Below are 57,671 nucleotides of genomic sequence, written 5' to 3'. Positions count from 1 at the left end.
CTGGGCAACATCATTGACGAAGTGGTCCTGGTAGCAGGCCATGCCAGCTTCTATATCAAGGCCCAGGACGAGGTGATTAACGCCACCTTGACAATCAAGAGTGCAGGCGCCAAGAACGCTTCTGTAGACTGGACAAACATCAACATTGCAGTCCCGCCTGTTCCGCAGATTGATTCCGCATTCATCTACGACAGAAATGGCGATGGACGCGCTGACAGCATCTGGCTTCACTTCAACAAGGCCCTCGGCGGCCAGAGTGTTCTGGATTCCCTGAAGTTCGTATTCGGTAGCAATTTCGATACCCCCTACAAGGCAGTCTACAACGACGGTGAAGATTTCGCCTATGTCGTTGCAAGTGGTTCGGGATTCAGCACCTCGATCTATACCGGCGGTGCAATGGCTCCCTACAACGGAAAGATTACCGTTTACTACACCTACACTGACGAATCCGGCAAGCAGTCCTACTTCCCTGTGGAAGGTATCCTGTACGACAGAGTCGGTCCTGTTATCGTCGCCGCTGAAATTGAATACATGAGCGACGGTAATACGTTCCTGAGACTGTCCTTCAGTGAAGGCGTCAACGAGGAAAACGCAAACATTGATTTGTTCAGTTTCCACTGCTGGAAGGACAAGGTTCTTCATACTGTAGTAAAGACCCCCGGAAGAATCGGCGCAGGACAGCCCAACCAGTGGAGTCTTGTCTTCTCCAAGGGTAGCACACAGGATATCGTCCCTGCCGTAGGCGACTCCATCAGGTTCACGGTTCCCTCTATGGGCGGACAGGCTCACGACCTAATCGGAATTCTCCCCCACGAAGGAAACCCCTGGGTACGAATCACCGGCGAGCAGAAGGTTACCGTTACCAGCCCGAAGGTTGTGGCCCTGGATCCTGCCGCAGAGAATTTCGAGAGCGCAAAGGAAATCATTACCAACCCCAACGCCACGGTTCCGAAGCTGGTCGTTAGCGAACAGGCCATGAGCGCAGAGCAGGTCGCCGCAGTTTACGGCACACAGGGTCATTACCTGGGAGACCTGGACATGGCACAGTTGGTAGAAAATGAGATTGCCGAAATTGTGAAGGCCGTTCAGAGCACTCCCAGCTACGTAGACAAGAAGGCAGCAAACGATCCCGCTAACGCCGACAAGACCTACACCATCGATGAAATCATCGCCGCCGTCGCAAACGGTACCATGAGCATCGGTGAAGCCAAGGACAGATTTGACCTCAGCGAAGTCATCGTAGACGCTTACGAAAACGGTCTTCTGAATGTCGAAAATCTGCACTACTACTCCAGCGGTACCGAAGCCGACATCAAGAACATCGTCTCTACCGTTGCAGAAAGCACCGTGCTGACTTACAAGACCTTCTACTACACCAGCCTTGGCCACTATGTTAGCGGTCAGACCGGCAGACTGACCTGTAACGACGACATCTTCAAGGATGGCGGACGCAAGAACTGCCTGGATTCCGACGGCAAGCTGTTCCTGGCCTGGAACATGCGCGCAGACAACGGAAGACTCGCCGCAACTGGTGTCTACATCGCCCGTCTGGAAATCAAGATCAAGGTAAACACCAAGACCATTACCGACAAGACCCAGGACTTCCTCTGGGGCGTCCGTCGCGGTCAGGTTAACGCCATTGACCTTGGTCTCTAATTAGACTGTTCTAAAAAATTCTTACACGGAATCCCCCTGCCAAAGGGGGATTTTTTTTGGAACGAACTCCCCCAAAAAGGCCTCAAAAAAAGTTTTCTCCGGTATTTTTACAAAAACGCACTCTTTACTTGTTGCATTCCAATCAGGAATAATTTATTTCTACGGAGACCTAGAGACTCGTTTGGTGTAGCGAGCCTCACTAAGGAGAGATTGGATGGTGTGTAGAGTACTTCTTGAGAAGGCAAGGAAGTTGCCTTCCCTTGTTTCGTTTAACAAATTTAAACCCCTTCGTGCGATCGCACAGGCAGGGTTAGTCTTGGGCCTTTCGGCCGCAGCGTTCGCCGCAGATTACACCGCTGACGTGGAATACGCCGACGGAAATCTCTATTACACCGTTACTTCAGGCAGAAACAATCTCACGAGATGTACAAGCCTCGCCAATGGCATTTCTTTCTCTACAGTGGATGTCAAGAACGTCACCATCAATTTATACACCAACAGGAACTGCAATACTCCCCTGACAGTCCAGCGCAGAAACGTCACCATCAAGGGCGCGGACCTCTTCAAGGACGGAGCCACTTCAGCAACAGCCACACTCGGCAAAGACGGCAAGCTGACTCTCGAAGAACCCGGCAGCCGAAAGACGATCGCCTTCTTTACCCCCTGGAGCAACACCAACGCCATCCTCTTCATGAACGGCGACTCCGTGGGCATCATGCAGCCCATCAAGAATTATTGTGGCTGGTTCGCCGCATCGGTCAAAACTCCCGAAAATGGACTCAAGGTTTACTTTAAACAGACTGTCGGTCGTAACTATGTAGGCGCAGAAGGCGTCACCATCACCGAACCGACCATCGCCAGCGAAATCTCCCTGGATTCCATCGCCAGCATTTCCGACACCATCTGGGTGCAGGGTTACAAGGCAGACGTTCCCGCCTTATTCTCCAAGTACCCCGGCGTCCTAGGAGACTGCCCCCTCAAGAAATTCCCCGTTACCGTATTTGACTGGCTTCATGGCGACAAGGGCGACGGTGACGATCCCGGCAAGAACGGCGACCCCGCCAACGGTGTCAGCGCCGACTTCGGTTCTGGCGGTTGTGGCGGATCCAACAACAACAAGGGATATATGGGAGGCATGGTCCAGAAGAATCTGGGTCCCAACGGCGTTCCCGTTCCCGCAGATCCGTTCCCTGGAGACTGCAAGATTACCACCCACCTGGCAAACTGGTTCCTGCCCGAAGTGGTGGCTACCGATGCCGCCGGCACCCAGTACACCAACATGACCTGCCGCGACATTTACATCTCTATGGACAAGGAAGGTTTCTGGCTGGCCGAAGTTTCCTCTGACAATGTTTCCGAAGGAAATGACGCCACCAAGGGCGGCATGTTCCTTGTAGACGACTTTGAATTCCTGGATGACGCCAAGACCGTCAAGAATCCCTACTTTGACCAGCTAGGCAACGGCCAGAAGCATAACTTCGGTTTCGCCGTCAAGATCCAAGCCACCTTTGAATACGTTCCCGGTCAGTACTTCGACTTCTACGGCGATGACGACGTGTGGGTCTTTATCGACAACCGCCTGGCAGTAGATATCGGTGGCCAGCACCGACAGGTTGCAGGTGCCGTAGACCTGGACACCATGGGACTTGTCGAAGGAACTACCTATGACTTCCATATTTTCTATGTGGAACGCCATACCAGTTCTTCTAATTTCCGTATGCGTACATCCATCGACCTGCAGGTGGACGCCTCCATTTTCGTAACGTCCATCCCCCTGGGTGATGAAACCAATTACAAGGTCTGGCAGGTCAATAAGAAGAACAAGCTTTCCTGCGGTTATGACGCCAACTCTACAGAAACGGATACTACAGGCGGCGCTTCCACATTCAAGCTTACCGGCGGCAATCTTTCTGAACCCCAGATTCTTGATGTGGGCTTGCATTACGAAGGCCTCAACATTACCAGCGACTCTACATTCAGCGTCAACGTAGAAGCCATCAAGGCCAACGGCGCCCTGGCTCCGGGCCACTACTTCCTGGAAATCACCCTGAAGTCCGATCCCAGCCAGACTACAAAGGTCGAAATTACCGTCCCTGCCTACGACCTCCCCAGCGTAGCATTCGCAAAGGAAGACTGGACAGTCCTCGGCACGGCCGTTTCTGGCGACACCACTCAGATCGGCGAATGGGCTTACGCCACCTACCAGGTCAACATCACCTTCTTTGAAGAATGGGCTACAGTCAATAATTATAACAGAAAGATCAACCTGTCCTTCTCTGACGTAAACATCGACATTCTTGATACCATCGGCGGAAAGAAGATTACTTCCGTCAACCTGGATTCCAACGGCAGAGCCACCTTCTACGTACACGCCAACGCCCCTGTTACCGGAGCAACACTTACCATCAAGGGCGCAGCAGCAGGTTCTTCTGCCTGGACAAAATTGAATTTTGCCGATCCGCCAATTCCGCAGATCGTTACAGCAACCATTTTTGACAGAAACGGTGACGGTCGAGCCGACAGCCTATATGCACAGTTCGACAGAAGCCTTTCTGACAAGAGCCGTCTGGATTCCATTCAGTTTGAATTTGGCGAAGCCTTTATGGCAACCGACAAGTTCAGACTCATCAACAACAATACCATCGTCCTGACCGCCGAAGATATCGATGTTGAAAAATGCACCGACGCCAAGTGTGGTTTCGGTAGCCGCCAGTTCACCGGAGGTGCAACCAATATCTACACAGGTTCCCTGAACAACTGGTTCACCTACAAGGACAATGGAAAGACAAGTCAGTTCTACAAGGAAAACGAACCCATCAGCGACGGCATGGGCCCCATTATCGTAAGTGCCGTGAAGTCCAAGAGCAACGATGGTAACCGCCACCTGGCACTGACTTTCAGCGAAGCCATCTCAGACGATTCCCGTATTCAGTTCGCCACCATGTTTGAATTTATCTGCATGCGCGGTGGCATCAACGAGAATCCCGAAACCCCGGTACTGCAATCCGGTAGCGGCAATACCATGACCCTGGTTTATAGTTCGACCACACAGGACGCCGTATTGCCCAACAATGGAGACCTGATCCGCTTTGTCCCCGGAAACGGTTCCGCAAACGAGACCATCGACCTTGTTGGCAACGCTCCCCACAAGGACAACGCCTGGGTAACCATCACTGGCGACCAGGAACTGACCAACGAAAGTCCGGGAGTCATTTCTATCGGCGATGACCCCTACGGCATCATCAAGAAGGATACCGTCACACAGAGCCTGCTGATCACCAACACTACCCAGGACGCTCAGCAGATCGGCGACTCCCTCGGTGTTCAGGGCAGCCTCATTGACTACGACATTTCCAAGATCATGTTGGAAGAAACCCAGAAGGACATCAACTCGCTGGACGCATTCATCGAATCTCAGCTGGGAAGCACCACGACCTACGATACGACATATATATGCATCAGCGAAGAAGAAGCCCTGACGCAGGTCTTTGCCGATATCAGAACCGGAGTGGTTGGCGAAAACTTCGGCTTTAGCGAAGCCACCGTCATCGCCATCATGGAAGGTACTATCAACGAAAGCAATTACCAGTCCGCCCTAACAGCAGAAGAAAAGGGCATCATAGCCAAACTGACCGAAGACAATATTGAAGCCAGCAGGGACACCCTGACCGAAATCAGTTCCATTTCGACCACCACCCAGACGGATTTGTTCAACTCGATCAGGGCAGGTCTACTTGATGAAAAATTGAAGCAGGCCGGAGTCAGCCAGACCGTCATTGACGCCATCAAGGACGGCACCCTGAACGAATACAACATCGAAGAATTCCGCAACGGTTCCAAGTCCCTGATTGCAGACGACGCCATAGAACTCTTCTACCGTACACGTTACTACAGCCAGTATGGCGAATATGTGGGCGGAACTTCCAAGTCCATCAAGTGCTCCGACAAGGAAATCTATGGCGAAGAAGGCTGCATGAAGAACAAGGGCAAGATCTTCCTGGCCTGGAACATGCGCTCCAACAACGGCCGCCTCGTGGGAACCGGTGTGTATATCGCCCGACTGGAACTGAAGATTATCGTAAACGGCAAGACCACCATGCATCAGACCCGCGACAAGCTGTGGGGCGTGCGCCGTGGAAAAGTCAACAAGCTTGGCCTAGAATTCGGGCCCTAGAAAAGAAATTAAACCTCTCTCATTAAAGGTGTCCGGCCAAATGCCGGCGCCTTTTCTTTTTTTTGCCCGCTGACCTTCATTTTTACACACTTACTAAACAAAATCAACAAATTCTTACACAGTTATTTTTAAAAAACATTGATTTTTACAAGATTTTAAATATTTTTGAAAAACTTCTTCAAATATTTGAAATTATTTCTAAACACTTCGTCTAAAAATGGGATTAGAGCAAATGGGTGTTTAGAAGGAGAAATCTATATGTGGTGTAAGAATCTCTCCAAAACAATCCTCATGGGACTCGCCTTGAGCGCATGTCTCGTTGCCGCTAGACCCGGTACCAACAACACAGACCGCCCGGGCAACGAAACTCCCGCAACAAAAACCCCGGCCAAAGTCCTCCGTTTTCTTGCCCCCTGGACCAACACCAACGCCATCGCCTACGTCAACGGAGATTCCATCGGTGTCATGACTGCCGTAGACAAATACTGCGGCTGGTACGAAACGAAAATCAGCAAACCCGATGGTGAGTTCAGCGTCTATTTCAAGCAGACCGTAGGAAACAAATTCTACAGCGCAGAAGGCGTCGTTTCTAAAGCCCCCGGCACCGAAAACGAAATCAGCCTGGACAGTCTGGCGGCCGAAGGCGACACCCTCTGGATTCGCGCCTATAAGGCAGACGCACCCGCCCTCTTTACCCAATACCCAGGCATCCTGGGAGATTGCCCCACCAGAAAACTCCCCGTCATGATGTTCGACTGGTATGACGGCAGCCGCGACAACCACAAGAAATTCAGGCCCACCACCCGCGACGAAAGCCTCTGCAACCTGGGCGACGGCGCGGACCACTGCACCGACACATTCGGCGGCGTGGGAACCAGCGCAGACTTCGGCGGCGACAACGTAAACCTCTGCTGGCCCAATTCCCCCATGTCCAAGAGGGACTACACCGAAGAAGACCGCAATCTCATTGACTACACCGCCAGTCTCGACCAGGTGCTGGAAGGCATGGTGGAACGCAAACTGGGAAAGAACGGTGTCCCCGTCCGAAATGAGAATTTTGACTGGAAAGGAAAGTGCCGTAACGCAGAACATCTGAATCAATGGTTCCTGCCCGAAACGTTGGTGGTCAAGAATGGCAAGGCCTACACAAACGCCACCTGCCGCAACATGACCCTGCAACTGGACGAAGACGGCATTTGGCGCGCCCAGATGGACAGCGATACAAAATCTTCCGTAGGCGAGGCCCGTGGCGGCATGTTCCTGATCGACGATTTCCAATGGCTGGATTCAGCAAAGACAATTCCCAACCCTTATTACGATTCCATCCCCAGCGGATTCGCCGGCATTGACGGCAGCGGGAAAAGTTCCAGCAACGCCTACCATAATTACGGCATGTCCATGAAGGTGCAGGCCAACTTCGAATATGTCCGCGGCCAGTACTTTGAATTTTTGGGCGACGATGATGTATGGGTTTACATCGACGGAAAGCTAGTGGTGGATATCGGCGGCGTTCACGACAGAAGAAGCCGCGCCGTAGACCTGGACACCCTTGGCCTGATCGAAGGAAATACCTACGTATTCAACATCTTCTACACGGAACGCTACAAGGTCGAAGGAAACTTCAAGATGCGAACATCCATGGACCTGAAAGCCGACGCCAGCCTACTCATCTCCAGCTACGCAGAAAAGAATCTAAAGAGTTACGAAATCTGGCAGGTCAACAAGCGCGACGCCCTGAGCTGCGACTTTTCCAACAGCCAAACTACAACGGATACAACCGGCGGCGCCTCCACCTTCAAGCTGTCCGGAGGAAACCTGGACGACCCTCAGGAGCTGGGAATCGGCGACTGGTACGAAGGCATTCATATCACCAGCGACTCTACGTTCAGCATCGACTCGGCCGCCATCGTCGACAATTACACTCTGGCTCCGGGACATTACTTCCTTGAAATTTCCCTGAAGTCCGATCCCAGTCAGACAACCTCTATTGAGATAACCATCCCCTCTTACAGCATTCCCAGCGTTGCGTTCACCGACAGCACCTGGAAAATCCTGGGACAGGAAATTTCCGGAGACACCCTGCAAATCGGACACTGGGCCAACACCGAATACGACGTGTACATTTCCTTCTTCGAGGATTGGGCACAGGTCAACAATTACAACAAGAAAATTAATTTGTCCATTTCACATCCGGCTGTAGACATCCTTGATACAAATGGGGACGTCATCACTTACGTCAACCTGGACAAGGAGGGCAGAGCCCACTTCAGGATTCGCGCAAACAGTGCCGTCGAGGGAGTCACCTTGGTCGCCAAGGGATCCGCAGCCTCGGCATCCTACTGGAAGAACCTGAACTTCGATAACTCTCCGGAACCCCACATCACCAAGGCCATCATCTTTGATAGGAACGGCGACGGCAGAGCAGACAGCCTTTATATTGAACTGGACAAGAAGCTGGATTCCAAGAACATACTGAATGACATCCAGTTCACGTTTGGAGAATCCTTCCCCACCACAAAGGATTTCGACATTTCTTCTAGCGGAGACGAAATCATCGTCACGGTGGACTGCGACGACAACATCTGCGGTTTCGGCAAGAAGCAATTTACCGGCGGAGAATCCGAAAAATATTTCGGTTCCATCAAGGCCAACTTTACCTACAAGGAAAATGGAATCGAGGAACACTTCAGCCCTTATTACGAAAACATCATCGAAGACGGCATCGGCCCCATCATCGTAAAGGCTGTCGCCGCCAAAAAATCCGATGGAAACCGCGAACTCGCTCTCACTTTCAGCGAAGCCATTACAGACAAATCAAGGGAATATTTCAAGAATCTTTTTGAATACACCTGCATGCGTTCCGGAGTCAACGAAAAGCCGGAATCCGCCATCCAGCAAAGCGGCAGCGACAACACCATGACTCTCATCTTTAGACAGTCTACGGATAACGCCATCCTGCCCACCAACGGCGACCTGATTCGTTTCGCCACCTCCGCAAGCAACACCGCAGAAGACCTGCTGGGCAACGCGCCCCATCGCGACAATCCCTGGGCTACCATCACCGGCAACCAGGAAGTTTCCAACGAAAGTCCGTCCCTCATTACAGTCAGTACCGAAAACGAAATTATTGCCAACCCTGCAGCCTCCCAGCCCATGCTCAACGCCGACAGCAACTTGACCGCGCAGGAGATCGGCGAAAAGTACGGCGTGCAGGGCAACCTCCTCAGTTTCAACATCGCAAAAATCATGCTGGACGAAACGGGAGAACAGTTCAACATCCTGGACGCATTCATCGAAAGCCGCACAGGCACCGAAGCCACGGATCGCTACGACACCACCTACACCCTCACCAAGGACGAAGCCCTGGAACAGCTCTTCGTGGACATTAGCGCAGGTATCATTGGCGAATCCTACGGCATCAGCGATGAAGCCGCGCAGCTGATTTCCGAAGGAAAGGTGACCGCCAAAAATTACAAAAGCGCCGGCCTGGCCGACAGCGTCATTGAAGCCATCGAGAGCCTTTCCCTGAAGAACTACGAAGACGGCATGAAGGTTACAAAGGTCACCTCCACCACAACAGTTTCGATCCAGGACATTCTGGATTCCATCGCAAGCGGCTGCTTCGACAAGGAACTGAAAGAGGCGGGCATTAGCGATGCCACCTTGCAGGCCATCAAGGACGGAAGCATCGACGAGGCACTCATCAACGAATACCATCTGGCAGGAAATACAGACAAAGAAACCTTCCTGCGAGAGCATTCAAACCTGATCGTTTCCGCAGATGCAGTCACCCTGAAATACCGCACCCGCTACTACAGCCAGTATGGCGAATACGTAGGCGGAGCCGCAGGCGAAATCAACTGCAACAGCGACCTCTATAAAGATGCGTCCGGTGAAGGTTCCTGCCTAGACCACGAAGGGGAACGCCTCTTCCTGGCATGGAACATGCGCGACAGAACCGGCAGACTGGTCGGAACCGGCGTCTACATCGGACGACTGGAATTAAGAATAGAAGTCAACGGCAAGACCATACTGAACCAGACCCGCGACAAGCTCTGGGGAGTCCGCCGAACAAGGCCGTAACTCCAGACAAAAAGAAATCCCTCCAAACCAACCAAACCAAAAGGACCGCGCGATTTATTTCGCGCGGTCTTTTTGCGCTGACGGAACAGCAAGAAGCCAACCATAAAAAAAGAGCCCGCGATTACAACCGCGAACTCTCTTACAGTTCCAAGAAAGTCTTACTTGTTTTCTACACAGCGAACGTTGTAGGCACGAGTATCGCCACCCACATGCTGGACTTCGTGAGGTCTATCGCCAGAATAGTTCTTGATACGATAGGAATTGTTGGTTCCGTTATCTTCGTACCAGATATATCCCTGGTCACCTTCATTTCCAAAGCTATTGCCTTCTTCAACGTTCACACGGCCGCCAATGGACCACCATTCATGTTCTACAGCATTATCCAGCGCGAGAACTTCTGCCTCGGTAGGAAGTCTCCATCCAGTGGGGCAGGCGGACAATGCAGCGGCATAGGTATAATACCGGCCATACTTGGCACACATATCAGCACCGTCCTTAGTGGGGCAGAAACTATTGGCCTTGGTTTCGTAATTCAGGTTCTGGGTCATCCAATGAACACCGGCGATAGTCTTCAAGGCGTAGGTCTTGTTGTCTCGCAGGTCAACCATCTGAGTTTCTGTTACGTTGGGCCACACTTCCGCCTCGGAAGAGACTCCAATAACGATGGTTTCCATGCTAGCGCTGGAGGTAACCGCAGCCGCTTCGCACTTTTCGCTCCAGCAGAAAACACCGCTACTAACGTAGGGGGTCTCATAATTGCTGGCAGAAGACAAATACACAGTCTTGTTGACAGTATCTGTTACGGCAGAACCACTAGACTTGACTTCAGCCTGTACCCCAGAATCCTTCTTAGAAGACGATGATGCAGGAGCGTCACCCTGAGGGGCGTTAGAATCGCTGGAAATAGAGCTATCCTGCTCAGCAATTATCACATCAACGTCTGAGATGGTATCGGAACAAGCCGAAATCATGCTCACTACACCCACAAATCCCAATAATGCAGTGATCTTTTTCATAGGCTCAAATATAGTTTACAAAACCATACCTAAACAGCAAAAAGTTTTTTACTATCTTTGTGCTCACTATGACGAACGTTGAAATTTTCGACACCACTTTTGCCATGACCATCCTGGTCATTTTGGCCCTCTGCATCCCCACTGTCCTCTTGGTCGCCAACTGGCTTCTGCATCCGGGCAAAATCAAGGATACCGCCATCAAGGGTACCTCCTATGAATGTGGTATCGCCCATGTATCCGGCACCTCCAGCGAACGCTACCCGGTCAAGTACTACATGGTGGCAATGCTGTTCCTGGTGTTCGACCTCGAAGTTGCATTCCTCTACCCCTGGACCATCCAGTTCCTGGCTGGTGGTTGGGAATTGCTCTTTGTTCTTCTCGCCTTCCTGGTGATTCTCGAAGCCGGTTACTGCTACCTCATGAAGAAGGGCGTGCTGAACTGGACTCGCATTCAGGACTAATTCCTGAATCCACAGATATTCTATCTCAAAAATGGTGGTTGCGACCTTCGGGGCGCAACCACTTTTTCATACCCGACCTTCGGGGCGCAACCACTTTTTCATATCCGACCTTCGGGGCGCAGCCGCATTTTTACTTCCGCCCTGCGGGGCCTATTTTTTGTTTAAACCTCGGGAACTAGAACGCAGACCGGATATAAACAGTCATGCCGAACTTCTCGTAGTCCACCCAGGAAATCTCACCACGGGCGTAAAGCCGTTCCTTCAAGTTAAGGGCCAGCATCCCTCCAAACCCAACAGCCTGATGCCACCGATTCCGTAGAAGTTCGCTAAAGTGGTCACCCACCTTGGCCCCTTCAAAAAAGATATCACCGGCCAGGCGCCAACCTAAATATTTACGCAGTTCCGCCTGTAAAATCAGACTCTGGTTATCGCGAAAAAACAAGCTCTCTACACCGCGAAAGCGTTTCGTTCCATCAGGGCCAGATAGCATGTCAAAGGGAACATCCCCGCTAGCCCTTTGCCAGAGGGCTGCCGTCGCCACGGAGATATTCCAGAACAAGGGCGTGTACCCACGGAGGTCCAGATCCTGAACACCGAAGTCATAATCCCCTAGCCAGTCGCTGTAGAACATCTGCTGCCAGCGAACAAGGAAACCGCTCCGGGTCCAGTTCAAATTGTCGCGGGTGTCGTAACTAAGAATATAGCCGCCCCCATTCCGCCAACCATTATGCAAATCCGGTAAGTCCATATCGGCACAGCGATCCTTGGTGCAGTCATTAAAATCGGTAGACGACCTTTCTGCAATAACCTTCACACCATAATTGAACGACCGGGGCAACCCTATGGAAGACTTCAATTCCGTAGAAAAATGCAGACGTTCTCGATCGAAGCCGATGTACTTGTCGAAGTCCACATCGTTCCCCATGCCGAAGTAACTGCCTACCCAGTTCTGATACCTGAAGTCTACGATACCGCTAATCCTGTCGTGGTACAGATAGAAATAGGGAACCATCAGAAACTGGAACTGCTTTCGGGTAGAACCGTATGCCGTAATATCGATTTCCTGGACCTTACCACCAGGTTCGTTGGGCTTAAAGAACAGAAGCGCCATGGCACCATACTGCAGTTTGGTTTCTTCCGAATAACCTAATATGGGAAGGGCAGAAAATCGCTGAAAATGATCCTCATCATTCTCTAAAGCGAAGGCGGCTGGACCAATACCGCACACCGCAAGGGCCACCACGCTCATAATCTTGCGCAGTAGCTTGCAGTTCTTTTGCGGCACCTTCGGACTCATGGTTCACAATATATATATTAGTGCCGTTATGAACCATATTGCAATTTTTATTGATGCAGAGAACCTGACCAACTGGGTAAGAAACAATGGCGTGCAGTCCTTAATGGACGAACTGCTGCCCCTGGGGCAAATCGTTGTGCGTAAGGCTTACGGCAAGTGGTCTAGCCCCCAGCTGATGCCTCTGCAATCCGCATTGAACGAAAACGGTTTCGAACTTGTCCACACCTTCCATCCTGTCAGCGGAAAGAATTCCACCGACATCAAGATGACCGTAGACACCATGGAAGTGGCCCTGGATTCCCAGGTGCAGTGGATCGTGCTGGCCACCGGCGATTCCGACTTTTCGCCCCTATTCCGCAAACTCCGCGAACAAGGCAAGGAAGTCATCGGCGTCGGTCCCAAGTCCCCTCTAAGCGAGTGCGTCAAGAATTCCTGTTCCCGCTACGTTTACACCGACGACGCCACGGCCGCCCCCGTGGACGAAGATGAAGAAGAAAACGCCAAGGACAGAAGCAGCCTTATCGTGTCCGAAAAGATCGACTCCATGGAAATGCTCCGCGACATCCTGCAGAAGGAAGACGGCCCGCTGCCCCTTGCCGCCGTCAAGCCGAAAATGCTGGGCATCGACAACGCCTTCAACGAAAAGCGTCTGGGATTCAAGAACTTCATGGACTTCGTCAAGTCGGCAGACTTCGTACAAATCAACGACATCGGCGGCGGATCCTTCACCGTTTCTCTCGCCGAGCAGAAAGTCTCTGTGGAAGAAGACGCCCAGATGGTTCTGGCCAAGGCACTCAAGCGCAAGGGCTGGGACATCTTCCCCAAGAACATGCTTAAGAAAATCTACGTGGCCGCCTGCGACCTGAGTTCCTTCGTTCCCATGAGCAAGCAAATGCTGGTAGAAGAAATCGTCGCCATGAACATCCCCGGCACCACAAGCAGTTACATCAACCGCGCCCTGGGAACATTCTTCAAGGCAAAGCTGGTAACCGTCTCCACCAGCGACGATGGCGACAAGCTTTGGACGCTGACCGAAAACAATCAGTACTGGAAGGAAATCGACAAGGCCATGCTGGACCGCCTCCACGTAAGCCTCAAGGAGACCAAGCAGAAGGTTCCCAAGAAGGACGTCATTGCCATGCTTTACGGAAAGTACGCCGAAGGCGAGGCAGAAAAACTCGTTTAGTTTATACTTATTGATATAGATAAATTAAACGTAAATAATTTCCGCATACCTATAAAAAAGAAGGACTCGCTTTCGCGAGCCCTTTCTTATTGCAGTTCCTAATGTCTAAGCCTTAGTCAACCAGACGAGACGGCATCAGGAGGAAGCTATAGTTCAGGTCTTCACCGACCGGTTCGATAATGCAGGCGCCAAGAGGGCTGTTCATCTTGAGGATGACTTCTTCGCTCTTGCACATGCCGAGGATTTCGGAGAAGTAACGACCGTCAAAGCCCATGCTGAAGTTGCCTTCGCCATTGTGAGTAATGGCCAGTGCTTCGCGGCATTCGCCACCAACATCCGGGTCAGTTGCAGAAAGTTCCATGACGTTGCCGTTCATGTGCAGACGGATCTGGTGAGTGCGGGGATTAGCCATGGGGAGAATGCTCTTGACCTTGCCCTGAAGTTCGGCGCAGTTGGCCTGCACGGTACGTTCAAAGTTCTGGGGGATCACATTGCGGTAGTTAGGATACGGTCCTTCGTACAGCTTGGAAATGATCTGGGTAGAACCGGTGCTGAACAGCACATGGGTTTCGGTAGTGCGAATTTCGATGATATCTTCGCTCTTGGCAATGCGCAGGATCTGCTGCAGAACCTTGGGCTGGATAATAATGCCGCTAGCGAGAGTAGCGCCTTCCTGGTCGATGCTTGCACGGCCCATGCGGTGACCGTCGGTAGCGACCATGGAAACCTTGCCATTGTCAGCTTCGAAGAACACGCCATTCAGGTTCATGCGGACAGAATCGTTGGAAGTTGCAAAAGCGGTCTTTTCGACGAGGAATGCAAGTTCGCTTGCAGCGAAGTTCAGGCTGTCGCCTTCCACTTCCGGGAACGGAGGGAAGTCACCAGCGTCAAAACCCATGATAGAAGCCTGACCGCGTTCGCTCCACTTGATGCGAGCCAGATAATCCTGGACATCGATGCTGATGGTTTCGATAGCGGGATCGCTAAGAGCCTTGATCAAGTCAGAGAACTTGCGGGCGTTGATCACGACTTCGCCATCACGTTCGCCGTTCACTTCCAGCTTGGTCCTGACACCAAGGTTCAAGTCGGTTGCGCAAATTTCCAGGATGTTTCCTTCGAGACGAAGAGAATAGTTGTTCAGAATCTGAAGAGTAGACTTGTTGGGAATTGCGGTAATGGCAGTCTGCAGAGCTTCCTGCAGGTCGGACTTCTTAATATCGAACTTCATCTTAGCCTCTCTGGATTAGCATGGTGCCAACAAAGAAGATTACGGCGAGAGCTCCAAGTACAGCAATAATCTTGGGGTCCAGTGCGTTCTTCTTGTTCGGGGTGAACTTCTTGACTTCTTGTTTAGCGTGTCTACGATCGCGACGACTCATGGTATTTCTCCAAATTTTATACGGATAAAAAACTAATTTTTTTACAGACATTGGAAATCATCTTATGAGTAAAATTCCTTTAAATAAGCTTAAAAATTCGGCTATGAACTTCGCCTCTACCGCACTTTTGCGGGTAGAACTGGCAGCCGAGGAATCTAGGCTCAAAAACCGCTTCCAGGCACTGGGTCAGAAACTTCACGGAGCCGTCCGTGACGACCTTCTTTCCGCCATCAAGGACGACCCGTCCGTGGTAGAAATACTCGGCGCCATCGAAGAACATAAGCGCAAAATCAATTCCTTGCGGGAGCGTATCGACGGTGAAAAAACTTGAAATCCATGTATTCCCCAGCAAGACCACCTCGGGTAAGAGCTACAGCGTATCCCTCCTAGGGGCCATACTCTCTGTATTGAGCGTTTGTGCCGCCGTGGCAGGCTTTATCATGTTCTCTCCCGTCCGCATTATGGATAACATAACAAGCGGAAACGTAACGAACGTCTATCGCCAGAATGCAGCTATCGAAAAGGAACTGGTAGCCGTCCGCGCCTCCGTAGACTCTTCCATCCTCAAGGCCGAAGAAACAAGGCTTCTCCGCGACAGCACCCTGAAAATGGGAGGTCTGGGATTCACCCTGGAAACCGCCAGCGACGAAGAACGCGCCGCCCGCAAGCGCAAGAGCCTGATGGAACTGGAAACCACTTTCCGCAAATTGCTGAACGCCCTGGAAAACGATTCCGCCCTGGCCGCCAAGCTGCCCGTACTTCACCCCATGAAGGGTGAACACGCCGTCAAGAAACGCTTTGAAATGGCCTACGATCCCTTTACCGACAGACAACTGCCCCATCGCGGCATCGACTACGTGGCCGTCGAAGGGGACACCGTCTATGCGACAGGTGCAGGTGCCGTCATGGAAGTCCGCAACCATCGCGGTTTTGGCCTGTCCATGAAAATCGAGCATGTGAAGGGCGTCCGTTCCTTCTACGCCCACCTAGGGAAATCCCTTGTCCCCCAGGGAAGCTTTGTAAAACGCGGTCAACCCATCGCCCTCATCGGCGAAAGCGGTCGCGAAACGAGCCTCGGCCTGCACTACGAAATCCGACTGTCGGGCAACTCCATCAACCCCGAAAGTTTCTTCATCACCAAATAGGTGGACAGGAACGAGGTCAATATGGCAAATTCCGCTTTTGAACAGAACATCATCGCCATGGTATGGGACTGCGACAAGACGCTCATCAGCTCTTACATGCAGGAACCCCTATTCCGTCATTTCAACGTTGACGGCGCCAAGTTCTGGCAAGAAGTGAACGCCCTAAAAAGCCACTACGCCGCCCAGGGAATTTCCGTCAATTCCGACACCAGCTACCTGAACCACATCTTGACCTATGTGAAGGCGGGGCTGTTCAAGGGACTTTCCAACAAGATGCTCCGTAGCTTCGGCAAGGAACTTGCCTTTTACCCGGGCCTTCCCAATTTTTTCGGCGAAATCAAGAAGCTGATTGAAGAAGATCCGAAATACAAGGCCTTCGACATCCGTCTGGAACATTACGTGGTCAGTACCGGTTTTGCCGAAACGATCCGTGGCAGCGCCATCGCCCCCTTTGTAGATGGAATTTTTGGATGTGAATTCATCGAAGAAGTACTGCAACCCGGTTTTCTGGATGCAAAGGACGCAGCAGGGAACGTCCCTAACGCAAACGAAGTATCCGCAAACGAAATTTCCCAGATCGCCTGCGCCCTGGACAACACTTCCAAGACCCGCTACATCTTCGAAATCAACAAGGGCAGCAACAAGTACCCCGAAACCATCGACGTCAACTCCTCTATCGCACGAGAAGTGCGCCGCGTTCCCTTCCAGAACATGGTATACATCGCCGACGGTCCCAGTGACGTTCCCGCCTTCAGCATCCTGAACAACAATGGCGGAAGCACCTTTGCCGTTTACCCCAAGGGCGACGTAAAGGGCATGCGCCAGGTGGACGCACTCCGCCGCGATGGCCGTGTGCAGATGTACGGCGAAGCGGACTACAGTGAAGCAACGACTTCATGGCTGTGGCTTACGGAAAAGGCCCGCGCCATCGCCGACAAGATCGTCGAAATAAAGCAGGCTGCCATCAAGAACAGCGCCGGCTCGCCACCCACCCATCTTCAATAAAAAAAGCGGGCTCAGTCCCGCCTTTCTTACATCATCCAGATTTGCTGTTCCGCCAACAGGGCAATGGCCATAGGCAACATGCCGTTTGTCGCAAACTTGTCCTTGACCTTCCTGCGGAACATGTTGACCGTAAAAAGCAAGGCCGCCGCAAGAACGATGACAGATACGTAGGACGCCTTCTCATCGTAAAACTGGCAGACGACACCAAGATAGACGTCAAGACAGATTCCCAGAACAGCCTTCCCCATCAGGAAAAAGGCGACTCCAAGATGGAACTTCTTCTTCTTGGCCATGGTAAAACGCCGGGCGATCTTGTACCCGATACCAAAGCAGAAAAACGGAAGAATATCCATGGTAAAGGTGATTCCGCATTCGGTAACATCAAACGAACCATCAAGAATTTTATGGGCGACGTCCTGCACTCTCGAAACAACGAATACGGCCATGAGAGAAATCCAGAAAAGCTTGCGGATGAAAAGCTTTACCGGCGATTCCCTATTTGCAGAATCTTCCCTTGCCGCCTTGACGGGCTTTACCTTTACTTTCTTTTTTTTGTTAGACTTGTTCGTCTGAATTTCCGCCTCTAACTCATGGATCCGTTCCATTACGATCTTGACTCGTTCGTCAGAGGAATCCTTCTTGACGACACCCAAAACTTCGTACAGTTCACCCAACGGCAAATTGTGAATCTTGCCGGCATAATCTTTTAGGTAAAGTTCGTCTTTTAAGTTGATCTGGTCAGACATAGATTTTTCTTCTTCCTGGAGACGAAAGATATTAAAATCTAGAAGACGAGAATCCCGATCTCACTCAGAAAACGGTTCAAGCAGAAGAGACCGAAGCCTAGAAGGAAAATCTGGATGATGATGAACGGTATGGGGTGCTCCCTGAAATGGTATTCACTGCCCTGGTGGGAAATGTTGCCGCGGACAATATTGCTGATAAACCAGGCGAAGAAAATGATGGTGAGGAGCAGGGCCATGCAGGGCAATCTACTAAATTATTGGCTTAGTTGGAGCCGAATAGTTCATCGTACTCTTTGTTGGTGTAGATGATGCCGTCCTTTTCCTTGTAACGGTATGCGGGGAGGGAATCGCCGTTGTCGCACTTGAAAATGGGATCGTAACGGCTCGGTGTATTGCAGACGATGGGAACGATGCCGTACAGAGGGGCGTTTTCATCAGTGGATGCGTAGCTTTTGGAGGCGTTTTCGCATGGAGACGGAACGTATACGGTGCTGTCCTTGCAGTGTACCGAGGGATCGGAATAGAGCACGTAGGGATATTCGCTATTGACGCTGGAAGAGGATTCTCCCATGCCGGAGGAAGACTCTGCGCAGTTACCTTCGGTGCAATCACCGGTTATGCTGCTGGAGCTGATGTCATAAGTGGGGGCGACGCCGTAGAGTGCGATGACAGCACCGGCGACACATTCTTCATTTTGCTCGTTTGTGCAGACGTTTTCGCCACCTTGGATGTATTCCGCCTCGGTGCCGCTATCGTTACAGCCGGCCCAAAAACTTGCCGCAATGCCTAAGGTGATTTTTCCCCAATGTTTCCTGATGGACATAGAGCCTCCTGGTTTCCCAAATTCCTTACGGTTAGAATATAGACTTTGGCGAAACTTTTTTGATGCGCTGGCTGAAAAATATGTTGTACAATTTGTCAACGGTTGGGGGCGTTGCGGGGGCGTGCCCCCGCAGAGGGGGTAGCAAAAGACCTTAAAAAGGGCTTGTGCGAGGGGGAGGCTTCCCCCGCATAAAAATCATATTATATATTTATGGTCCCCAGGTCTCGCGTTGGCAGGCAGTCGGTACTTTCCGTCAAGAAGCGCGCGGGGCTCGGACAGGGCCCATACTTTTGGACCGGTCTTGGGGCCAAAATCTATTATCGTGTCTATCAAGTTTTGTCGAACTTTTAGGAGTTTTAATGGCAAATAAGTGTAAGCGCGGGATTTTGATTAGCAAGACGCCTTATGAAAAGCGTATCGCTATCATGGAAGACGGTGAACTCGTCGAATTGGTAGTGGAAGGCGTTTCTTCTAATCGAGTTCTGGGCAATATTTATAAGGGCGTGGTCCAGAAGGTGCTTCCGGCACTGAAGGCTGCGTTCATTGACATCGGCCTGGAGAAGGCCGGCTTCCTCCATCAGGAAGACGCCGTCGATCGCAACGAACTGCTTCGTCGCGAATACGGTGACGATGATGACGAAGGCGGTTCCTCCAAGGAAGTGCCTATTGATGAAATCCTCCACGAAGGCCAGGAAATCATGGTCCAGGTGGTTAAGGAACCCATCAGCACCAAGGGTGCCCGTCTGACCACCCATCTCAGCTTTGCCGGCCGTTTCCTGGTCTGCATGCCGGGTACCAACTTTATCGGTGTGTCCAAGCGTGAACGTGATCCGGCCAAGCGCCGCGAATTCAAGAAGGTGGTCCGCCGCCTGAAGGGTCGCGATGTGGGCTATATCGTACGTACCAACGGCTTGAACGAATCCGAATTCGAAATCAACAAGCAGATGCGTGAACTGGAAAGCAAGTGGGAACAGACGAAGTACAACTTCGAAAACCAGCCTGCCGAAACCTGCATCTACGAAGAATCTGATTCCATCGAACAGACCGTCCGCGAATACTTTGGCGATAACACCGACTACGTGTATATCGACAACCGCGACGAATACTTCGCCCTCCGCGACTACCTGAAGGTTCTGTCTCCGGACAAACTGGACAAGGTGAAGCTGTGGAGCAGCAACGAAAGCCTGTTCGAATACTTCAAGATCGAAAACGACTATGCACGCTCTCTCCAGCGCCAGGTCCCGCTGCCCCGCGGTGGCAACCTGGTCATCGAGCAGACCGAAGCACTGGTGTCCATCGACGTGAATACCGGTCCCAAGGTCCACGGCAAGGACCAGGGTAAGATTATCCTGGAAACCAACATCGATGCTTGCCACGAAATTGCAAAGCAGCTCCGTCTCCGCGACGTGGGCGGCCTGATCATTATCGACTTCATCGATATGGAAACCGAAGCCGACAACGAGACCGTCTACCAGGAATTCCGCAAGGCAATCCGTCGCGACAAGGCTCCCATCACCCCCGCCCCCATTAGCCAGTTCGGCCTGATGGAAGTGACCCGTAAGCGCGTCCGCGTGAACCTGATGACCGAAAAGACTCAGGTATGCCCGGTCTGCTGCGGTGGTGGCCGTATCGCTACCCTGGAAAGCACTCTCGGCATGATTGACCGTTGGATGGCTCGCGCCAAGGCCAAGGGCAAGCTCCGCGAAGTGACCCTGGTGGTCAGCCCCTTCGTTATCGACGTGATGTGCAAGGACCTGAACCGCATGTACAACTATCTGGAGTACAAGCACGGCATGAAGATCAACCTGGTGGAAGACGAACATGCCCACATCAACCAGTTCTGGATGTACGACAAGAACAACGAAGATATTACAGACCTGTACAACTTCGCTTAATTTGTCTAAAACAATCTAACGAAATAGAAAGGGCCTCGGATTCATCCGAGGTCCTTTTTAACGTACCCGCCAGGAGCCTGTTTTGTCGGAACCCTCGCGGTAAACAACACCCATTTGCTGTAATTTAGACATTTCCCGTTCTACAGTTCTCGACGAAACTTTCAACTTCTTGGCAATCTGCTCAACAGTCAGCGTTTTTTCTCGCAGATAATCCAAAATTTTGTTCTGTCGGATAGAAAGTTCCACACTTGCGGCATCATCCCCCTTTTCTTTAAGGGATTCTGCAATGTTTTTAAGCAAATCCAGGATTCCCTGCAAAAGGAACTCCACAAAGGGGCCCGCCTCGCCTGCCTTTATGGCCTTCACAAAGGCAAAATAGTAGCGACGCTGCTGATCTTCGTCCCAATGTTCCCGGGACAGGTTCGAAAGAACGGGACTCAGCTTCTTCAGGAGCAACGATTGCCAGAGCAATCCCATGCGGCCATTGCCATCCTTGAAGGGGCGGATGTAATCCAGGGCGTAATGGAAAATGCAGGCCCTGATCAGCAGGTGGTCCTCGCTTTTCTGGAGCCACTGGAAAAGTTCCTGCATCATGTAAGGCACTTCGCTTGCAGGGGGCGCCAGGTGGATACACATCTTGCCGTTGAAAACGCAGCCGTTCCCCGTCCTGAAAGATCCCCCGTCAGGCTGGTTCGCCCCCGCCAAGTCGGCATGGGCCCGCAAAAAATCCGACAGCGAAAACACGTCGTAATCCCCCTGAAAGGGTTCATCGCAGAGGTCTCTACCGACACCGCAGCCAAAGCCGCGATGCCCCTGACGGCCTTCCAGCCAGGCCTCGCATCGGGTCGCCAAAACGGAAATCTCGATAGCCAGATTCACAATCTCCATGCTCAACTTTAAGGACGGACGATACATAAATTACCCCGACATATACATAGACAAATACAACGTCATATAGACCGACAGGAATAATATACATCACTTGATATTGCTAGTCAAGAGGGGAATGAGCGGTGAGGCATGAGATATGAGGGATGAGGGATGAGATACGAAAAAGAAAAAACCGCGTTGTCGCAGAAGGACATCGCGGATTTTTCAAAAATCAAGATACTGGTTTCAGATATGAGACTTCGCTATTCGCTCATATCTTGTATCTGATATCTAAACTAGACCTGTGCCAGAGCCTGTTCCAAGTCGGCGATGATATCGTTCACGTTTTCGATACCCACGCTGAAGCGGATCAGGTCAGGTGCAACGCCTGCTTCGATGAGCTGTTCATCGGAAAGCTGACGATGAGTGTGGCTTGCCGGGTGCAGCACGCAGCTACGGGCGTCGGCCACATGGGTCACGATGCAGATCAGCTTCAGGGCATCCATGAACTGGATGGACTTGTCGCGGCCACCCTTGATACCGAAGGTGAGCACGCCGCAGGGCAGGCCGCCCTTGAACTGCTTCTGGGCCAGGGCGTAGGAAGCATTGTCTTCGAGACCGGCGTAGTCCACCCAAGCGACCTTCGGATGGTTCTTCAGGTACTTGGCGCAGGCCAGAGCGTTTTCGCAGTGACGGGGCATACGGAGGAACAGAGTTTCCAGGCCCACATTCAGGAGGAAAGCATTCTGGGGAGACTGGATGGAACCCAGGTCGCGCATGAGCTGCACGGTAGCCTTGGTGATGTAGCAGAGCTTGCCGAAGGACTTGGTGTAAGTCAGGCCGTGGTAAGACGGATCCGGTTCGGTGAGGCCCTTGAACTTGTCGTGCTGGGCTTCCCAGTCGAAGTTACCGCTGTCAACCACAACACCACCCACAGCCATGGCATGACCGTCCATGTACTTGGTGGTAGAGTGGGTCACGATGTCTGCGCCGAATTCGAAGGGGCGGCAGAGAATCGGGGTGGGGAAAGTGTTGTCGATGATCAGAGGCACGCCGTGCTTGTGAGCCAAGTTGGCGAAGCGCTGCAGGTCAAGAATCTTGCCGGCGGGGTTAGCCACAGTTTCACCGAAGACGCACTTGGTGTTGGGGCGGAAAGCCTTCTCGATTTCTTCGTCGGAAGCATCCTGGTCGATGAAGGTGCATTCGATGCCCAGCTTCTTCATGGTAACGCAGAAGAGGTTGCTGGTACCGCCGTAGATTGCGGAAGTAGAAATGAAGTGGTCACCGGCTTCGCAGATGTTGAACACGGCGTAGAAGTTTGCAGCCTGACCGGAAGAGGTGAGCATGGCACCTACGCCACCTTCCAGCTGAGCGATCTTGGAGGCAACAGCGTCGTTGGTGGGGTTCTGGAGACGGGTGTAGAAGTAGCCGGATTCCTTCAGGTCGAACAAGTCAGCCATCTGGGCGGAAGTGTCGTACTTGAAAGTGGTGCTCTGGTAGATGGGGAGCACGCGGGGTTCGCCCTTCTTGGGGGTCCAACCGGCCTGAACACACAATGTTTCGAGATTTGCCATATTTTCCTCTTTATGTTAAATGCACTAATCGCTTCGGCCACCTGCCGTGCAATCTGATGCACGCGGGGTTAAACCGCAGATTGATGCTCCAAATATAGCTAGTTCCTATAGCCAACACAATATAAACACCCGCCATATAAAACAATCCTGCAAGATCTTCCCCCTGCTATAAGGTTTTAATTATAAGCGGCAATAAATAAAAACTATAACATTTAACATTCTCTTTAAAATTTGCGTTTCCCGTATGCTTATCAAACCAAAAACAGAATTTCTATCTTTGAAGTCATGATTTGGCACCTACTCGCAATTGTCACCATGATTTTCTGGGGTACCAGCTTCGTCAGCACCAAGGTTCTGATCGAGCACGGCTTTTCCCCCATCCAGATTTTCTTTATACGATTTGCGACAACCTACCTGATGCTTTTGATCGCCAACCACAAGAAGTTCTTTTCTGACTGCTGGAAAGATGAGCTCAAATTTTTATTGGGAGGTTTTACCGGCTGCACCACTTACTTCTGGGCAGAAAACACCGCACTGTCGCTTTCACCAAGCAGCAACGTGTCGCTGATCGTGTGTACCAACCCCCTGATGATCATGATTGTTGGCGGCCTGCTCTACAAGGCGGAGCGTCTGAACCGGCGCCAGATTTTTGGAAGTATCGTCACCTTCCTGGGTGCCGCGCTGGTGGTTCTGAACGGGAAATTCATCCTGAAGCTTTCACCTGTCGGCGACCTGTTGGCATTCGGTGCCGCCGTGTCCTGGGTATTCTACGCCTTCAGCACCCAGAAGACCCGCGAAAAGTACAGCACCAGTTTCGCCATTCGAAAGATTTTCTTTTACGGGGTACTTACGTCCCTGCCGCTGATGATTCTTGACGGCATAGGAATCCCGGGTTCAACCCTATTCGGGCAAACTCACAACATCCCATGGGAGGCGTTCCGGGAACCCGTGGTCATCGGAAACTTTTTATGCCTCTGCATTTTCAGCAACCTGTTCGGCTACCTGATATGGAACAAGGTGATGATGAAACTGGGGACGGTTCTCGCCAGCAACTACATTTTCGCCATTCCCCTCATTACCATGATCACGGCGGTCATTACCATCGGGGAATACATTTCTCCCGTGGCAATCGCAGGGGCGGTCGCCATTATAACTGGGATGATTTTAGCGGAATATAAACGCTAACCTTCCAGGAACTTCTTGAGAGCGGGAATCAAGCGCTCGCCATCCCGCAGGCCCATCTTGTAAAGTTCCTTCAGCTTTTCGGTATCCTTTTCGATACGGCTGATCTGGAACGGTTCGCTGGGGCGGAACACAAAGGACTTGCCTTCACCTTCCCACTGCTTTAAGGTGGCCAGCGCCTGGTTGTAGCGGATATGGCGAGTAGCAGCCGCGGCAACGAACTTCGGATACTTGCGGTACATCAGCTTGAACAGCGGGATCATGGAATTGGGCTTCTTGACATAACCTTCCTGTTGAGTCAAGATGACCACCTGCTTCTTGAAACCCTTGCTATCCATGAACTGGAAGGGGATGCTGTCGGCAATGCCGCCATCCAGAAGTTTTTTACCGCGGAGTTCCACAATCTTACTGACCAGCGGCAAGGATGCCGAAGCGCGAACACATTCAAGACCGTCGCCCTTGTCCACATCCTGGGTCAGAAGGTATTCGCCTTCGCCCGTTTCCAGGTTCGTGCAGACAGAATAAAAATCGGAAATATGGGCATTCTCTTCGAACTTGGCATAGTCAAAGATGTCAATCTCGCGGGGAATGGTAACGTAGCAGAACTCTCTCGGGAAAAAGTCTTCGCCCTTCAACAGATACTTGAAACCGCTATACCGCGGATCCTTGGAATGGACCGTATCGATGCGCATATTGCGTTCGCGCTGTTCCGACAGAAAACTGCAGATATGGGTGGCGCCGGCAGAGGTTCCTGCATAACCGCCAAACTTAATCCCGTGATCCAACAGAATATCCAACACGCCGCCAGAATAGGCGCCACGCATGCCGCCACCTTCAAGAACCAGAGCTACATCCTTAAACATTGCCATATAATCGTTCCTTCAGTATGTTAAAACACCAAGTTGCTTTCCAGCCAGGCATAATCCTTGGGATGGTCTACGAACTTTTCGGGATTCAGCTTATGCTTCGCAAAAAATTCTTCGCGGGTCATCCATACAAAATCGTCCACTTCGCCAGGCTGGGGAACAAGGCTAGCGGCCTCTTCATCAGACAGGACAATCTTGTAGGTGTCGTAATATTCATTGTCCAGATAGGAGCCACCGTTCAGCACGCTCTCATGTCCAGACTCGAAAAGGTACTCCAGTTCTTCGGCGGTTTTCGTAACGCCCAACTCTTCCCGCAATTCACGGACAGCGGCATTACGGCTACTATCGCCCGCAGAAATATGGCCTGCGCAACTGGTATCCAGAAGCCCCGGATTGTTTTCCTTTACAGCGGCGCGCAGCTGAAACAGAATACGGCCGCTCTTGTCAAAAGCCCAGATATGCACCGTTCTGTGCCAAAGGCCCTTCTCGTGTACTTCAGTACGGCCACGGGAATAGCCAGCGAAAGTTCCATCCGGATTCAACACATCAATCTGTTCTTCAGTCATTTTATTACCTCATCATGCCCGATGATCCTTGGCAAAATCCGTAAGGACTTTCAAGAAGTTACGATATTCGGCCATCAGCGCGTCATGATGCATCTGCACATAGTCAAAATGCCCATCCTTGCAGGCAAATTCCATGGCCTTGGCACGGCTCGAAAATTCCACTGCGCCAATAGTCAAGGAAGTACTCTTCAGGGAGTGAACGCAAATTCTATAGGATTCGAAATCGCCATCCTTCAAGGACGCATTCAATTCAGATTCCTTATTGGTCTTCACAAATTCGGTCAGCATTTCGCGATAGAACGTTTCATCATTCATGCAATAGCCTAGACCGATTTCTACATCCACAAAACCCGTTGCAGAAAGATCCACCAGATCCTTGGAAATATTCAAAGCCTTTCCATATCTTGGAGACTTTTCTTCCGGCTGAGTTTTTTCCTTATTTGCAAGAGGCACAGAAACTACAGGAGTCTGATACAGGTCATCCAACGACTTGGGCTCCGCAACAGGCTTAGGCTGGTCAACCATCACGAGAAGGTCAGACGGCAGATAGTCCAGCAAGACACCCAGCAAATCCGCTTCGCGAATCGGCTTTGACAGATAATCAGAGAATCCCGCCTGCAAATACAGATCGCGGGCATGCTTATCGGCATTGGCGGTCAGCATGATTACAGGCGTACTCTCGTTCGGATGTCCAGAAAGGGTATGCATCAGCGAAACCGTTTCCATACCATCCATTACAGGCATCATATGGTCAAGGAATATGACATCGTAATGTTTGCGCTTGATTTTTTCCAGAGCTTCCATTCCGTTGAGTGCAGTATCGATCTGCACCTGCGTATCCTTCAAGAGGCCACTCATCACACGAAGATTCATGGGAACGTCATCAACCACCAGGATATTGGCGTGAGGAGCCCTAAAGCGGTTACGGGAAATATCAACCGTCACTGCCTTGTTGCAACGTTCATTAAAATCACCAATAGGTTCGCTACGCTTCACAATCTGCGGAATCGCCACGATAAACGTAGAACCCTTTCCATATTCACTTTCCACCTGGATGTCGCCACCCATCAAGTCAACAAGACGCTTAGTCAGATTCAAGCCAAGGCCCGTTCCTTCGATATTGCGGTTACGCTTTTCTTCTAGGCGCTGGAACGTCACAAACAACTTGTCGACATCCTCATTGCGAATTCCAATACCAGTATCCTGAACGGCAATCACCAAATTGATGGTACGGAGATCCGGAGAACCCAACTGCGAACCCATATTGTTCCGTTCGTAAGACACTCTCAAGATTACGCTTCCACTGGGAGTATACTTGACCGCATTCGACAACAGGTTATTGATAATCTGACGCACACGGACTTCATCACCCATCAAGCCCGATGGCATGGACTTATCCACTTCTACACGAAGTTCCAACGACTTTTCGTTGGCGCGCATAGACACCATGTTACGGCATTCATTGAGCACAGAGAACAAGTCATATTCAACAGGAACGATTTCCATGCGGCCCGATTCAATTTTGGAAATATCCAGGATGTCGTTAATAATCGAAAGCAGCGTATGGCCCGCACTCTGAATATTTAGGGCATATTCCTTCAAGGTCGGATCCTTGCATTCCTTCAGCAACATTGTATCCATACCCAGAATTCCGTTAATCGGAGTACGAATTTCATGGCTCATGTTAGCCAGGAACTGACTCTTGGCCAGGCTTGCCTTTTCCGCCAGGACCTTCGCTTCTCTCAAGGTCACATTTTCTTCCGCCTTACGTTCCGACACAAATATGAAGCCAAAGCCGATAAGGAACAAGAGCAGCAAAATTCCGAAAACCCAGAAAATCAGGAGGGTAATATCTTCAACACCCTTTGCGGCAACCGATTCGGGAACCATGCCAACAAGAGAAAGACCAGGTTGCTTCAAGTCCGCCATAAAGAAGAAGTAACCCTTTCCGCCCACATCTTCGCGTACGGCTGCGGCAATAGAAACATTCAGAAGTTTTTTCAGCTGAACGCGAATGGGATCAAAGTTTCCGTTCTGCCAAATCGGATTTTCAGAAAGCGGGTTATTGGCCGAACCCACAATCACCTGATCATCGGCATTACGAATCGAAGAATAGCATTCCCCATCATAACAGCGATTGTCGAAATAGCGAAGAACTTCAGACTCGCTATAGATTTTATAAAGGACATAACGAACGTTTCTACCATGGTATATGGGAACGCTAAAAAGGAAGCCCTTGCCCTCGCTATAGCTGACAGCCTCATTCCCTCGAAATGACTGGGCGATGCTTGAAAAATCGGCAGGCGAAACCGTTACTGACGTATCACCCACAATAAGCTTTCCCTTTAGATTCAACACTCCATAGGAAATCCCATTTTCCTTTCGGTAGCTTTCCAGGATTACGGACATTCTTGAACTATCCTTTTCCATTTCCCTAGAAATTCCCGACAGGAATTCAAGCTGGACGCTCACCCGTTCATCCACGAGTTCAGCCATGATGGCAGCCTGCTTTGATACCTGGCTTGAAACATATCCATAAAAAAGGCTATCCAGTCTAAAACGCAGCAAACCGGCCACAAGACACAGGACAGAGGCAAACGCCACCATCCAAAGGATCATCCTCAATCGAATACTAGTCTTCATAAATGACCACCCCCTTCACAAACCAATCCATACTATCACGTAAAATTTGATCGCTGACAATTTCATCCTTGGCACAACGCCTTTTCTTCTTATTGTCATAAATCGGACCGGAAAAAACATCCATCCCACTTTTCATCTGGAGAACAGTCTCGTTCAAGACGTTCTTGACAGAATCACTTACGAGAGAAGAATAAAAAGACAACCCTACGGCATCAGTTTCTATGCCAATCCAATAATTAGACAGACTTTGCTTTTTCTGAAAGTAATCCTGGATGATGGACTTGTAGACAATTTCCCAATTCGTCGAGACAGATGTCAGCACATTAGGCGAATAGGAAGAAGAGTCCAAATTATAACCGATGGACATCACGCCCATCACTTCGGCTTCCTTCAGAACCCAATCCTGATTTTGATGATATGCCACCAGGTCAACGCCTGCACCATTCACCAGACGATTCACATTATCCTTTTCAATATCCTCATCATCCCAGGCACCCGTCCACGAAACAAAAATCTTTGCTTCGGGATTTACCTTGGCAACGCCCAGCGCAAAGGCATTTATTCCACGATTCACTTCATTATTATTCATGGCTGCCACATAGCCAATCTTGTTGTTCTTCGTAGACAGGCCGGCAACAATTCCGGAAAGGAACCTGGCCTGATAAACTCTCGCAAAATAAACCTTGTAATTTTCTTCATCCGACATGGACAGGTAAGAGAAGAACATCACCTTGGGATATTTACGTATAGTTGACAGGACTTCCTGCGGATAATTGTAGCTGCCAAGAATAACCATCTTTGCGCCAGCCTCAACAAGGCTATCAATTGCAGCTGCACAAAGTCCCGAGTTCTCACGAGCATTTTCAACCAGCAAAACTTTTACGCCCAAATTTTCGGCGGCTTCCGCAATACCCTTGTAATGAATGCCGTTCCAGCCCAATTCATTCACGCGGCCGGGCATAATGACTCCTATCACTGATTCAGGAGTCTCCTTTTCGCTACCAAAAGACAAAATCGACGAAATAATGACCGTTGTCAGGATGATGCAGACAAGGGGAATTGTCCATAACAATTTATTCATTCACCACCCCTTTCACATACCAGTCAAAATGTTCAAGCATATCCACATCGGTCATGCTTTCACCATCATTTACGCGAACATCTCCATGGTTATCTTCAATGGGGCCATAAAAGACATCGTAGGCGCCAGATTTCAAACGTTCGAATTCTACGTCAACGATTTTCCTTGCGGAATCCGGAACAAGAGCCGTCATTGGAGCCAGGCCAATAATATCGCTATCAACACCAAGCCAGGCATGATCGCCAACAAACTTGTCCTGCAAGATAGCCATGATCTTGGGAGAGTAATAATTCTCCCAGCGCCATACCGGGGCTGTCATAAACGTTCTCGGGAAACGGTTTCCATTATCCAGGTTATACCCAATCATCCGAATATTCCGATGTTCTGCAATATCGTAAGGGCTCAGGGCATCCACATGGACCGTCAACACGTCTATATTATGCTTATTAATCAAGTCATTAGTCGCATCCGCAGCCAAGGCAGAGTCTTCCCAGGAATGACTCCAACCCACAAAAACCTTCGCTTCGGGGTTCACTTTGGCGACTCCCAGCGCAAAGGCGTTTATTCCACGATTCACTTCAGAAATATCAAATGCAGCCACATAACCAATTTCGTTCGTCTTCGTAGTAAGACCTGCCACGATTCCCGACAAATAACGCATCTGGTAAATTCGTCCAAAGAAAGTAGATACGTTAGATTTATAATCGATACCTGACGCATGTATAAATTTGACTTCAGGATATTTCTCGGCCATCCGCATTACAGTTTTTCCAAACCCGAAGGAATTGGCCACAACAATACGAGCTCCTTTTTTTATGGCAGATTCCATAATGCGTTCCGTCAGGGAATCCTCGGACACATTCTCATAATAGAGCACTTCCAGATTAAGCCTGTCAGCAACTTTCTCCATGGCCTCATAATGAGATTCGCTCCAGCTGTGATCATTTCGCGAGCCGTTCATGATTACGGCCACCTTCGTACGATGGAGAGTCACATTGGTCTCAACTTTCTTATCCTGCATCATCAAAATGCCGATGGCAATGATCATCAGGATACTTCCAAATACAAAGCCTACCATTCTCATTTTGCGTTCAATCCTTCACGAATCTTTCGAAGAACATTGGCATATGAAGCAATCAGTTCAACATGCCTCTTACGCACATAGTCAATCTTACCTTCCTTGCAAGCCATCTCGATCGACTTGGCATCTCGTGACAATTCCTCGGCACCAATTGTGCGGGCAGTACCTCCAAGGGCATGAACCAGAATCTGATAATTCATCCATTCACCAGAATCGTATGCACGTTCCAATTCCTTCCGCTTGTCATCCAGCAGGAATTCAGAAAGCATTTCCCTAAAGAATTCCTCGTCATTAATGCAGTTTTCCAGTCCAAGTTTAACATCCAGGACATCTTCAAAAACAGACAGGCGCTCATTGGGACTTTGAGGAGTAACCATATCCAATTCCAGGTCGCCAACAAGTTCACGCTTTTTCTTCTTTTCAGATTCGCTAGAAGCCACCTGATAGAATCCGTTCACCTTGTCATAAGTGGCCAGTAGAGCCGACGTTTCTTCTTCCAGGTTCTTAGCGGACATCTCTTCATAGGGAGACATATTCAAGTCTTCTCGGGTAAGAACCAAATGCTTGGGCAAATACCACTTCAAGGCACGAAGCAAATCTTCTTCCATAAGCGGCTTAGGAATATAATCGGCAATGCCCACACTCAAATAGGATTCCTTATCTACAGGAACAGGGCCTGCAATCATAATGACCACAGGAGTGTCCTTGCACAAGTTGACAGAGAGGCGCTTCATCCTTTCAAAGGTTTCTCGGCCGTCCATCATAGGCATCATATTGTCAAGCAAAATCAGATCATAATGTCTTACCTGGACCATATCCAGACACTGAGACCCATTTAATGCCGTATCGATTTGAACGCGGGTTTCCTTCAGCAAACCACGAATCACCTTCAGATTCAATTCTGCATCGTCGACCGCCAATATGCGGGCAGCAGGAGCAAACAACATTTCTGAGCCCAGCGATTCCTTTTCAGAACCGTTCTTATAGCGAGTCGCAAAATCGCCCATAGGTTCAACATTCAACACGAGCTGCGGAATCGAAACCATATATGTAGCGCCCTCACCAAAACGGCTCTTCACGATAATTTCGCCACCACACATGGAAATCAGTTTTTTTGTCAGGCTAAGACTAAATCGAGTTCCGGCAGGTTTCGGTTCATTCGTCATCTGGAACAATCCGAGAATGGAATCCGTATTTTCGTCGCGGATTCCCACGCCCGAATCCTTTACCGTAATTTTCAGATTGATGCATTCATCCAGACGTTGTTCACCCTGATTGGGAATCACATCATAACTGATAATCAGACGAACTTCACCTAATTCCGTATACAAGATGGCATTGGTCAGAAGGTTCACAATAATCTGACGGATTCGGTCTTCATCACCCCACAGGCTAGACGGAATATCAGGATCACATTCCAGGGAGAAGTGCAAATTTTTGGCGGTAGCCCTTGGCGAAACCGTATCAAAGCAATCCTTCAGCACCGAATACAATTCATACTGCACAGGATTCAATACAAATTCGCCACTTTCTATTTTCGCGATTTCCTGAACTTCATGAACGACAGACAAAAGTCCTATAGAGGCGACCTGCACGTTTTTAACATAGTCATGAACACTTTCATCACGGGCATCACGAAGGAGAATTCGAGTCATCCCCAGAATTCCGTTCAGAGGCGTCCTAAGTTCCTTGGCTACGGAATCCAGGAAGTCAGACTTTCTACGTACCGATCTGACAACACGGATTCGATTGATCAAGGTGATTGTACAAAGCACTACGATTACAATAAAGATCGAACCAAAGACAACCAGCACCTGCACCAGAATTACACGGGAACGGCCAAAGACCTGGCTCTTTTTAACAAGGGAGACCATGTTCCAACCATTTTGGACAGCCATGGAGAAAACCATATATTTGTCTTTATGGTACACAAATTCAAAGGGCTTTTCACCGGCCAGCAAAATTTCACGAGCAAGCTTTTCTTCATCCATTCCCCATGCTTCAGAAGAAAGACAATCAAAGCCCTGGCGAATTTCACCGGAACTGGCTATAACAAGGCCATCCCTATCCATAACCATCCAGATATCGCCAACCTTTTCTTTTCTGGAGGCGATGAAACGGGACAAGCTCGCCAAGGGCAAAGTAAATGCGACCACATTTTTTTCGTCCAACAGGCTCTTACTAAAGGAGATTACAGGCTTTGCGGAATTAGTGCTGGTAAACGGTTTTCCAACGACAACACGACCATGAGTACGCACAGCATCCTTATACCAGGGTCTACGCAACGGCATATACTCATCGCCAGGAAGCCAGTCTCCATCGTGAACAAACTCTCCATTCACAACTCCAAACACATTGCCTGATAGGGAATCCGTCTGCTTAGAAGCCCTTTTCATTTCCAGGGCCATAAATTCCTGGATTTTTTCGACAGGTTCGCCGGAGGCAATCAGATGATCAACAATCATCGCGGCCGACTCTAGCGCAAAACTTGCCCTATACAGAAAGTCATTCAAGGCCTCGGCATTCTGACGGTGCTTGAAATCAGCAAGAAGAACGGCATCCCGCTCATTCTGTCTCAAAAAATTTTTCGAAACGAACATTGCACATAGAGCGACGCAGCCCAAAAACAACATCATCACAATGATGTAGTATGCAACATAACGCCCTTCTCTTGCACCGTTTCTAGATGTCATAAACCAAGAGCCTCATTGATCTTCTTTATCACCACCTGATAGTTCTTCATCATCGAGCCGTGATTACATTTCACGAAGGCAACATCTCCAGAAGAGCAAGCCATTTCCAGAGCCTTGGCCTCTTCCGACAATTTCTTTGCACCGATGGTAAGAGAAGTGCTCTTCAGGGCGTGCACAACAATCCTGTAATTCTTCCAGTCTGCCGCAACGAAAAACTTTTCCAGTTCTTCGCTCTTGTTTCCGGCAAGATATTCCTGCAGCATTTCGATGTAGAAACTTTCGTCGTTCATACACAGTTCAAGGCCGGACTGGGCATCAAGTTCGCGAAGAGTACAAATCTTTTCGTAAGTAGACTTCTTTTCCTTTAAGTCGGAAGCGCTGGAGCTTTCAGCAGAGGAATCACCATCTACTCTTTTTTCGTTTCCATCAGAATGATTCAGGTATTTCCTAATCAGGAATAGCAGTTCCTGCTCACGAACGGGCTTTGACAGATAGTCGCTAAACCCTTCCTTAAGGTAATATTCCCTGGCACCGATAATCGCATTGGCGGTAAGCATCACTACCGGGACTTTTTCATTCTTATTTCCCGGAAGACTCCGCATCAGACGCATGGTTTCCACGCCATCCATTTCCGGCATCATGTGATCCAGGAAAATCATGTCGTAATTATTCTTTTGGACCATCTCCAGGGCCTGACGACCACTCAAGACGGCATCCACCTGCATGCCAGTATCCTTAAGCAAGCCCTCCACAACCTTCAGGTTCATCTTGACATCATCAACCACAAGAATGCGCTTGCCGGCCGCTTCCAGATGAACCTTGGGCAGTTCCTGCTTTGATGCCAGGGAACGATACTTCTCGGAGAAGTTACCCATCTTATCAGGATTCTTTACAACCTGAGGAATGCTGACAAAGAACGTGGAGCCCGAGCCATACTCACTGATGACGTGAATTTCGCCATCCATCATATCAACAAGCTTGCGAGAAAGATTCAAACCGAGCCCGGTACCTTCCACATTGCGATTCTTCATTTCGTCAATGCGCTGGAACATCTGGAAGAGTTTGCTCTGGTCTTCACACTTGATTCCCTTACCCGAATCGCTTACCGCGATTTTCAACAGGATCTTGGAGCCAACTTCCAAGGTATCACAATCCAACGGTTCAAAACCAACCGTAAGCTTTACAAATCCCTGTTCGGTGTATTTCACTGCGTTAGAAAGCAGGTTGTTTATAATCTGACGAATTCTAACTTCATCACCCAAAAGTCCGACCGGGAGATTTTCATCCACATCCAGACGGAAGTTCAAGTTCTTGTCTTCGGCCTTCGTCACAACCATGTTATAGCAGTCATTCAAAACCGAGAACAACTCATAGTTGTTCAGCAAAATTTCCATTTTTCCGGATTCAATCTTTGAAATATCAAGGATAGAGTTGATAATCGAAAGCAGAGTATGGCTTGCACTCTGAATGTTCAGCGCATACTCCTTTAAATTATCATCATTACATTCCTTCAACAGCATGGTGTTCATACCCAGAATACCGTTGATAGGAGTGCGAATTTCGTGACTCATGTTCGCCAGGAATTCAGACTTGGCGCGGCTCGCCACCTTCAAGTCTTCCATGGTTTCGCGAAGTTTCTTTTCCTGGTCTAGTAGCAAACGGTTCTGCTTTCTGTAGGCGTAATCCTGGTACTTAAAGATGGTTCCGAAAATTGCAGACACAATGGCCAGCGAGATGACCATATTCCTGATTCTAAAATCGGCAGGCATTTCTGCAAGCAGACCAGGATGTACGTCAAAGTAAAAGATACAGGCACTGAGCGACACCAGCCCCACCACATACACGATATAGCTGAGCGCACCACGCAACGTAAGGAAGGCAAAAATAAGTCCCAGCACGAACCACAGAATCGTACCGCTCTCAAGACCACCCAAATTCTGATAAATCAACGGAAAGAAAATAACGTTTGCGCCACCAGTCACCACAACACCAGCAAGCTGAGGATGCTTCTTTACCGACAGCACAAGTCCAACGCAAACAACCGCAAGAAGAGCAAGAATAATAAGCCCGTACTTATCCCTTTCGAAAAAAAGCACGAACATCGAAATGACAAAGCCACCCACCAGAACAGCCCAGAGGATCAGATTCAGAAGACGAGTCTGAATCTCGATTTTTTCATCGAAAAAAATCTGCCTGAACTGTTGCAACCGAGACTTAGAATTCTCCATAAAAACCCTCATCGCGCATTTCGTAATCAGCGTCTTCCCAAATCATTTCCAGCATCAAGTCTGCAATCTGCGGATCGAATTGTAGGCCGCGTCCCCTCTCGATTTCAGCACGGACCACCGCCTGAGGAAGCGCACTACGGTAGCTACGACGGGAAGTCATGGCATCATAGGCATCTGCGACAGCAATGATTCTTGCAATTTCAGGAATAGCATCACCCTTCAATCCGTCGGGATACCCCGTGCCATCATAACGTTCATGATGCCAGTGGGCGCCAATTTCCATATTGGGCATTTCAGAAATATTCTTCAGGATTTCCGCACCAATGGAAGGATGGGCCTTGATGACACCATACTCAGAATCAGTCAACCGACTGGTCTTGTTGATAATGGCATCGGGGATGCCGATCTTGCCGATATCATGAAGCATGGCAATAAAGTAAATCTCTTCCAGTTCAGAAGGAGTTTTACCCATACGTCTCCCAAGTTCACGGGAATACTTGGCCACGCGTCTTGAATGACCATTGGTATACTTATCCTTGGCGTCAATGGTACTGGCAAGAGTCGTAACCACCTGCAATGACAAGTTGGCCACCTTGCGACGACTATCGCTCAATTCCGCAGTACGCTTTTCCACTTCTTCCTGAAGGGAATCCTGCAAGCGCTTCAAATCGAGAATTCGGTTCAGTCGGTGCAACAGCACGTCCGCCACGAAAGGTTTCTGGATGTAGTCCAGGGCGCCAGCCTTGAACACCTGAATTTCGGTTTCACGATCGTTGTCCGCAGTCAAAAAGACAACCGGAAGTTTGTCACCGTCCGGCAGCAAACGGATCTGCTCCAGCAACTGGAAACCGTTCATTTCCGGCATATGCAAATCCAGCAGGGCCAGGGCAGGAGTAGAAGTCTTCAGATACTCAAGGGCAGCCTTACCCGAAGACACGCAAGACACATCGTAATAGCTCCCCAGCATACGCTGAGCAAAACGAAGGTTCATGTTGTCATCATCAACCACAAGAATGCACTGCCTAGAAGTTTCGCGGAAAACCTTGGAAATCTGTTCTACCAGGCTAACAGGCAAAATGGGCTTCTGTATAAAATCCAGGGCACCCAACGACTGGGCAATCCTCTTTCGTTCACCATCGATGGTACCCGTAAGAAAAACGACCTTTGTACTTCTAATCTTTTCTTCGGCCCTAATAAGCCTCAACGTATCCAGGCCATTCAGTCCCGGCATTTCAACATCAAGGAGAACAAGGTCCACCTGAGACCGACGCAATACATCGAGGCAAGATTCCCCTGAATTGGCTGTCAAGACCTCAAAGGAAAATCCTTTCAGGATCTGTTCAGTCATCTTCATGGATAGATGATCGTCGTCTACAACCAGGATTTTTTTCCCTCGCCCTTCCATATCGGCTCCTTCTACAGTCTTCCTTAACCTCAAACATCCATACAAGCAAAATATAAGATTTATGAATTATATTTTTGGGTTATGAATTTTAATGAAAACAAGTTGAGCAACCTTTTAGACGAAGCAAAGGCCCAGAGCATATTCAACAAGGCCGTCGCCGGGTTCATCCTCCCAGACGGGACAAGAAAAATCCTTCACTTGGGCACTCCGGAAGACACCGTTTTCGACATTGCAAGCCTGACCAAGGTATGCCCCACTTCAACGCTAGCGCTTTGCCACATTCTCGAAGGGCGGCTATCCCCCGAGACCAAGGTCATCGACTATATTCCGGAATTAAGGACAAACTATCGTGAAGAAATCCGGATATTCCACCTCTTGACCCACAGCCTGGATTACAGGGCCCCCATGAAAACCTTGCGGGAACTTCCGGCCGAAAAAATCCTGGAAGCCCTCTACAATTACCAGTTCCAGGCTCCACCGGGCGCAGACTTCAACTACGGCAATCCGGCAAGCGTCCTTCTGGGCATTATCCTGAGCCGCCTTACAGGTATGGATTTACAGCAACAGGGACGTCTAACCTTTTTTGATCCGTTAAAAATGAACCGCAGTGGCTGGGATCCGCTTACAAGGGACTTCAACAGAATTCCCAAGGAAGAAATCGCCCCTACAGAAATCTGCGCATTCAGGAACCGCGAAATCCAGGGAGAAATCCACGATGAAAGCGCCTGGGTATTGCGACAGCTCTTCCCTGTAGGGAGCGCCGGCATGTTCAGCTGCGTACCGGACCTGCTGAAGTTCGTCCAGATGGTTCTTAACGACGGCACCGACCCCGTCAGCGGCGAGCGGATCGCCCCGGCAGGCCTGCTGGAACTGGTCAGCACCAACGCCTTCGACACAGAAGGCCACCACACAAGCGCAGGTCCTGTCAACGCCTGTACCGCCCTAGGCTGGGAACTGAACTCTCCCAAGTTCATGGGAACGAAATGCTCTCCACGCACCTTCGGAAAGACGGGCTTTACAGGAGCAAGCATCGTCGCCGACCCCCACAAGGGTGCTGCCGTGGTCCTCCTCAGCAACTTCACCTATCCCCATCGCGAAGCCAACGCAGACCGCATCCACGCTTTCCGTGCCGCCCTGGCCGACGCCTTCTTCGAAGACATCGGCTAGCCGCCCCACAAGCCGCAGACAACCTCCATAGGTACAGCAAAAGCCCCGCAAGTCCTACCGGACCTACGGGGCTTTTTTCAATCTCTAGAGAAAGACCGCACTAAAGGCAATTACTTGCTGGCATTGCGCTTCATCATCTCGCGGCGCTGTTCTTCAGCCAACAGGCGAGCCATTTCAAGACGGCTATCTTCCTTTTCCTTCTTCTTGGTCTCTTCCTTACAGTTTACGCACTTGGTAGCAGTAGGAACAGCCATCAGACGGGCCTTGGGAATCAGCTGGCCACAAACCTTACAGATGCCGAACGTACCCTTCTTAATACGCTTCAGGGCTTCTTCCAGGTACACCAGGTACTTGCCTTCGCGGGCAGCCAATTCGAAGTTTGTTTCGAGAGCGTTGTAGTCGGTAGCAAGGTCTGCACTATTGGATTCGCCACCGTCACCAGCCTGGACCTGGCTCTTGAAAGTCTCCGCCTTTTCGGACTCGCTCTGTGCGGTCACGATTTCGCGGCGTTTTTCAATCAGCATATCTTCAAAGAACTTGAGATCAGCGTCGCTCATTTTTACAGGTTTCTTTTCAGCCATGGTAAACTCCTTGGTTGTGAATTACTCTATCAATAGAGTGATAAATAACTTTTTTTTTACAAAATAGTTTGTTTCTACTAAAAAAAATTAGAAAATGTCCACATTAAGCTTGACACCGTTCTTTTTTATATCGGAAAGCAGGGCATCTATGTCAACTGTCAGCTTTTCTATGCTCTTGCCGAATGCGCCATCCTGATCTAAAATCAGACCAGCCGTGTTGTCATCCTTGGACAATTTTATCAAAAGGTTAGCGCTCTGGTCCTTCATGTCCTTCAACTTAAGAAGCAAGGCGTCTACTCGGCCCAGCAGTTCCTCCACCTGGCCTACCTTGGAGCCACCCTGCACCACAACGCCGTCAAGCGCCTCCTTCACCTTGTTCAAGTCTTCATCCAGCTTGTCGAAGATGGCTTCCGCATCGGACTTCCAGGCCTTGACGTCCTTCTCGGCCACACTGATTACGTTCTTGCCCTTCTTGATAACCCTTTCGGTCCTCTTGCCGATGTCACCCTGAAAAACGGAATCCACGAACATGCGCAGGGCGTCCTTGATTTCAGCGACGTCATCCAGCATTCCCACCAGTTTGAGGCCCACACCCGACGTACCCTCATCATAGTGCCCCTTCAAGGTATCACCATCATGGATCAGGCGGGAATCATCCCCGGTTAGAACGCACATTTCACGTTCGCCCATCAAGCCAGAGTTAATCAACCTGAACTCGGAATTGACAGGAATCTTGGTGGTTGCATAGACCCGCGCCGTCACAAACACAGCATCCTCGGTCAACTCCACCTTGGTAATCTCGCCGGCACCGATACCGCGAACCTTCACCGGGTTCCCCGGCGACAGCGTACCGATAGCATCGTAACGCACCACGAAAGAGTAACGGGCATGGTAGGGGCTAGACGGGTGATAGTAATACCAGGCGCCAGCACATGCCAGCACCAGTATCACGAACACGATGGAGGGAATGATGTTTTCCCTGACAAGCCTCACGAATCTATTCATAGTATGACCAGTTCTCCGGGTCAAAATCTAGCAAATCCTCAACGTATTCGCCCTTGGCCTTGGCCTTGATCTTTTGCATGAGGGCTTCGTTAAAGTCTTCCGCCACATTGTGCCCGTTCATCTTCATCAAGGTGTTCATGGCAATGACTTCGGAAATCACCGTCAGGTTCTTGCCAGGCGCCACCGGAATGACGATCTTCGGGATGTTCACGCCCATGATGGTTTCCTGCTGCTCGTTGAGGCCAGTACGGTCATAACCGCCTTCCTGGCGCCACTGCTGCAATTCCACGATGGTTTCGATCTTCTTGGTCTTACGGATTGCGTGAATACCGAACATAGACTTGATATCCAGAATGCCAACACCGCGGATTTCCATATGATGCTTGATCAGGGGATCCGGTCGGCCGATAATGGAACGGCCCACATGACTGATATGGACTACGTCATCGGCAACCATGCGGTGACCGCTTTCTACCAGGTCCAGCACGCATTCAGACTTACCTACGTTACTGTCCCCCACGAACAGCATACCGATACCGTACACGTCCACAAGGCTTCCGTGAATCACGGCGTGAGGTGCAAAAAATTCTTCAAGAATACGCTGAGACAGCTTGATGAATTCGTAGGTATGGAGCGTCGTAGAGAACAGAGGTATTCCCAGGCGTTCACACATGGCCTTCAGTTCCGGATGAGGCATCTGGGCATGCGTCACCACCCACATGGGAGCCTTGAAATCCTTCAGGCCTTCAAAAACCTTGGCACGACCTTCAGAACCGATTGATTCCAGATAGTTCCATTCAGTATGTCCAACGACCTGAATCTGCTGGGAACTATAAACCGCCGTGTAGCCTGCCATGGCGAGGCCGGGTCTGTGAATACCACTTTCCGCAATGGGAGCGTCCATAAAACTTTCGGCAGTGTGGCAGGCCATCTGCAGGTCCTTGCCGTACCGACAAAAAAAGTCCCGCACCAGGAAGCGTTCCCGATGCAGGATCTTGATATCTTTCAGTCTTGATTCAGCCATAGACTAAAATTATACAATTTTAGCGCGGCTGTATTTAGACGACGTCAGACATAGGCTGTGCACGATGGTCATTCTGCTTGTCGTTCGCCTTCTTCAGCTGGACCTTGACACGTTCGAGGGTTACATCCACGGCCTTGCCCATATTTTCTTCGTCGGCAGAGGCTACAACCTGGGAGCCAACAATGTTCACGGTGATTTCGCAATGACGGCGATTTTCAACTTCGTGATCAAGGACGACGGAGGCGCTTGTGATATTCGGGTAGAAGCGAGCTAACTTGTCCATTTCTTCCTGAATACGATCCTGGAGACCTGCAGATGCGTTAAAGTGGCGAGCAGAAAACTGAATATCCATAGTAAAAACCTCCGTAGAAAAAAGTGAATATCTGCGAGGCGAAGCGCCTCACGTTTAGGTATATACATCTTTTTACTTCAGAAAACCAATAGGAGCCGTCATTTTTGTATAAAAGAAATGTTCCAACTTGGAATAATGGGGGTGCAGGCCCATTGAATTTACTTTAAGATCTTGCGCTGACTTGCCGTAAGAATCTTCAGGGAATTTTCACGGTACTTCGCAACGGTACGGCGAGCCACCTTCATTCCCATTTCCGCAAGTTTGTCGGAGATAGCCTGGTCAGAAAGAGGCTTTCGCTTGTCTTCCTCATCGATCATCTTCTTCATGGCGTCAAGAACCTGGGCCGAACCGAGAATTTCCTCTTCGGCTCCGGAACTGGATTCGGCACTCCCTGCAGAGGGCTTCTGCTTGATACCCGAAGTAAAGAAACGCTTCAGTTCATAAACACCGTAAGGGGTATCCACAAACTTTCCGTTAGTCACTCGATTCACGGTACTCACATCGCGCTTTACGTCGTCTGCAATATCCTGCAGCACCATGGGCTTCAAAAAGGCAGGGCCCTTAGAGAAGAACTCCTTCTGACGTTTAAGGATAGCCTGCATGACCAGTTCCATGGTAGAGTAGCGGTTATCTACCGCCTTCATGAATTCCATGGCCTTGTTCAGGTGGGTCTTCACATAGTCACGGTCAGACTTGGAGGCATTCTTGTCGTCGATAATGGCCTTGTAGGTCTGATTGATGCGAAGGCGTTTCTGCATGGGGGAACGGACCGCTTCCGCAGAGAACTTTCCGCGTTTTTCAATAATTTTAAGATCGGCGGATACCGTCTGGATGCGTGCGTTAGACAGAGAGAATCCCGGATGGGGATTCAGCCTTGCAAAGCTGGCAATAGCCTTCTGCACAGATTCCGTCGGTTCGCCAAGGGCCTTTCCAATCTTGGCGTAGCGAAGTTCCAGAAGGTCTTCATAGCAGTTTTCAAGAATCTTGATGGCCAGGGGAGAAAAGTTGGGAATGCCGTAAGCCTGAATCAAGAAACACTCGCGCTGGTCGCGGGCACCGATTCCACGAGGATTGAAACCCTGCAGCACATGCAAGGCCTCTTGCACCGGAAGGGAACATTCTTCCAGCTTCTTCTCGCCACGAATCATGGTTTCAATTTCATTGATAAATTCATCGTCAGAAATATTGATGGGGGCGTTTTCCTGTTCGCCCACCTGCAAGAAACCATCTTCATTCACGGAATCGATCAGGTATTCAACCAGTGAACGGAATCGCTTTTCAGAACAGTTATTTTTTGCCAGTTCTTCCAGCTGGTCGCGAGTTCCAGACCAAAGCATCAGCTGGTCGCGAAGTTGTTCCTGAAGGCTCTTGCCGTTATCCTTGATGGGGCGGTCCCATTCGTCATCGGCTTCAGCATTACCCGCATTCAAGTCCTTGAAGGGTGCGTCATCGGAACCGGTTCCGTCAGAAAAAAGCTGTTCGTAATTCACATCGCCATCGGAACCATCCAAAAGTCCGCGATCCACCAGGGCGCTATCATCCAGAGAGCCGCTTTCACGATCGTCGGCATCGCCATAGGCGTCATTGTCAGCAGAGGATTCGCCAGAACGTTCCGCCCCGGATTCCGAGAGTTCATCATCGCGAACTTCACGTTCCTCGTCAGGCATGGAATCATCCAGTTCCAGAAGGGGATTGCTTTCCAGCTCATCCTTGATGGCGGTTTCCAGTTCCAGGGACGTTTTCTGAAGGATATTGATGGACTGCAACAACTGGGGCGAAAGGGTCTGCTCCAGTCGCTGACTCGTGCCTAAGTTCATTCCTAAATCCATAAAACCGTCCTTAAAACTTTCAATAATTTTTATTTATAAAATTTGCATTTCCTATATGCAAACCCAATTAATCCAATCTAAAGCTATCGCCGAGGTAAATACGTCTTGCCTCGGGGTCGTTCGCCAAATATTCAGAGGAGCCTTCCGTAAGAACCTGGCTCTTGTACATAATGTAGGCCCGGTCCGTAATGGAAAGGGTTTCACGCACGTTATGGTCTGTAATGAGGACTCCCATACCGCGGTCCTTCAACCCGGAGATGATGCCCTGGATATCGGCCACGGCAATGGGGTCGATACCGGCAAAAGGTTCATCCAGCAGAAGGAAGCTGGGGTCGCTGGCCAAAGCACGCGCGATTTCAAGACGGCGACGTTCGCCACCGGAACAGCTCATAGACTTGGTCTTGCGAATGTGGGTAATCTTGAATTCTTCCAGGAGCTGCTCCAGACGAACCTTGCGTTCACGGCGCTTCATGTCCTGAGTTTCAAGAATGGCCATAATGTTATCTTCTACGCTAAGCTTGCGGAAGATGGAAGCTTCCTGAGGAAGATAACCGATGCCAAGTCGTGCGCGCTTGTACATGGGCTTGTCAGTCATCTCGATATCATCAAGAAAGATATGTCCAGACTCAGGGCGGACCATTCCCACGATCATGTAGAAAGACGTGGTCTTGCCGGCACCATTGGGGCCAAGAAGGCCGACAATCTCACCCTGCGACACACGGATAGAAACATCGCTTACGACCTGACGGCCACCATAAACCTTTCGCAGGTGTTCTGTGCGTATGGTACTGACAAGGTTCTTCACTTTTTTTCCTCTACATGCTTAGAATTTACATTCACCGCGGATGAATCCGATGGAGTTTTTTCTGATTTTTTTCTGGACCGATTCCTGTCCAACAAAGCCTTCTTGAAAGCCGACGGCTTTTTCGCGGGTTGCTCTTCCCGCTCCTTACTATCGATAGAAGCACCGGCTTCTGTCAACGAATCCGCCTTATTTTCTTTTTTTAATGAATCCACCTTCGCCAGGGAATCCTTCAGGGCAAGTTCCTTGTTACGGCGTTCCTTTTCCAGGTCAACATAACGGCCGCTGGCCATAGTGGAATTACCTAGAAGCTTCAGGGACTTTACTGCATTCTTCTGGGCGTCAAACAAGATATGGATGGTATCGCCCGATGCCTCATTCTTGCCGGACACGGAACGATCCTTCTTGATGTAGAAATAGGTACTCTGGGCCTTGCCGGAGACCACGGCCTTGTCCATCTTGCCCTTGTTAAAATACATGTCAAGGCGGTCGCCGTCCATCAAGTTTCTGTAATCCTGCAGGTCCGTCTCGTAAAAGAAACCGCGGGCGTTCAAGTTCACATAGAGGCGTTCGATCTTGTTTCCGCTGAATTCTGCAAAGAGGGTATCGCCAAAGGCTTCCGTCACGCTACCCGGAGCATTCCTCTTCGGTTCTTCCTGCTGGATGCCGTGGGCATTACGAATCACCAGCGCAGACTTCAGGGAGTTGCCGGTAGAATCCAGCACCAGGAAAATGGAGTCGCCCGTCAGGTGATAATTCTTCAGGTCGCAAGTCGGGTTGCCTTTCATCGAAAGCCAGTTATTCTTGCGGTCAAAATATCCCGTATCGCAAGTCACCACCATGTCGTTCTGGGTCAGCTTTACATGATTGAAAGCCTCGGCGTAATCGTCCTTCTTGCTGTAATTCATATTGTCAGCAGAAATGGCCACGTCCTTCTGGGTAATGGTCACATCGCCGCGGGCTTCCGCATAGCCATCTTTCTTGTTGTACACAATTCGCCTGGCCACAATCTTTACGGTATCCTCGCCGCCGGACTTGTTCTTCTCGAACTGGCGGAGCACCGGCTTTGTAGGCATGGTCAGGATTTCCTTTTCCTTATCATACTCCAGGTACTCGCCGGTAAAGTAGTAGGTATGGGCGGAATCACCAGCATGGACATCGCCGGTAGCGGTGGCGAGGCCACGTTTCTTCTGGTACACACCGTTGCGGGCATCGATATAACCCGAGGGGTGGGTAAACAGGAAGCCGCCATCACATTGGACCACTTCACCATCCTTATTCCAGATGGCGCGCTGGGTCTTGAACTGCACACTATCGTGAAGGAACTGCACACGGCCATGCAGCAAGAGAGTTCCGCGCTTGCGGGCCACCGCAAGACTGTCTGCATGCTTCATGATAATAGGCGAAGACTGCGCCACCGCCTCGCCCGAAAACAAGATCAGAATCGCAAACGCCAGGAACAGACCAAACTTGAAAGAACCAATGTATCGAGACATCTTCTAGTCCTTCGCCTCGTCTTTCTTCGTAAGGGTGCGCTTCCAGGATTTCTTAGGTCCAGGTTTTTTCTTGGCGCTGTCAGCCGGAGCCTGCGACGCAGAAGATTGCGGCACCCGTGTTCCAGAAGATGAAACCACGCGGACAGAACCAGCAGTCGGTCTAGCCCTCTGCAAACTATCGCGGGTCTCGATTTCGGAAGCCTGGTTCTTGTCCTCTTCCTTCAGGCGTTTAGCCGCATCCTGGAAAATGCCGGTCACGTCAGAAAGAATCCGCCAGTTGTCCATATGGGCGTCACTTTCAAAACCCTTGCCCTGAAGCACGTCGCCGTCTTCGCTAACCACACGAACATAACTGTCAGTCTTTACCAGGTTGTCCTTCTTGTTCCACAGGAGGGAATCGGAGCGGACCGAAGCCCCCTTGGGCGTCAGGGCATAAACGTGGCCATAGGCATACACATAGGTAAACTTCATATCCAGGCGGCCGGAATCGGCACGCAGGAACGCGGTACGTTCTCCCAGGGAATCGTAAATGTCCACCAGGACCGGCTTCACAAAGACAAGGTCCTTGTCGCCCCAACGTTCCAGATAGGCCGTCTTCAGTTTCCAGGCCTGCACACCCTTGTCGTAACTATCCAGAAGGGTGGTGTCGGTAAAAAGCATTTCCGGACGTTCCACCTGGATCCAGGGCTTTTCTTCTTCGATTTCCTCGCAACCGCACAGGAACAAAACGACCCACACCGGAACGAGAGCCAATCTCAAAAAAAATCTATGTCGCAAAATTCGTGCCACAATCAAAATTTAAAAATAAAGGAATGACTGAATCGCGCCAACATGGCCATAAAACAGCAAAAAAGGGCCCGCGACCGAGGGACGCAGGCTCCTGTTCTTTTTACAGTATTTGTACGGAACAAAAACCAGTCTGACTTACTTGGACTTGGCTTCTTCCAATTCCTCTTCCAGTTTCCTGTTTACACCGTCCTGCTTCTCGCAGATGTTCTTCAGGTTGCCGATTTCCACGTCCATCTTGGCCACCTGATCCTTCAGGTCTTCGCACTGGGCGGCATAGGTCTGTTCGGATTCGATGCGGCTGTTCAGTTCCTTGCGGAGGGAATCCACGGAGCAGCGGAGGGTTTCCACGGCGTTTTCAGCATCCTTCAGGGCGGGATTTTCTGCGTTTCCTTCACAACAGCAAGACGACTTCAGCTTCTTGGAAACAGCAAGGGCGGCAGCAGCGCCAAGGGCAAGACCGGCAAAAAAACTAGATGCTTTCATAGAGGACTCCTTAAAAAAATATTTACAACGGATATAATATCTCTTAAGAAAATGTAAAAGTCAATAGAAAACGCCCATTTTATGGGAAAATGTGATAAAATACCGCATACAATAAAACAAAAACCCCGAGTCTTGCGACTCGGGGTCTTTGCAGCGGGAAGAGCGAGATTCGAACTCGCGATAGGATTAAGTCCTATACGTCCTTAGCAGGGACGCGCCTTCGGCCAGCTCGGCCATCTTCCCATCTTGGGGGCACAAATTATACTTTATTTCTAACGCTTTTTCAAGGGGATTTCCCAAAATTTCTAACTTTTTTATATGCGTTTTCTAAAAAAGTTGTTGAAAATTGTGGCAGCATTTGCCCTGGTGGGCCTCATTTGCTGCATTCCCGTCTACATCCTGGTCTTTAAGGTGTTACCCGATAAGGATCCCGACAACCAGTTCAACAGGGAATCCATATTGCAGGTCCTTTCTGGCGAGACCCGCGTCTATTACAATGACGGCAACACCTTGCTAGGAGCCTTCTTTGACGCCAACCACCGTATCTATGTACCCTACGGCGACATCCCCTCCAATATCGTAAACGCCCTGGTGGCCGCCGAAGACGCCGGCTACTGGAACCACAACGGCTTCAGCATTTACGGTTTCACCCGCGCCATGGCATCAAACATCAAGGCAGGCCACATGCGTCAGGGCGGTTCCACCTTGACCCAGCAGACCGTCAAGAACATTTTCGGCCGCGAGGAACGCAGCATCAAGGAAAAGGGCAAGGAACTGATCAACGCCCTCCGCATGGAACGCCATTTCAGCAAGCAGGACATTCTTGAATTCTACCTGAACCAGTTCCACGTTTCCGGTACCGGTAAGGGTGTAGCCATCGCCGCCCAGTATTTCTTCAACAAGGAACTGAAGGAACTGAGCCTCGCCGAATGCGCCTTCATTGCAGGTTCCGTAAAGGGGCCCTTCAACTACGACCCGTTCATCCAGCGTAGCGCCGAACGCCGCGAAAAGGCAATCAAGCGTGGCGAGGAACGTCTGCGTTACGTACTTGGCCGCATGGTCGACGAAAAGTACATCTCCGAAGAAGAAATGGCCGAAGCCCTGGAAACGCCGCTGCAGTTCAACCACGGCAACTTCCGCTTCTCTGTCAGCACCATCCTGGAACGCATCGAGGAAAAGCTGGACGGAGACTTCTTCAAGGCTGAATTCGAAAAGCATGGCATCGAAGACTGGCGCAAGGCTCAGCTGACCATCATCTCGACCCTCGACGAAAGATCCCAGGATGCCGCCAAGCGCGCCCTGCAGACAAATATCAGCGGACTCCAGATGCAGTTGGGCGGTTTCGTACTTCCCAAGTCCCAGTTCGCCAACAAGGCCCAGAGCGCCCGCCGCGGCGACTACCTCTACGGCGCCGTCGACAGCGTATTCGTGGATTCCACCGGCAAGCTGAAATCCCTCACCTTAAGTTTCGGCCAGCTTAAAGGTATCGTCACCGAAAAGGCCATCAAGGATTTCGCCGTACAGATCAGCGGTGACGCCCGCAAGCCCGGCGACGTGAACAAGGCTCTGGCACCCCAGTTGAAGAAGGGGGCCATCCTCCTGGTCAGCATTCTGGACGTAGAAAAAATCAACGGTTACGTTCCCTGCAAGATCGAGACGGAACCTGTATTGCAGGGCGGCCTCTTCGCCATTAAGAACGGCCAGGTAGTCGCAACCCAGGGTGGTTTCCACAACACCGGATTCGACAGAAGTTTCAAGGCATTGCGTCAGCTGGGCTCCAGCTGGAAACCCCTGCTCTACGCATTGGCTCTCAAGTACAACTACAATTACCTGGACCCGCTTGAAAACGACTTCAACGTATTCCAGTTCACGAACCAGTTCTACTTCCCTCGCCCCGACCACAAGAACAAGGGCGACATCGTAAGCATCGCCTGGGCCACCACCCGTTCCGAAAATATCGCCAGCATCTGGCTGCTGGAACACCTGCTGGACAAACTCAGCCCCGAAGAATTTGACGCCGTCGCCAAGGAAAACGACTACGCCCGATTCGACAACGAAGAACGCAAGGCCTACTTTGAAAGACTCCGCGACAAGTTCGGTCTAACCTTGAAGGAAGAAGTAAAGAAGGAAATCGAATTTACCAAGGCCAAGTTCGCCCTCATCGAACGTTACAAGGGTGAAGGCAAGGACGCCAAGGCCAGGGCCGTCATCAACCTGCGCTACGGCACCCACAACGACATCGCCATGAAGCAGTCCAAGAAGGATGCCCAGACCGTCAAGTTCATCCAGCACAACTACAAGAGCTATTATGAAAAGCTCCGTGCCCGCGAGGCCCTGGAACTGGATCCGGATATGGCAGCCCAGCTTCCGCCTCTGGAATCCGTGGAGCTGTTCCCCGACTTTACTCTGGCCGACATGAAGCGTCTGACCACCATGATCGAACCCGTCGATGGCGAAGCCGATTACCTGGATGCAGACCACATCCGTTTCTGGCCCGACTACAGACGTTCCCTGGCCATGGCCGACTACGCACGCTTCGCCAAGGAAATCGGCATCCACCAGAAGTTGCAGAAAGTGTTCAGCATGCCCCTGGGCGTAAACGAAATTACCCTGTCAGAAATTTCTACCGCATACCAGACCCTGCTTACCGGCAAGATCTACAAGAGCCTGGATGGCGACTGGACCGACCCCAGCTTTATCAAGGAAATCAAGAATCGTGACGGCACCACCATCTTCAAGAACAAGATGGAATCCAAGACAATCCTCGACGACAACATTACAACCCAGATGGCCGTAATGCTCCACTCCGTATTCAGCAACGGTACAGCACGCAGCCAGTATAACGCCATTACGGTTACTTCCCCCGATAGCACCGTCAGCCTGCGCTACCCTGCATTGGGCAAGACCGGTACTACAAACGACTACAGAAACGTGGCCTTCATGGGCGCGATACCCACCTACAGCGGCGAAAAGAACGGAGCCACTTTGGACTCTGTCGTGGCCATCGGTAGCTACGTGGGCTTCGACAACAACAAACCTCTTAAGTCTGGACGTACCCGCATTGCAGGTGCCTCTGGCGGTCTCCCCCAGTGGGCAGCCTTCGCCAAGGAAGAAATTGAAATCATGGGCACTCCCAAGAAGGTGGACTTCCTGGATATTTCTGTTCTGGCCGCAGGCGAAGTCCCGCTGCAGCTAGGCAATGAACGAGGCGAACTTGTAGTAGATCCCATGACCGGTATGACTCTTGCCGGGGCCAGCGCCGAAGCAGGACGCCCTCTCCCCTGGATCGACATTCCGGGCTACACTCCTCCGCAAGTGCAGGAAATGGCCGCGGAATCTGCAGCAGAATCCGGCATCATGGTTAGCTTACCCATGCCCGCTGCAGAACAGCCCGAAGCCTCCACCGCCCCAGCAGAGGTCGCAGCATCGGATTCCACAAGCGCACAGGCTCCCGCAACAGAAGCAACTGCAGCAGCGGAACCCGCACCTCACGCACCGTCTGTTACACCGGCACCGGCCGCAGCCGCCATGCCCAAGGATGATGACTGGGATCTGCCCGAAGGATTCAATGGCAACAACGCATTTGTTCCTATCGAGGCCGAATAAGTTTTTAGCCCTTTGAAAAAGTTCAGGACGATTTTAAAACAAAGGATCTTTGTATGAATTTCAGTTCTCGTATTTTTTTAAGTACCGCAGGAATCGCAGCAATGGGACTTTCCCTTTCTGCATGTACAGGAGCCCCCGCCCCCTGCACCGAGCCTGAAAACACAGAACAGCAATCCTCTCAAGGAGCACAGCAGGCAGCACCCGAGCAAGTTCAGGAGCAGTCCTCCTCTGCGATTTCTGAATCTAAACCTCAGCAAACCGCAGCACCCTCCTCCAGTTCAGCAGTCCCTAAGAACGAACTTGTTTCCCAGTCTGCGGAACCCGCCCAGCAGTCCTCATCCTCTATGGCCTCCGCCCAGGAAAAGGTCTCGGAAAATGAACCCATGGCCCTTACGGTCATCGACCCCTACACGGCGTTCCCCGCCATGGCAAACGAAGTTTTCGAATACGCCGATAGTTTGTACAAACAGGGTAAGGTCGACGACGCTGTAAAATATCTCCAGCGTTTCCGCGTCATCAAGCCCCTGTGGAATCAATGGGAAAATCAGGCCGACTCCATGCTGGCCGAATTCGGAAAGACCAATGCGGAACGCGCAAAGCAGTTCGAGCCGCTGGTCCTTGAAATTCAGAACATGAACCGCGCCCGTTCCAACTACAGTCTGGTGGCCGAAGCCGCCGATAACCTCATCGCGCTGGTTCCCGGCGATTCCCTGACCAACTTCGCCAACCAGCAAAAACAGATCGCCTACAACAACACCCTGGACAAGGCCCGCAAGGAAAAATCCGAAATCCTCAAGTTGGCAAACGACCAGGCAAAGTTCACCGAAGCAGAACAGAAAGCCTTGGAATTCCAGATGCGTTATCGCGACTTCGAAGACCCACTTAAGATCCAGGCCATGATCGACGACATCCGCAACATGTCCGCCAACAACGACGCCGAAGCCGCCGCCTACTGGCAGAAGAACGATCCCGCCGAAGCACTTGCCAAGGCAAAGGACCTAGTGGAAAAAAGCAAGTTCGCCGAAGCCAAGGAACTTCTGAACAAGCTCAAGTCCAGCCCCCTCCGCAAGGAAGCCATCGAGGAATACAACAAGCTGGCCGACGCCTACTGCAACGCCCAGCGCAAGACCACAAGCCAGCTCTTCGGCAAGGCCCAAAAACAGAAGGACGCCGCAAAGAAGGCCGCCCTCCTGAACGAAGCCATCGCCTCCCTGGATAAATGTCTGGCGGAATATCCCGACAACTCCCAGAAGCAAAAGGTGATCGACAACAGGAACTTCCTGCAGAAGGAACTGAGCAAGTAAATGACCGCAGCATCCGCAGATTGGTGGCAGTACGGCCAGTATCCCGCTTTCTTTATCCTGGGCGCTGTCGTCAGCCTCATCAATAGCATCGCCGGCGGCGGAAGTTCCCTCAGCCTTCCCATCATGATCTTTCTGGGAATGCCCCCGACCGTGGCCAACGGCACCAACCGCATCGGCCTCATCATCGGAAACCTGAGCAGCGTCCACAACCTGGCAAAACACGGCTACCTGAACAAGAAACTCTTCAAGCAGCTATTCTGGCCCTCCCTGGTGGGAGCCCTCCTTGGCGTAGGATTTCTCGCAAACATCGGCGACAAGGTATTCCAGGCCATTATCGCCGGAGCCATCTGCCTGGTAGTCATCATGAGCCACACCCGCAAAGACCTGTTCGGAAAGCCCCCTGCAAACCCGCCCGAAAAATTGACCCTGGGCGGAGCCATCGGGTTCGCCCTGGTTTCAGTCTACGGATGTATCGTGCAGATTGGCGTTGGATTCGTGCAGATCTTTAGCCTCACCCGCTACACCGGTCTAGACCCCATCCACGTAAACGCCCTCAAGAACTGCCTCACAACCGTATTCCTGGTGGTCAGCACCGCGGTTCTCGCATTCACCGGAAAAGTGAACTGGCCCATCGCCATCGTCATGTCAGCCGGCGCCTGGTGTGGCGGTTATTTCGGCAGCGCCCTCCAGCGCAAGAAAGGCAACAAGTTCATCCAGAATTTTATCAGCGTCTGCAGCCTGGTCATGGCAGCCTACCTGGTGGTGGACCTGGTCCTTCAGTAAATCAGATTTCGCAGGAATCAAGATTCTTTTTTGGGGGATAAGCGGGCGTTTTACCGCAAACCTGGAACCCCTCCGGGGTTTTAAAAGCTGGTCGAGACTTCCCTTCAGAACCGCTTCCAGAGTCTTGTCTCCGGCAGCAAGAACTTCCTTGTCGGATCGTTTCAGCTTCTTGATTCGAGCCTCTAACCGCAAGGCATGCTCCTTGGATTCCAGCTCAAAAGTTCGCAGAATGCACTCCGGCGGAAAAGCCTTGGTAAAGCGAGCCCCCTTGCCAGTCAGATGCTGCTGAAAACGGGCCTCCACATCCACGGCATAACCCGTGTAGATGCGATTCCCCTTACAACGAAGCATGTATACAAAATGCGGCATTATTAAAAAAGGGCGGTTACCCGCCCGATTATATCTTAGTGGTGACCGTGTCCTTCAGGTTCATCCTTGCTCGGCTTAGAAACCAAGCTCATATAGATGGTACCCAGGATGGCGGCACTGAAGCTTCCCAGCAGAATGCCCAGCTTTGCGGAATCCTGACGATCGCCAACATCGAAGGCGAGACTTGCCACGAACAGAGCCATGGTAAAGCCGATACCGGCCAACATGCCACCGCCCCACAGAGCCTTCCAGCTGTAGCTCGGACGCTTTGAAATACCGATCTTCACAGAGAGGAAGCTGAACAGGAAAATGCCGATAGGCTTACCGAATACCAGAGCCAGGGCAACAGCGCCCATCACAGGAACTTCCACACCGCCAAGCTTGATTTCGACACCGGCATTGGCCAAGGCGAACAGCGGCATAATGAAGAAGTTGACCCAGGGAGCCAAAGTCTTGTAGAGGCGTTCCTGCATAGAAATACTTTCCTTGGCGCCCTGCTTCAGCAGGCTGAACACGCGATATTTCTCTTCGCTGTCGGTAGCTTCGCCAGAAAGAACGTGACCCACATTATTTGCAAACAGGCCCATCTTGCCGCCGGCAATCACAGCCCTGGCCGGAACGGAAAGACCAAGCAGCACACCCGAAATAGTGGGATGCACGCCGCTCTTTACGAAGAAGGCCCACACAGCTACGCCGATTACGCCATGGAGCAGCAAGTTGCGAACACCCAGACGGAACAGCACATTGATCAAGACCAGCAAGGCAACGCCAGTACCCAGAGCGGCAAAGCTGATACCGTCACCGCTGGGGTAGCCAATGGCAATCACGAGAATGGCACCGATATCGTCGGCGATAGCCAAAGTCAAAATCATCACGCGGAGAGCATGGGGCACCTTCTTGCCAAGGATAGCCATACAGCCAACCACGAAAGCGATATCCGTTGCCGTGGGAATACCCCAACCACGAGTCGCGTCCGTACCTGTCAGACCGTTTACAGCCAAGTAAATCAAAGCCGGGAAAAGCATACCGCCGGCAGCCGCGAGAATCGGAAGACTTGCAGCCTTCGGATCGCGAAGTTCGCCGTAAGTCATCTCGCCCTTCACCTCGAGACCCACGTTAAAGAAGAAGATGGTCATCAAGGCATCATTGATCAGCCAATGCAAATCAGCAGTACCAAGCCAGCTACCGATAGTCACGGCAAAAGGCATGTGCCATACATGATGATAGGACTCAGGGCTGAGATTAGCCCACAGCAAAGCTGCAATGGTCATAATGATAAGAACGATACCGCCAGTAGTCTCCACCTTCATGAGACGTTCAATGGGGGTAAGGATCTTGCGGACCGGAGTTTCCGGGAAAAGTTCTTCGATGCGATCGCTGCTAGTCACTTTTGCGGACATACACACCTATGGTTGATTGTTTTTGTTTTTTCAGCCCTTGCACATTAAAGATAATCAAAATTTTTTTTTAGTCTACGCAATTCGCCACCGAATTCACCCTAAAGACCACCATCTCAAAATGTGCCATAACGCACTAAAAGTTTTATAATATAAATCACCATTTCGTAAGTAAATTATATTAAACTTGAAAAATTCTTGCGGATATTGTCAAATGAAAGAAAGAATGAAGAAACACCCCCTTCTGACCAAGGTCGTTATCGCCCTACTCTGTGGACTTACCTTCTATTTGTTAGGTTTCCCCTGCCGAATATTCCTCAAGATTTCGGATACGACGGAAGTCCGCCTGGTTGCAGCCCTCCCCATGCTGTTTTCCATGACCTTCGGTCTCCCCGGAGCCCTGGGCTGCGCATTCGCAAACCTCTTCTCCGACATCCAGTCAGGATACTCCGCCGCCGTCTTCATACCGGGATTCCTCATCCAGATTATCTACGGGTACATTCCCGCCAAAGTTTGGCATTACCTCCGCCGCAATAACATCAACAAGTTCCGACTGAACCGAGTCCACAAAGTCGTAGAATACCTCATCATATCCACGGCAGACGCCCTCCTTGTGGCGTTCCTTATCTGTCTGCTATTAAAGTGTGTCGGCCTCCCGTCGAATTTTATCCTGGGCGAAAATATCTTCTTCAACAACTTGCTGGCGATGATCGTAATGGGCATCCCCTACCTAAGCCTATCCTCCGTCGTGTTCCAGTATAAGTACCACCGCGCTTCCCCCAGGAATACCATCCTCTCGTTCTCCCTTAACGAAAAATTCCTGCTGTTCATACTCCTGCTGAGCATCCTCATTTCTATCTGCTCCGGTATCGCCGCCTATAACGTGTTCCACTATAGGTACAACCTCAGCAATCTGGACCTATGGAACAAGGTCTACTACAGTGTCGTCATTACCTTGAACATCCTCATTTGGGGAAGCCTTATCCATCTGCGGTTTATCGAAAGCACCGTTATCAAGCCCATCGAAAAGATGAGTGAAATCGCCATGATATTCAGCCACGATTCAACCATGGAAAAGAAGCTGGAGGAAATCTCCAACAAGTGCGAAAAGTACCTGAAGTATACCACCGAAATCGGCGCCCTTTCCCGCTCCTACGTAGACATGTCCCGCAAGATCGATGACTACCTGAACCACATTATGGCAATGACGGCGGAAAAGCAGAAAGAACATACGGCCCTTGAAATTGCGACAGCCATCCAGCTGGCGGCCCTCCCCAAGCCCCTCCACTCCAAACGATTTGAAAACTACGCCATGATGGACCCCGCCCTAGAAGTTGGCGGTGACTTCTATGACTTCTTCTTTATCGACGAAGACCACATCGCCCTCTGTATCGCCGACGTATCCGGCAAGGGCATCCCCGCAGCATTATTCATGATGGTCAGCAAGATTATCCTGCGCCACAACCTGATGAACGGCTACTCTCCAGCCGAGGCCCTGGTACGAACCAACCAGGAAATCTGCGAAAACAATACCGTCGACATGTTCGTCTCCATCCTCTGCGGCGTTCTGGACCTAAAGACAAACGTCCTCACCTTCTGCAATGCGGGCCACGAAAAGCCGGCACTCCTGAAGAAGGGCAAAGAATTCTACCTGGCCCAAATCAAGAGCTTCTTTGTAGTCGGCGGCATGCCTGGCATCAAGTACCAGAACTTCGAATTGCAAATGGAACCCGGTGACATCATGTTCACCTACACCGACGGCATTCCCGAAGCCATGAACGAAAACAACGAGGAATTCGGCAACGATCGAATGCTGGCCGCACTGAATGCCTCCAAGGACAAGCCCCTGGAACAACTCTGTAAGGACGTTCGCGAGGCCGTCAGGACCCATGCCGGCAAGGCTCCCCAGTTTGACGACATTACCATGGTGGCATTCCGAATTAATGAAGGAACCTAGGTATAATCGCAAACAGAAAAATCTAACCCATAGAAAAAGCCTCGGACCAAGTCCGAGGCCTTCTTCAAATCGCTTACATTAAACCGTATCGATTCAGACTAGAACTGCTGAGGCGGCCAACGGGGATTCTTGGAGCTCATGTCGATCTTGTAGAAGTCGCGTTCGAAGCGTCCATCGTCCATGCCGTAAGTCTGCATGATATGGCGAGCCATCCACTTGCCCAGCTTCAGCACGGTGAGCTTCTTGCGGAGACGACCCTGGCAGTCGCGATTCATGATGTCGGGGAGAGTGGAGGTGGTCAGAATTTCATCGATAGCGGGGCTGTTCAGCTTTTCACGAGCTTCTGCACTGGTGTGGAAGTGGGTGACGCCGAAGCACACGCGGTTGGGATGACCCTTCTTGATGTGTTCGCAGCACTGCACGATAGTAGTACCGGTACGGACCATGTCATCGAACACGATCACGTCCTTACCTTCAATTTCATCGATGCTGATGTCAGAAAGTTCCGGGTTGAAAGTCATGGAGATTTCACGTTCGCCAGTACGTACCTTGTCCATCACCACGCGCTTGCATTCGGGGAGCTGGAGAGCATCGAACACAGCGTTCATGAAAGGACGTGCGCCCTTATCCGGAGAAACGATCACCAGGTTGTTACCATCCTTACCAGTCTGCACGAAGTTGCTGTTCTTGATGTAGTGTGCATAGACATCGGTAGGAATCAGGTTGTGGAAATGACCTTCGAAAATATCGTTGAACAGGTTCTGAACCTTGATGCTGTGGTTGTGGCAGGTAACAACAGCGTCCACACCAGCCTTCTTCAGAAGATCGGCATAGAGCAAGCTAGTGAAAGCCTGACCATCAAACTTCTTGAGGTCGATATCCGGGCGATCCTTTTCCAGTTCGCCAATACGGTGGGGACCGCGGTCCTGTGCGGAGTAGAACAAATCCGGTTCTACGAGAACAACCTGTTCGGCACCGTTATCCTTGGCAGCGCGGGCCAGGATGCAGTTACGCATAGCGTAGTCGTTACGACTACGTTCATGGTTAGAAACAGAGCAGATCAAGACAATCTTGCCTTCCAGACGGCGGCCGATATGTTCGATATCATCGGCATCCAGCATATAGCGGGGGCAGAATTCAGAGTTGGCGAAAGTCTTCAGGGAGACCACGTCGGAAATGTCTTCGCGGAGACCGATGTACTGAGCCATATCAATGGCAAACGGATCATCGGTGAAGTTGCCGGTCACGATAAAACGATCTGACATAAGATTGCCTTAATTTAAGGTTTTTTGGGGGTTAGTGGCCCAAATATAGATAGATTAGGACATCCTTGCAAGTAAGGCAACGCAATACATATCTATTACACAAATTGATAGACAGCTTTTTGAGGGGATGATTCGTCGGGCAGGCCCCGCAAACCTGGGGACAGGCGGAAAGGCCGCCGGCAGGGTACGCCTTTCCCGGTAAGCCTCCTGCGACAGCTCATGGCCTGCGCCTAGCGACGGCAGGTGCGGTGGGCCGAAGCCGCGCCCATGTACGGCAGGCGATGCCCGCGTCGACGCCCCGGCGGCGGATACAAAAACAAAAAGCCCCCCGAGAGGTTTACCTCAAGGGGGGCGTGAATCCAGCGGCGACCTACTCTCCCGGACCCGTAGGCCAGGTACCATCGGCG

Annotated in this window: 43 protein-coding genes, 1 tRNA gene and 1 pseudogene (1 of these 45 running past the window's edge); 15 read left to right on the top strand and 30 right to left on the bottom strand. The window is 50.7% G+C overall.

The window, feature by feature from the left end; all coding sequences use genetic code 11:
- The 3 genes from B7992_RS09325 to B7992_RS09315 all read left to right on the top strand — a co-directional run.
- Positions 1 to 1,656: the 3' end of a fibro-slime domain-containing protein gene (locus B7992_RS09325; RefSeq protein WP_088666118.1), read on the top strand. Its footprint begins 2,232 nt before the window's first position; the window shows 1,656 of its 3,888 coding nt (coding positions 2,233-3,888); its start codon lies beyond the left edge, outside the window; it ends in the stop codon at positions 1,654 to 1,656.
- A gap of 316 nt (positions 1,657 to 1,972) precedes the next feature.
- Complete coding sequence (locus B7992_RS09320) at positions 1,973 to 5,830, top strand: fibro-slime domain-containing protein (RefSeq protein WP_254917667.1); 3,858 nt, start codon at positions 1,973 to 1,975, stop codon at positions 5,828 to 5,830.
- 258 nt (positions 5,831 to 6,088) lie between these two features.
- Positions 6,089 to 9,913: a fibro-slime domain-containing protein gene (locus B7992_RS09315; RefSeq protein ID WP_088666117.1), complete on the top strand. Its 3,825-nt coding sequence runs from the start codon at positions 6,089 to 6,091 to the stop codon at positions 9,911 to 9,913.
- Positions 9,914 to 10,071: 158 nt separating this feature from the next.
- Here B7992_RS09315 and B7992_RS17170 read toward each other — a convergent pair whose 3' ends face one another.
- Positions 10,072 to 10,929, bottom strand: coding sequence for an FISUMP domain-containing protein (locus B7992_RS17170; RefSeq protein WP_254917666.1), 858 nt, complete (start codon positions 10,927 to 10,929; stop codon positions 10,072 to 10,074).
- Between the two features lie 68 nt (positions 10,930 to 10,997).
- On the opposite strand from B7992_RS17170, the gene B7992_RS09305 reads away from it, so the two are divergent.
- A complete protein-coding gene (locus B7992_RS09305; protein ID WP_073161165.1) occupies positions 10,998 to 11,390 on the top strand; it encodes an NADH-quinone oxidoreductase subunit A in 393 nt (130 codons plus the stop codon).
- A 175-nt stretch (positions 11,391 to 11,565) separates the two neighbouring features.
- Here B7992_RS09305 and B7992_RS09300 read toward each other — a convergent pair whose 3' ends face one another.
- Positions 11,566 to 12,687, bottom strand: coding sequence for a BamA/TamA family outer membrane protein (locus tag B7992_RS09300; RefSeq protein ID WP_088666116.1), 1,122 nt, complete (start codon positions 12,685 to 12,687; stop codon positions 11,566 to 11,568).
- Positions 12,688 to 12,715: 28 nt separating this feature from the next.
- Between B7992_RS09300 and B7992_RS09295 the strand changes: the two genes are divergently transcribed.
- Entirely contained in the window at positions 12,716 to 13,873 is a 1,158-nt protein-coding gene (locus B7992_RS09295) for an NYN domain-containing protein (protein ID WP_073161167.1), read from the top strand.
- A 112-nt stretch (positions 13,874 to 13,985) separates the two neighbouring features.
- On the opposite strand, the gene dnaN is transcribed toward B7992_RS09295, so the two are convergent.
- Positions 13,986 to 15,101: a DNA polymerase III subunit beta gene (dnaN, locus tag B7992_RS09290; RefSeq protein WP_073161168.1), complete on the bottom strand. Its 1,116-nt coding sequence runs from the start codon at positions 15,099 to 15,101 to the stop codon at positions 13,986 to 13,988.
- A 1-nt stretch (position 15,102) separates the two neighbouring features.
- Complete coding sequence (locus B7992_RS16650; protein WP_158236529.1) at positions 15,103 to 15,252, bottom strand: hypothetical protein; 150 nt, start codon at positions 15,250 to 15,252, stop codon at positions 15,103 to 15,105.
- 64 nt (positions 15,253 to 15,316) lie between these two features.
- On the opposite strand from B7992_RS16650, the gene B7992_RS09280 reads away from it, so the two are divergent.
- Genes B7992_RS09280 through B7992_RS09270 form a run of 3 tightly spaced genes read left to right on the top strand, consistent with a single transcriptional unit; the run spans position 15,317 to position 17,402 of the window.
- Complete coding sequence (locus tag B7992_RS09280; RefSeq protein ID WP_139258452.1) at positions 15,317 to 15,583, top strand: hypothetical protein; 267 nt, start codon at positions 15,317 to 15,319, stop codon at positions 15,581 to 15,583.
- Complete coding sequence (locus B7992_RS09275) at positions 15,570 to 16,397, top strand: M23 family metallopeptidase (protein WP_088666115.1); 828 nt, start codon at positions 15,570 to 15,572, stop codon at positions 16,395 to 16,397. Before B7992_RS09280 ends, B7992_RS09275 begins: the two co-directional genes overlap by 14 nt.
- 21 nt (positions 16,398 to 16,418) lie before the next feature.
- The gene (locus B7992_RS09270) at positions 16,419 to 17,402 is read left to right on the top strand and encodes an HAD family hydrolase (protein WP_088666114.1); all 984 of its coding nucleotides are present in this window, start codon (positions 16,419 to 16,421) and stop codon (positions 17,400 to 17,402) included.
- Positions 17,403 to 17,428: 26 nt separating this feature from the next.
- On the opposite strand, the gene B7992_RS09265 is transcribed toward B7992_RS09270, so the two are convergent.
- From B7992_RS09265 to B7992_RS09255, 3 genes are read right to left on the bottom strand one after another with little or no spacing between them, the layout of a single operon-like run.
- Entirely contained in the window at positions 17,429 to 18,148 is a 720-nt protein-coding gene (locus B7992_RS09265) for a hypothetical protein (RefSeq protein ID WP_088666113.1), read from the bottom strand.
- Between the two features lie 38 nt (positions 18,149 to 18,186).
- Complete coding sequence (locus B7992_RS09260) at positions 18,187 to 18,384, bottom strand: hypothetical protein (RefSeq protein ID WP_088666112.1); 198 nt, start codon at positions 18,382 to 18,384, stop codon at positions 18,187 to 18,189.
- A 26-nt stretch (positions 18,385 to 18,410) separates the two neighbouring features.
- On the bottom strand, positions 18,411 to 18,971 hold the full coding sequence (locus B7992_RS09255; RefSeq protein WP_088666111.1) for a hypothetical protein: 561 nt from the start codon (positions 18,969 to 18,971) through the stop codon (positions 18,411 to 18,413).
- Positions 18,972 to 19,330: 359 nt separating this feature from the next.
- On the opposite strand from B7992_RS09255, the gene B7992_RS09250 reads away from it, so the two are divergent.
- Positions 19,331 to 20,866 carry an Rne/Rng family ribonuclease gene (locus B7992_RS09250; RefSeq protein WP_073161176.1) on the top strand — a complete coding sequence of 512 codons (1,536 nt, stop codon included), beginning with the start codon at positions 19,331 to 19,333 and terminating at the stop codon, positions 20,864 to 20,866.
- A gap of 57 nt (positions 20,867 to 20,923) precedes the next feature.
- On the opposite strand, the gene B7992_RS09245 is transcribed toward B7992_RS09250, so the two are convergent.
- Complete coding sequence (locus tag B7992_RS09245; RefSeq protein ID WP_176421899.1) at positions 20,924 to 21,754, bottom strand: Fic family protein; 831 nt, start codon at positions 21,752 to 21,754, stop codon at positions 20,924 to 20,926.
- A 278-nt stretch (positions 21,755 to 22,032) separates the two neighbouring features.
- Positions 22,033 to 23,310, bottom strand: coding sequence for an O-acetylhomoserine aminocarboxypropyltransferase/cysteine synthase family protein (locus tag B7992_RS09240; RefSeq protein ID WP_088666109.1), 1,278 nt, complete (start codon positions 23,308 to 23,310; stop codon positions 22,033 to 22,035).
- A 285-nt stretch (positions 23,311 to 23,595) separates the two neighbouring features.
- Here B7992_RS09240 and B7992_RS09235 point away from each other — a divergent pair, with 285 nt between their 5' ends.
- Positions 23,596 to 24,495, top strand: coding sequence for a DMT family transporter (locus B7992_RS09235; RefSeq protein ID WP_088666126.1), 900 nt, complete (start codon positions 23,596 to 23,598; stop codon positions 24,493 to 24,495).
- Here B7992_RS09235 and B7992_RS09230 read toward each other — a convergent pair.
- From B7992_RS09230 to B7992_RS09195, 8 genes are read right to left on the bottom strand one after another with little or no spacing between them, the layout of a single operon-like run.
- On the bottom strand, positions 24,492 to 25,361 hold the full coding sequence (locus B7992_RS09230) for a patatin family protein (RefSeq protein ID WP_249269400.1): 870 nt from the start codon (positions 25,359 to 25,361) through the stop codon (positions 24,492 to 24,494). The two genes, B7992_RS09235 and B7992_RS09230, sit on opposite strands and share 4 nt — an antisense overlap.
- A 20-nt stretch (positions 25,362 to 25,381) precedes the next feature.
- The gene (locus tag B7992_RS09225) at positions 25,382 to 25,924 is read right to left on the bottom strand and encodes an NUDIX domain-containing protein (RefSeq protein ID WP_073237463.1); all 543 of its coding nucleotides are present in this window, start codon (positions 25,922 to 25,924) and stop codon (positions 25,382 to 25,384) included.
- Between the two features lie 12 nt (positions 25,925 to 25,936).
- Positions 25,937 to 28,567 carry an ATP-binding protein gene (locus tag B7992_RS09220; protein WP_088666108.1) on the bottom strand — a complete coding sequence of 877 codons (2,631 nt, stop codon included), beginning with the start codon at positions 28,565 to 28,567 and terminating at the stop codon, positions 25,937 to 25,939.
- Positions 28,557 to 29,648 (bottom strand): BMP family ABC transporter substrate-binding protein, encoded by a 1,092-nt coding sequence (locus B7992_RS09215; RefSeq protein WP_073286990.1) that lies wholly within the window; start codon positions 29,646 to 29,648, stop codon positions 28,557 to 28,559. Before B7992_RS09215 ends, B7992_RS09220 begins: the two co-directional genes overlap by 11 nt.
- Entirely contained in the window at positions 29,641 to 30,726 is a 1,086-nt protein-coding gene (locus B7992_RS09210) for a BMP family ABC transporter substrate-binding protein (protein WP_073161182.1), read from the bottom strand. Before B7992_RS09210 ends, B7992_RS09215 begins: the two co-directional genes overlap by 8 nt.
- A gap of 2 nt (positions 30,727 to 30,728) precedes the next feature.
- Positions 30,729 to 33,422, bottom strand: a complete 2,694-nt coding sequence (locus B7992_RS09205) for a response regulator (RefSeq protein WP_088666107.1) — start codon at positions 33,420 to 33,422, stop codon at positions 30,729 to 30,731.
- Positions 33,419 to 35,650, bottom strand: coding sequence for a response regulator (locus B7992_RS09200; protein ID WP_073237473.1), 2,232 nt, complete (start codon positions 35,648 to 35,650; stop codon positions 33,419 to 33,421). Before B7992_RS09200 ends, B7992_RS09205 begins: the two co-directional genes overlap by 4 nt.
- Positions 35,637 to 37,088: a response regulator gene (locus tag B7992_RS09195; protein WP_141100423.1), complete on the bottom strand. Its 1,452-nt coding sequence runs from the start codon at positions 37,086 to 37,088 to the stop codon at positions 35,637 to 35,639. Before B7992_RS09195 ends, B7992_RS09200 begins: the two co-directional genes overlap by 14 nt.
- Before the next feature lie 48 nt (positions 37,089 to 37,136).
- On the opposite strand from B7992_RS09195, the gene B7992_RS09190 reads away from it, so the two are divergent.
- Entirely contained in the window at positions 37,137 to 38,222 is a 1,086-nt protein-coding gene (locus tag B7992_RS09190; RefSeq protein ID WP_088666105.1) for a serine hydrolase, read from the top strand.
- A gap of 110 nt (positions 38,223 to 38,332) precedes the next feature.
- On the opposite strand, the gene B7992_RS09185 is transcribed toward B7992_RS09190, so the two are convergent.
- The 10 genes from B7992_RS09185 to B7992_RS09140 all read right to left on the bottom strand — a co-directional run bounded on the left by B7992_RS09185 (position 38,333) and on the right by B7992_RS09140 (position 46,826).
- Positions 38,333 to 38,803 (bottom strand): TraR/DksA C4-type zinc finger protein, encoded by a 471-nt coding sequence (locus B7992_RS09185; protein WP_073161186.1) that lies wholly within the window; start codon positions 38,801 to 38,803, stop codon positions 38,333 to 38,335.
- A gap of 87 nt (positions 38,804 to 38,890) precedes the next feature.
- Entirely contained in the window at positions 38,891 to 39,808 is a 918-nt protein-coding gene (locus B7992_RS09180; RefSeq protein WP_073161187.1) for an MlaD family protein, read from the bottom strand.
- On the bottom strand, positions 39,801 to 40,832 hold the full coding sequence (hprK, locus tag B7992_RS09175; RefSeq protein WP_073161188.1) for an HPr(Ser) kinase/phosphatase: 1,032 nt from the start codon (positions 40,830 to 40,832) through the stop codon (positions 39,801 to 39,803). The genes B7992_RS09180 and hprK overlap by 8 nt, the downstream gene beginning before the upstream one ends.
- Positions 40,833 to 40,866: 34 nt before the next feature.
- Positions 40,867 to 41,184 carry a ribosome-associated translation inhibitor RaiA gene (gene raiA, locus B7992_RS09170; RefSeq protein ID WP_073161189.1) on the bottom strand — a complete coding sequence of 106 codons (318 nt, stop codon included), beginning with the start codon at positions 41,182 to 41,184 and terminating at the stop codon, positions 40,867 to 40,869.
- A 158-nt stretch (positions 41,185 to 41,342) separates the two neighbouring features.
- Complete coding sequence (gene rpoN / locus B7992_RS09165) at positions 41,343 to 43,013, bottom strand: RNA polymerase factor sigma-54 (RefSeq protein ID WP_073161190.1); 1,671 nt, start codon at positions 43,011 to 43,013, stop codon at positions 41,343 to 41,345.
- A gap of 67 nt (positions 43,014 to 43,080) precedes the next feature.
- On the bottom strand, positions 43,081 to 43,818 hold the full coding sequence (gene lptB / locus B7992_RS09160; protein WP_083538271.1) for an LPS export ABC transporter ATP-binding protein: 738 nt from the start codon (positions 43,816 to 43,818) through the stop codon (positions 43,081 to 43,083).
- The gene (locus tag B7992_RS09155) at positions 43,815 to 45,311 is read right to left on the bottom strand and encodes an LptA/OstA family protein (RefSeq protein WP_088666104.1); all 1,497 of its coding nucleotides are present in this window, start codon (positions 45,309 to 45,311) and stop codon (positions 43,815 to 43,817) included. The genes lptB and B7992_RS09155 overlap by 4 nt, the downstream gene beginning before the upstream one ends.
- 3 nt (positions 45,312 to 45,314) lie before the next feature.
- A complete protein-coding gene (gene lptC / locus B7992_RS09150; RefSeq protein ID WP_254793732.1) occupies positions 45,315 to 46,070 on the bottom strand; it encodes an LPS export ABC transporter periplasmic protein LptC in 756 nt (251 codons plus the stop codon).
- A 165-nt stretch (positions 46,071 to 46,235) separates the two neighbouring features.
- The gene (locus tag B7992_RS09145) at positions 46,236 to 46,583 is read right to left on the bottom strand and encodes a hypothetical protein (RefSeq protein WP_088666103.1); all 348 of its coding nucleotides are present in this window, start codon (positions 46,581 to 46,583) and stop codon (positions 46,236 to 46,238) included.
- Positions 46,584 to 46,737: 154 nt separating this feature from the next.
- Positions 46,738 to 46,826 (bottom strand) — tRNA-Ser (locus tag B7992_RS09140).
- Positions 46,827 to 46,901: 75 nt separating this feature from the next.
- Here B7992_RS09140 and B7992_RS09135 point away from each other — a divergent pair.
- The 3 genes from B7992_RS09135 to B7992_RS09125 are packed head-to-tail and all read left to right on the top strand — an operon-like array spanning position 46,902 to position 52,276.
- The gene (locus B7992_RS09135) at positions 46,902 to 50,189 is read left to right on the top strand and encodes a transglycosylase domain-containing protein (protein ID WP_073161193.1); all 3,288 of its coding nucleotides are present in this window, start codon (positions 46,902 to 46,904) and stop codon (positions 50,187 to 50,189) included.
- 53 nt (positions 50,190 to 50,242) lie between these two features.
- A complete protein-coding gene (locus B7992_RS09130) occupies positions 50,243 to 51,493 on the top strand; it encodes a hypothetical protein (RefSeq protein ID WP_073161194.1) in 1,251 nt (416 codons plus the stop codon).
- Positions 51,494 to 52,276, top strand: coding sequence for a sulfite exporter TauE/SafE family protein (locus B7992_RS09125; protein ID WP_073287310.1), 783 nt, complete (start codon positions 51,494 to 51,496; stop codon positions 52,274 to 52,276).
- 162 nt (positions 52,277 to 52,438) lie between these two features.
- Here the strand turns inward: B7992_RS09125 and B7992_RS17165 are convergent.
- Positions 52,439 to 52,627: pseudogene (locus B7992_RS17165) on the bottom strand (GIY-YIG nuclease family protein); the annotation flags it as partial.
- Positions 52,628 to 52,680: 53 nt separating this feature from the next.
- The gene (gene nhaA, locus B7992_RS09115; protein ID WP_073161197.1) at positions 52,681 to 54,045 is read right to left on the bottom strand and encodes a Na+/H+ antiporter NhaA; all 1,365 of its coding nucleotides are present in this window, start codon (positions 54,043 to 54,045) and stop codon (positions 52,681 to 52,683) included.
- Between the two features lie 211 nt (positions 54,046 to 54,256).
- Here nhaA and B7992_RS09110 point away from each other — a divergent pair, with 211 nt between their 5' ends.
- Complete coding sequence (locus B7992_RS09110) at positions 54,257 to 55,999, top strand: PP2C family protein-serine/threonine phosphatase (protein ID WP_249269403.1); 1,743 nt, start codon at positions 54,257 to 54,259, stop codon at positions 55,997 to 55,999.
- A gap of 98 nt (positions 56,000 to 56,097) precedes the next feature.
- Here B7992_RS09110 and B7992_RS09105 read toward each other — a convergent pair whose 3' ends face one another.
- Positions 56,098 to 57,264 carry a ribose-phosphate pyrophosphokinase gene (locus B7992_RS09105; RefSeq protein ID WP_073161199.1) on the bottom strand — a complete coding sequence of 389 codons (1,167 nt, stop codon included), beginning with the start codon at positions 57,262 to 57,264 and terminating at the stop codon, positions 56,098 to 56,100.
- Positions 57,265 to 57,671: the final 407 nt, after the last annotated feature.

It is taken from the genome of Fibrobacter sp. UWH1 (assembly GCF_002210365.1).
GTDB lineage: Bacteria > Fibrobacterota > Fibrobacteria > Fibrobacterales > Fibrobacteraceae > Fibrobacter.
The sequence above is the reverse complement of the archived record's forward strand: the minus strand, read 5'-3'. Positions and strand labels throughout refer to the sequence as shown.

Bases quoted from the DNA above. Each gene is read 5' to 3' on its own strand.
- B7992_RS09315 (WP_088666117.1), top strand. From the start codon at position 6,089: ATGTGGTGTAAGAATCTCTCCAAAACAATCCTCATGGGACTCGCCTTG.
- B7992_RS17170 (WP_254917666.1), bottom strand. From the start codon at position 10,929: ATGAAAAAGATCACTGCATTATTGGGATTTGTGGGTGTAGTGAGCATG.
- B7992_RS09305 (WP_073161165.1), top strand. From the start codon at position 10,998: ATGACGAACGTTGAAATTTTCGACACCACTTTTGCCATGACCATCCTG.
- B7992_RS09300 (WP_088666116.1), bottom strand. From the start codon at position 12,687: ATGAGTCCGAAGGTGCCGCAAAAGAACTGCAAGCTACTGCGCAAGATT.
- B7992_RS09295 (WP_073161167.1), top strand. From the start codon at position 12,716: ATGAACCATATTGCAATTTTTATTGATGCAGAGAACCTGACCAACTGG.
- dnaN (WP_073161168.1), bottom strand. From the start codon at position 15,101: ATGAAGTTCGATATTAAGAAGTCCGACCTGCAGGAAGCTCTGCAGACT.
- B7992_RS16650 (WP_158236529.1), bottom strand. From the start codon at position 15,252: ATGAGTCGTCGCGATCGTAGACACGCTAAACAAGAAGTCAAGAAGTTC.
- B7992_RS09280 (WP_139258452.1), top strand. From the start codon at position 15,317: ATGAGTAAAATTCCTTTAAATAAGCTTAAAAATTCGGCTATGAACTTC.
- B7992_RS09270 (WP_088666114.1), top strand. From the start codon at position 16,419: ATGGCAAATTCCGCTTTTGAACAGAACATCATCGCCATGGTATGGGAC.
- B7992_RS09265 (WP_088666113.1), bottom strand. From the start codon at position 18,148: ATGTCTGACCAGATCAACTTAAAAGACGAACTTTACCTAAAAGATTAT.
- B7992_RS09260 (WP_088666112.1), bottom strand. From the start codon at position 18,384: ATGGCCCTGCTCCTCACCATCATTTTCTTCGCCTGGTTTATCAGCAAT.
- B7992_RS09255 (WP_088666111.1), bottom strand. From the start codon at position 18,971: ATGTCCATCAGGAAACATTGGGGAAAAATCACCTTAGGCATTGCGGCA.
- B7992_RS09250 (WP_073161176.1), top strand. From the start codon at position 19,331: ATGGCAAATAAGTGTAAGCGCGGGATTTTGATTAGCAAGACGCCTTAT.
- B7992_RS09245 (WP_176421899.1), bottom strand. From the start codon at position 21,754: ATGGAGATTGTGAATCTGGCTATCGAGATTTCCGTTTTGGCGACCCGA.
- B7992_RS09240 (WP_088666109.1), bottom strand. From the start codon at position 23,310: ATGGCAAATCTCGAAACATTGTGTGTTCAGGCCGGTTGGACCCCCAAG.
- B7992_RS09235 (WP_088666126.1), top strand. From the start codon at position 23,596: ATGATTTGGCACCTACTCGCAATTGTCACCATGATTTTCTGGGGTACC.
- B7992_RS09230 (WP_249269400.1), bottom strand. From the start codon at position 25,361: ATGGCAATGTTTAAGGATGTAGCTCTGGTTCTTGAAGGTGGCGGCATG.
- B7992_RS09225 (WP_073237463.1), bottom strand. From the start codon at position 25,924: ATGACTGAAGAACAGATTGATGTGTTGAATCCGGATGGAACTTTCGCT.
- B7992_RS09220 (WP_088666108.1), bottom strand. From the start codon at position 28,567: ATGAAGACTAGTATTCGATTGAGGATGATCCTTTGGATGGTGGCGTTT.
- B7992_RS09215 (WP_073286990.1), bottom strand. From the start codon at position 29,648: ATGAATAAATTGTTATGGACAATTCCCCTTGTCTGCATCATCCTGACA.
- B7992_RS09210 (WP_073161182.1), bottom strand. From the start codon at position 30,726: ATGGTAGGCTTTGTATTTGGAAGTATCCTGATGATCATTGCCATCGGC.
- B7992_RS09205 (WP_088666107.1), bottom strand. From the start codon at position 33,422: ATGACATCTAGAAACGGTGCAAGAGAAGGGCGTTATGTTGCATACTAC.
- B7992_RS09200 (WP_073237473.1), bottom strand. From the start codon at position 35,650: ATGGAGAATTCTAAGTCTCGGTTGCAACAGTTCAGGCAGATTTTTTTC.
- B7992_RS09190 (WP_088666105.1), top strand. From the start codon at position 37,137: ATGAATTTTAATGAAAACAAGTTGAGCAACCTTTTAGACGAAGCAAAG.
- B7992_RS09185 (WP_073161186.1), bottom strand. From the start codon at position 38,803: ATGGCTGAAAAGAAACCTGTAAAAATGAGCGACGCTGATCTCAAGTTC.
- B7992_RS09180 (WP_073161187.1), bottom strand. From the start codon at position 39,808: ATGAATAGATTCGTGAGGCTTGTCAGGGAAAACATCATTCCCTCCATC.
- hprK (WP_073161188.1), bottom strand. From the start codon at position 40,832: ATGGCTGAATCAAGACTGAAAGATATCAAGATCCTGCATCGGGAACGC.
- raiA (WP_073161189.1), bottom strand. From the start codon at position 41,184: ATGGATATTCAGTTTTCTGCTCGCCACTTTAACGCATCTGCAGGTCTC.
- rpoN (WP_073161190.1), bottom strand. From the start codon at position 43,013: ATGGATTTAGGAATGAACTTAGGCACGAGTCAGCGACTGGAGCAGACC.
- B7992_RS09155 (WP_088666104.1), bottom strand. From the start codon at position 45,311: ATGTCTCGATACATTGGTTCTTTCAAGTTTGGTCTGTTCCTGGCGTTT.
- B7992_RS09145 (WP_088666103.1), bottom strand. From the start codon at position 46,583: ATGAAAGCATCTAGTTTTTTTGCCGGTCTTGCCCTTGGCGCTGCTGCC.
- B7992_RS09135 (WP_073161193.1), top strand. From the start codon at position 46,902: ATGCGTTTTCTAAAAAAGTTGTTGAAAATTGTGGCAGCATTTGCCCTG.
- B7992_RS09130 (WP_073161194.1), top strand. From the start codon at position 50,243: ATGAATTTCAGTTCTCGTATTTTTTTAAGTACCGCAGGAATCGCAGCA.
- B7992_RS09125 (WP_073287310.1), top strand. From the start codon at position 51,494: ATGACCGCAGCATCCGCAGATTGGTGGCAGTACGGCCAGTATCCCGCT.
- nhaA (WP_073161197.1), bottom strand. From the start codon at position 54,045: ATGTCCGCAAAAGTGACTAGCAGCGATCGCATCGAAGAACTTTTCCCG.
- B7992_RS09110 (WP_249269403.1), top strand. From the start codon at position 54,257: ATGAAAGAAAGAATGAAGAAACACCCCCTTCTGACCAAGGTCGTTATC.
- B7992_RS09105 (WP_073161199.1), bottom strand. From the start codon at position 57,264: ATGTCAGATCGTTTTATCGTGACCGGCAACTTCACCGATGATCCGTTT.